The 57,671-nt window shown below is 72.8% G+C and carries 46 protein-coding genes, 2 tRNA genes and 1 pseudogene (1 of these 49 running past the window's edge); 41 read left to right on the top strand and 8 right to left on the bottom strand.

Translation table 11 applies throughout. The annotated features are described in order from the left end of the window. The 14 genes from mrdA to galE all read left to right on the top strand — a co-directional run. Positions 1-1,358, top strand: partial view of a penicillin-binding protein 2 gene (gene mrdA / locus ACZ50K_RS03670; RefSeq protein ID WP_468896958.1) — the 3' portion only. 817 nt of this gene lie to the left of the window's left edge; only the last 1,358 of its 2,175 coding nucleotides appear in the window; the start codon falls outside the window, past its left edge; it ends in the stop codon at positions 1,356-1,358. Beyond that, entirely contained in the window at positions 1,358-2,557 is a 1,200-nt protein-coding gene (gene rodA, locus ACZ50K_RS03665; protein WP_468896957.1) for a rod shape-determining protein RodA, read from the top strand. The genes mrdA and rodA overlap by 1 nt, the downstream gene beginning before the upstream one ends. A gap of 92 nt (positions 2,558-2,649) precedes the next feature. Further along, positions 2,650-4,209, top strand: coding sequence for a CYTH and CHAD domain-containing protein (locus ACZ50K_RS03660; protein WP_468896956.1), 1,560 nt, complete (start codon positions 2,650-2,652; stop codon positions 4,207-4,209). Between the two features lie 33 nt (positions 4,210-4,242). Beyond that, positions 4,243-6,168, top strand: a complete 1,926-nt coding sequence (locus tag ACZ50K_RS03655) for a TIGR03960 family B12-binding radical SAM protein (protein ID WP_468896955.1) — start codon at positions 4,243-4,245, stop codon at positions 6,166-6,168. Between the two features lie 127 nt (positions 6,169-6,295). Beyond that, entirely contained in the window at positions 6,296-6,541 is a 246-nt protein-coding gene (locus ACZ50K_RS03650; protein WP_468896954.1) for a type II toxin-antitoxin system VapB family antitoxin, read from the top strand. Next, positions 6,514-6,942, top strand: a complete 429-nt coding sequence (locus tag ACZ50K_RS03645) for a PIN domain-containing protein (RefSeq protein WP_468896952.1) — start codon at positions 6,514-6,516, stop codon at positions 6,940-6,942. The genes ACZ50K_RS03650 and ACZ50K_RS03645 overlap by 28 nt, the downstream gene beginning before the upstream one ends. A gap of 37 nt (positions 6,943-6,979) precedes the next feature. Further along, positions 6,980-8,020, top strand: coding sequence for a hypothetical protein (locus ACZ50K_RS03640; protein ID WP_468896950.1), 1,041 nt, complete (start codon positions 6,980-6,982; stop codon positions 8,018-8,020). Positions 8,021-8,093: 73 nt separating this feature from the next. Further along, entirely contained in the window at positions 8,094-8,882 is a 789-nt protein-coding gene (locus tag ACZ50K_RS03635; RefSeq protein ID WP_468896948.1) for a TIGR03936 family radical SAM-associated protein, read from the top strand. Between the two features lie 231 nt (positions 8,883-9,113). After that, positions 9,114-13,190 carry an Rne/Rng family ribonuclease gene (locus ACZ50K_RS03630; protein ID WP_468896946.1) on the top strand — a complete coding sequence of 1,359 codons (4,077 nt, stop codon included), beginning with the start codon at positions 9,114-9,116 and terminating at the stop codon, positions 13,188-13,190. A 286-nt stretch (positions 13,191-13,476) separates the two neighbouring features. Beyond that, a complete protein-coding gene (rplU, locus tag ACZ50K_RS03625; protein WP_114036861.1) occupies positions 13,477-13,797 on the top strand; it encodes a 50S ribosomal protein L21 in 321 nt (106 codons plus the stop codon). Positions 13,798-13,810: 13 nt separating this feature from the next. Next, complete coding sequence (gene rpmA / locus ACZ50K_RS03620; protein ID WP_007264038.1) at positions 13,811-14,065, top strand: 50S ribosomal protein L27; 255 nt, start codon at positions 13,811-13,813, stop codon at positions 14,063-14,065. Positions 14,066-14,206: 141 nt separating this feature from the next. After that, positions 14,207-15,652, top strand: coding sequence for a GTPase ObgE (gene obgE / locus ACZ50K_RS03615; RefSeq protein ID WP_468896943.1), 1,446 nt, complete (start codon positions 14,207-14,209; stop codon positions 15,650-15,652). 79 nt (positions 15,653-15,731) lie between these two features. Beyond that, positions 15,732-17,351 carry a glycosyltransferase gene (locus ACZ50K_RS03610; RefSeq protein WP_468896941.1) on the top strand — a complete coding sequence of 540 codons (1,620 nt, stop codon included), beginning with the start codon at positions 15,732-15,734 and terminating at the stop codon, positions 17,349-17,351. 26 nt (positions 17,352-17,377) lie between these two features. After that, entirely contained in the window at positions 17,378-18,373 is a 996-nt protein-coding gene (gene galE, locus ACZ50K_RS03605) for a UDP-glucose 4-epimerase GalE (RefSeq protein WP_468896939.1), read from the top strand. Positions 18,374-18,466: 93 nt separating this feature from the next. Here the strand turns inward: galE and ACZ50K_RS03600 are convergent, their stop codons facing one another. From ACZ50K_RS03600 to ACZ50K_RS03590, 3 genes are all read right to left on the bottom strand, one after another. Further along, entirely contained in the window at positions 18,467-20,413 is a 1,947-nt protein-coding gene (locus ACZ50K_RS03600; protein WP_468896937.1) for a glycosyltransferase family 2 protein, read from the bottom strand. A gap of 179 nt (positions 20,414-20,592) precedes the next feature. Continuing rightward, positions 20,593-21,747 carry a glycosyltransferase gene (locus tag ACZ50K_RS03595; RefSeq protein ID WP_468896935.1) on the bottom strand — a complete coding sequence of 385 codons (1,155 nt, stop codon included), beginning with the start codon at positions 21,745-21,747 and terminating at the stop codon, positions 20,593-20,595. After that, the gene (locus ACZ50K_RS03590) at positions 21,744-24,614 is read right to left on the bottom strand and encodes a bifunctional glycosyltransferase/CDP-glycerol:glycerophosphate glycerophosphotransferase (protein WP_468897210.1); all 2,871 of its coding nucleotides are present in this window, start codon (positions 24,612-24,614) and stop codon (positions 21,744-21,746) included. Before ACZ50K_RS03590 ends, ACZ50K_RS03595 begins: the two co-directional genes overlap by 4 nt. A 142-nt stretch (positions 24,615-24,756) precedes the next feature. Here ACZ50K_RS03590 and ACZ50K_RS03585 point away from each other — a divergent pair, with 142 nt between their 5' ends. The 7 genes from ACZ50K_RS03585 to ACZ50K_RS03555 all read left to right on the top strand — a co-directional run bounded on the left by ACZ50K_RS03585 (position 24,757) and on the right by ACZ50K_RS03555 (position 31,223). Then, positions 24,757-25,746, top strand: a complete 990-nt coding sequence (locus tag ACZ50K_RS03585) for a glycosyltransferase family 2 protein (protein WP_468896933.1) — start codon at positions 24,757-24,759, stop codon at positions 25,744-25,746. Beyond that, positions 25,743-26,165, top strand: a complete 423-nt coding sequence (locus tag ACZ50K_RS03580) for a GtrA family protein (protein WP_468896931.1) — start codon at positions 25,743-25,745, stop codon at positions 26,163-26,165. The genes ACZ50K_RS03585 and ACZ50K_RS03580 overlap by 4 nt, the downstream gene beginning before the upstream one ends. A gap of 74 nt (positions 26,166-26,239) precedes the next feature. Further along, the gene (proB, locus tag ACZ50K_RS03575; protein WP_468896930.1) at positions 26,240-27,367 is read left to right on the top strand and encodes a glutamate 5-kinase; all 1,128 of its coding nucleotides are present in this window, start codon (positions 26,240-26,242) and stop codon (positions 27,365-27,367) included. An 84-nt stretch (positions 27,368-27,451) separates the two neighbouring features. Next, positions 27,452-27,850, top strand: coding sequence for a hypothetical protein (locus ACZ50K_RS03570; protein ID WP_468896928.1), 399 nt, complete (start codon positions 27,452-27,454; stop codon positions 27,848-27,850). 149 nt (positions 27,851-27,999) lie between these two features. Further along, entirely contained in the window at positions 28,000-29,289 is a 1,290-nt protein-coding gene (locus ACZ50K_RS03565) for a glutamate-5-semialdehyde dehydrogenase (RefSeq protein ID WP_468896926.1), read from the top strand. A gap of 76 nt (positions 29,290-29,365) precedes the next feature. Then, positions 29,366-29,923, top strand: a complete 558-nt coding sequence (locus tag ACZ50K_RS03560; RefSeq protein WP_468896924.1) for an SCO2584 family spore wall biosynthesis protein — start codon at positions 29,366-29,368, stop codon at positions 29,921-29,923. 34 nt (positions 29,924-29,957) lie between these two features. After that, positions 29,958-31,223: an SCO2583 family membrane protein gene (locus ACZ50K_RS03555; protein ID WP_468896922.1), complete on the top strand. Its 1,266-nt coding sequence runs from the start codon at positions 29,958-29,960 to the stop codon at positions 31,221-31,223. On the opposite strand, the gene ACZ50K_RS03550 is transcribed toward ACZ50K_RS03555, so the two are convergent. Continuing rightward, a complete protein-coding gene (locus ACZ50K_RS03550) occupies positions 31,220-32,335 on the bottom strand; it encodes a M48 family metallopeptidase (protein ID WP_468896921.1) in 1,116 nt (371 codons plus the stop codon). The genes ACZ50K_RS03555 and ACZ50K_RS03550 overlap by 4 nt on opposite strands. Before the next feature lie 140 nt (positions 32,336-32,475). Between ACZ50K_RS03550 and ACZ50K_RS03545 the strand changes: the two genes are divergently transcribed. The 14 genes and pseudogenes from ACZ50K_RS03545 (at position 32,476) to ACZ50K_RS03480 (ending at position 46,393) form a co-directional block, all read left to right on the top strand. After that, a complete protein-coding gene (locus ACZ50K_RS03545; RefSeq protein ID WP_468896919.1) occupies positions 32,476-32,643 on the top strand; it encodes a hypothetical protein in 168 nt (55 codons plus the stop codon). A 60-nt stretch (positions 32,644-32,703) separates the two neighbouring features. After that, positions 32,704-33,321 carry a nicotinate-nucleotide adenylyltransferase gene (nadD, locus tag ACZ50K_RS03540; RefSeq protein ID WP_468896917.1) on the top strand — a complete coding sequence of 206 codons (618 nt, stop codon included), beginning with the start codon at positions 32,704-32,706 and terminating at the stop codon, positions 33,319-33,321. Between the two features lie 25 nt (positions 33,322-33,346). After that, on the top strand, positions 33,347-35,047 hold the full coding sequence (locus tag ACZ50K_RS03535; RefSeq protein ID WP_468896915.1) for a LytR C-terminal domain-containing protein: 1,701 nt from the start codon (positions 33,347-33,349) through the stop codon (positions 35,045-35,047). A gap of 85 nt (positions 35,048-35,132) precedes the next feature. Then, on the top strand, positions 35,133-35,579 hold the full coding sequence (gene rsfS, locus ACZ50K_RS03530; protein ID WP_468896913.1) for a ribosome silencing factor: 447 nt from the start codon (positions 35,133-35,135) through the stop codon (positions 35,577-35,579). Between the two features lie 71 nt (positions 35,580-35,650). Then, the gene (locus ACZ50K_RS03525) at positions 35,651-36,271 is read left to right on the top strand and encodes a histidine phosphatase family protein (protein WP_468897209.1); all 621 of its coding nucleotides are present in this window, start codon (positions 35,651-35,653) and stop codon (positions 36,269-36,271) included. A gap of 113 nt (positions 36,272-36,384) precedes the next feature. Beyond that, positions 36,385-36,457, top strand: a tRNA-Ala gene (locus tag ACZ50K_RS03520). Between the two features lie 143 nt (positions 36,458-36,600). Then, positions 36,601-36,834 carry a hypothetical protein gene (locus ACZ50K_RS03515; RefSeq protein ID WP_468896911.1) on the top strand — a complete coding sequence of 78 codons (234 nt, stop codon included), beginning with the start codon at positions 36,601-36,603 and terminating at the stop codon, positions 36,832-36,834. 149 nt (positions 36,835-36,983) lie between these two features. Then, positions 36,984-37,056: transfer RNA gene (locus ACZ50K_RS03510), tRNA-Ala, on the top strand. Between the two features lie 254 nt (positions 37,057-37,310). Then, positions 37,311-40,181: a leucine--tRNA ligase gene (gene leuS / locus ACZ50K_RS03505; protein WP_468896909.1), complete on the top strand. Its 2,871-nt coding sequence runs from the start codon at positions 37,311-37,313 to the stop codon at positions 40,179-40,181. A 150-nt stretch (positions 40,182-40,331) separates the two neighbouring features. After that, entirely contained in the window at positions 40,332-41,069 is a 738-nt protein-coding gene (locus ACZ50K_RS03500) for a hypothetical protein (RefSeq protein WP_468896907.1), read from the top strand. A 54-nt stretch (positions 41,070-41,123) separates the two neighbouring features. Further along, entirely contained in the window at positions 41,124-41,969 is an 846-nt protein-coding gene (locus tag ACZ50K_RS03495; protein WP_468896905.1) for a DegV family protein, read from the top strand. Between the two features lie 122 nt (positions 41,970-42,091). Further along, entirely contained in the window at positions 42,092-43,003 is a 912-nt protein-coding gene (locus ACZ50K_RS03490; RefSeq protein WP_468896903.1) for a ComEA family DNA-binding protein, read from the top strand. Then, a pseudogene (locus ACZ50K_RS03485) lies at positions 43,000-45,390 on the top strand (ComEC/Rec2 family competence protein); the annotation flags it as partial. The gene ACZ50K_RS03490 and the pseudogene ACZ50K_RS03485, both read left to right, overlap by 4 nt. A gap of 121 nt (positions 45,391-45,511) precedes the next feature. After that, positions 45,512-46,393, top strand: coding sequence for a YceI family protein (locus tag ACZ50K_RS03480; RefSeq protein WP_468896901.1), 882 nt, complete (start codon positions 45,512-45,514; stop codon positions 46,391-46,393). A gap of 21 nt (positions 46,394-46,414) precedes the next feature. On the opposite strand, the gene ACZ50K_RS03475 is transcribed toward ACZ50K_RS03480, so the two are convergent. Beyond that, on the bottom strand, positions 46,415-46,657 hold the full coding sequence (locus ACZ50K_RS03475; protein ID WP_468896899.1) for a hypothetical protein: 243 nt from the start codon (positions 46,655-46,657) through the stop codon (positions 46,415-46,417). Between the two features lie 56 nt (positions 46,658-46,713). On the opposite strand from ACZ50K_RS03475, the gene holA reads away from it, so the two are divergent. Then, positions 46,714-47,709: a DNA polymerase III subunit delta gene (gene holA, locus ACZ50K_RS03470; RefSeq protein ID WP_468897207.1), complete on the top strand. Its 996-nt coding sequence runs from the start codon at positions 46,714-46,716 to the stop codon at positions 47,707-47,709. A gap of 216 nt (positions 47,710-47,925) precedes the next feature. Here holA and rpsT read toward each other — a convergent pair whose 3' ends face one another. Then, positions 47,926-48,192: a 30S ribosomal protein S20 gene (rpsT, locus tag ACZ50K_RS03465; RefSeq protein WP_030297183.1), complete on the bottom strand. Its 267-nt coding sequence runs from the start codon at positions 48,190-48,192 to the stop codon at positions 47,926-47,928. A 201-nt stretch (positions 48,193-48,393) separates the two neighbouring features. Here rpsT and lepA point away from each other — a divergent pair, with 201 nt between their 5' ends. The 3 genes from lepA to hemW all read left to right on the top strand — a co-directional run bounded on the left by lepA (position 48,394) and on the right by hemW (position 53,635). After that, positions 48,394-50,259: a translation elongation factor 4 gene (gene lepA / locus ACZ50K_RS03460; protein ID WP_468896897.1), complete on the top strand. Its 1,866-nt coding sequence runs from the start codon at positions 48,394-48,396 to the stop codon at positions 50,257-50,259. Between the two features lie 190 nt (positions 50,260-50,449). Beyond that, entirely contained in the window at positions 50,450-52,336 is a 1,887-nt protein-coding gene (locus tag ACZ50K_RS03455) for an AMP-dependent synthetase/ligase (RefSeq protein ID WP_468896895.1), read from the top strand. A gap of 66 nt (positions 52,337-52,402) precedes the next feature. Then, a complete protein-coding gene (gene hemW, locus ACZ50K_RS03450; protein WP_468896893.1) occupies positions 52,403-53,635 on the top strand; it encodes a radical SAM family heme chaperone HemW in 1,233 nt (410 codons plus the stop codon). A gap of 48 nt (positions 53,636-53,683) precedes the next feature. Here the strand turns inward: hemW and ACZ50K_RS03445 are convergent, their stop codons facing one another. Together ACZ50K_RS03445 and ACZ50K_RS03440 are read right to left on the bottom strand one after the other, a co-directional pair. Beyond that, positions 53,684-54,487 (bottom strand): DUF3097 domain-containing protein, encoded by an 804-nt coding sequence (locus tag ACZ50K_RS03445; RefSeq protein WP_468896891.1) that lies wholly within the window; start codon positions 54,485-54,487, stop codon positions 53,684-53,686. Positions 54,488-54,518: 31 nt separating this feature from the next. Then, positions 54,519-55,250: an MBL fold metallo-hydrolase gene (locus ACZ50K_RS03440; RefSeq protein WP_468896889.1), complete on the bottom strand. Its 732-nt coding sequence runs from the start codon at positions 55,248-55,250 to the stop codon at positions 54,519-54,521. Between the two features lie 138 nt (positions 55,251-55,388). On the opposite strand from ACZ50K_RS03440, the gene hrcA reads away from it, so the two are divergent. After that, on the top strand, positions 55,389-56,405 hold the full coding sequence (gene hrcA / locus ACZ50K_RS03435; protein ID WP_468896887.1) for a heat-inducible transcriptional repressor HrcA: 1,017 nt from the start codon (positions 55,389-55,391) through the stop codon (positions 56,403-56,405). Further along, positions 56,406-57,542 carry a molecular chaperone DnaJ gene (gene dnaJ / locus ACZ50K_RS03430; protein ID WP_468896885.1) on the top strand — a complete coding sequence of 379 codons (1,137 nt, stop codon included), beginning with the start codon at positions 56,406-56,408 and terminating at the stop codon, positions 57,540-57,542. It begins immediately after the preceding gene. Positions 57,543-57,671 lie beyond the last annotated feature (129 nt).

The raw sequence follows: 57,671 nt of genomic DNA, 5'->3' as shown, positions 1-57,671 counted from the left end.
AACTGCTCGCCGCCATGAAGGAGGCGCGCAAGGTCAACGACCGCAACACCGGCGTCAACTACAAGGCGGACGCCGGCGCCATCGTGGTCATGGAGTCCAAGACCGGCCGGGTGGTGGCCATGGCCTCCAACCCCACCTACGACCCCAACGTCTGGGTCGGCGGGATCTCCGGCAAGGACTACGCCCGGCTCACCGACAAGAAGTCCAACGTCCCGCTGATGAACCGGGCCATCCAGGGGCAGGCCGCCCCCGGCTCCATCTTCAAGGTCATCCCGACCGCCGCGGCCGTCAACGCCGGCTACGAGTTCGACGGCAACTACCCCTGCCCCAGCTCGTACGCGATCGGCGGCCAGGTCTTCAAGAACTTCGAGTCCCAGGGCCACGGCTCCATCAGCCTCGGGCGCGCCCTGGAGGTCTCCTGCGACACCGTCTTCTACGCCCTCGCCCACCAGCAGTGGCAGAAGGACGGCGCGCTCAAGCCGGTCAAGCACCCCAAGGACATCTTCTACAAGACCGCCAAGCAGTTCGGACTCGGCTCCGAGACCCAGATCGACCTCCCCGGCGAGGTGACCGGCCGGATCCCCGACCGCCAGTGGAAGCAGAGCTTCTGGGAGGCCAACAAGGACTACTGGTGCAAGATCGGGAAGAAGGGCGGCACCTACGTGGAGCTGCTCTCCTACGAGAACTGCCTCGAAGGCAACATCATGCGCGCCGGTGACCCGGTCAGCTACTCGATCGGCCAGGGCGACACCCTGGTCACCCCGATCCAGATGGCCGTCATCTACGCCGGCATCGCCAACGGCGGCACCATGTGGAACCCCACCATCGGCAAGGCGATCATCAGCGCCGACGGCAAGGACGTCCAGGAGATCAAGCCGCAGGCACACGGGAAGCTCCCGATGTCCGAGGCCACCCGCAAGAAGATCGACGAGGCGCTGGAGGGCGTCGCCACCCGCGGCACCGCCGCCTGGCGGTTCGGCGGCTGGCCGCAGAAGCAGATCCCGATGCACGCCAAGACCGGCACCGCCGAGGTCTACGGCAAGCAGACCACCTCCTGGTTCGCCACGTACACGGAGGACTACACGATCGTGATGACGATCTCCCAGGGAGGCACCGGCTCCGGTGCCTCCGGGCCCGCCGTGCGCAACGTCTACAACGCCATCTACGGCCTGGACATGGAAGGCAAGCAGGACCTGAAGAAGGCCCTGCTGCCGCGGCCGCAGAAGGGGCTGCCGAAGGTCCAGCCGGACGGCACCATCGAGGCCCCCGCGATCCGGCCCTACGTGCCCCCGTCCAAGGAGGAGGCGGTCCCGCCGCTCGCCGGCCCGCCCGCCCCGCCCCCGGGGAGGATGGACTGATGCCCACCGCGAACACCTTCTCGGTCTCCCGGTACGCCCCCAAGCAGGGCCCGCTCGCCCGGCTCACGGCCCGCGACTCGATAGTGCGCCGGCTCGACTGGCCGATACTGCTGTCGGCCCTGGCGCTGTCCCTGATCGGGTCGCTGCTGGTCTGGTCGGCGACCCGCAACCGGACCACCCTCAACCAGGGCGACCCGTACTACTTCCTGTTCCGGCACCTGCTGAACACCGGCATCGGGCTGGTCCTGATGGTGGGCACCGTCTGGCTGGGCCACCGCACCCTGCGCGGTGCCGTGCCGATCCTCTACGGGCTCTCGCTGATCCTGGTCCTCGCCGTGCTCACCCCGCTCGGCGCGACCATCAACGGCGCCCACGCCTGGATCGTCATCGGCGGCGGGTTCTCGCTCCAGCCCTCCGAGTTCGTCAAGATCACCATCATTCTGGTGATGGCGATGCTGCTGTCCGCCCGGGTGGACGCCGGGGACCTCGCACATCCCGACCACCGCACCGTGGTCAAGGCCCTGTGCCTGGCCGCCGCGCCCATGGGCATCGTCATGCTGATGCCCGACCTGGGCTCGGTGATGGTCATGGTGATGATCGTGCTCGGCGTGCTGCTGGCCTCCGGGGCCTCCAACCGCTGGGTGCTGGGCCTGCTCGGCTCCGGCGCCGGCGGCGCGATCCTGATCTGGCAGCTCGGCGTCCTCGACGAGTACCAGATCAACCGGTTCGCGGCCTTCGCCAACCCGGAGCTCGACCCGGCCGGCGTCGGCTACAACACCAACCAGGCACGGATCGCCATCGGCTCCGGCGGGCTGACCGGCTCCGGACTGTTCAAGGGCTCGCAGACCACCGGCCAGTTCGTCCCGGAGCAGCAGACCGACTTCGTGTTCACCGTGGCGGGGGAGGAGCTGGGCTTCCTCGGGGCCGGGCTGATCCTGGTCCTGCTCGGCGTGGTGCTCTGGCGGGCCTGCATGATCGCCCGCGAGACCACTGAGCTGTACGGGACCATCGTGGCGGCCGGCATCATCGCCTGGTTCGCCTTCCAGGCCTTCGAGAACATCGGGATGACCCTCGGCATCATGCCGGTGGCCGGGCTGCCGCTGCCCTTCGTCTCCTACGGCGGATCCTCCATGTTCGCGGTGTGGGTGGCGGTGGGGCTGCTCCAGTCCATCCGGGTCCAACGGCCGATGTCGGCCTGACCGGGGCCGGATTCGGACGGGAGCGTACGGATCCGGCCGGAAGTCCGCCGTTCATCTCCACGCCGCCGTCCGTTCGGGACTAAATTCGGTTCATGGCGGACACGAAGCGCGAGATCGAGCGGAAATTCGAGTTCACTAAGCCGAAGGCGGCCCGGCGCGGGGTCCCCGACCTCACCGGCACCGACCGGATCGCGGAGGTCCGGGACCGGGGCGGCATCGACCTGGACGCCGTCTACTACGACACCCCCGACCGCCGGCTCGCCGCCGACGGGCTCACCCTGCGCCGCCGGACCGGCGGCGAGGACGCCGGCTGGCACCTGAAACTGCCGGTCGCCCCCGGGGTCCGCGACGAGGTGCGGGCCCCGCTCGGCGAGACCCTGCCCCGGGCGCTGGCCCAGCTGGTCCGCTCCCGGGTCCGGGACGCGGCCCTGGAACCGCAGGTCCGGCTGCTGTCCTCCCGGCAGGTCAGCGACCTGCTCGCGGCGGACGGCACCCTGCTCGCCGAACTCAGCACCGACGAGGTCACCGCCGAGGGCGCCGACACCAGCGTCCGCTGGACCGAGGTCGAGGTGGAACTCGCCGACGGCACCGACCCCGCCCTGCTGGACGCCGTGGAGAAGACCTTCCGCAAGGCCGGACTGAAGGTCTCCGACGCCCCCTCCAAACTCGCCCGCGCCCTCGCCGAGACCGACCGGGCCGCCGGACCGGCCGCGGACCGGGAAGCCGCCGACACGGCCGACGGCCCCCGACCCGGCCCCGCCCCGGACACCGCCGGCGCGCACCTGCTCGGCTACCTCCGCGCACAGGTGGACACCCTGATCGCCCAGGACCCCGCGGTCCGCCGCGACCAGCCCGACTCGGTCCACCAGATGCGGGTCGCCTGCCGCCGGCTGCGCAGCGCCTTCAAGACCTACCGCAAACTGCTGGACCCCGCCGTCACCGCCCCCGTCGCCGAGGAGCTCCGCCGGCTGGCCGCCGAACTCGGGGTGGACCGCGACCAGGAAGTCCTCCTCGACCGGATCCAGCGGGCCCTGGACGGCCTGCCCCGCGAGGTCCTGCTCGGCCCGGTCCGCGGCCGGCTGCGGACCTGGAACAACTCCCGCCGCTCCGGATCCCGCCGCCGGGCCCTCGCCGCCCTCGACAGCGCCCGCCACCTCACCCTGCTCGGCACCCTCGAATCCCTCCTCGCCGACCCCCCGCTGCTCCCCGCCGCCGGGAAACCCGCCGAACGCGTTTTCCCCAAGGCCGTCCTGCGTGAGCAGGATCGGCTGGCCGACCGGATCGGGACCGCCCTCGCCCTGCCCGCCGGAGCCGACCGGGACCTCGCCCTGCACGAGGCCCGCAAGGCCGCCAAACGCGCCCGCTACGCCGCCGAGGCCGCTGTCCCCGCCCTCGGCAAGCCCGCCACCCGGCAGGCCAGGGCGATGAAGGCGGTGCAGACGCTGCTCGGCGACCACCAGGACAGCGTGGTCGCCCGCACCGCCCTGCGGGACCTGGCCGGCCACGCCCACGGCGCCGGGGAGTCCGGCTTCACCTGGGGAGTGCTCTACGCCCACGAGGAGGCCCTGGCCGAGCGGCGCGAACGCGAACTGCCCGAGCTGTGGGCCCGTACGGAGGCCGACCATGAGCGGCCGGGCCTCGGGGTACGCTAGAGAGTCGCCCCCTGCCCGCTTCACGAAAGTCGCGTGATGTCCGAGTCGGTCTTCCCACAGCTCGAAGCTCTGCTCCCGCATGTGCAGAAGCCCATCCAGTACGTCGGCGGTGAACTCAACTCCACCGTCAAGCCCTGGGACAGCTGTGACGTCCGGTGGGCGCTCATGTACCCGGACGCGTACGAGGTCGGTCTGCCCAACCAGGGCGTCATGATCCTGTACGAGGTGCTCAACGAGCGCGCGGGCGTGCTCGCCGAGCGCACCTACAGCGTGTGGCCGGACCTGGAGGCCCTGATGCGCGAGCACGGGGTCCCCCAGTTCACGGTGGACTCACACCGCCCGGTCTCCGCCTTCGACGTGTTCGGGCTGTCCTTCTCCACGGAGCTGGGCTACACCAACATGCTGACCGCCCTGGATCTGGCGGGCATCCCGCTGCTGGCCGCGGACCGCACGGTGGACCACCCGATCGTGCTGGCCGGCGGGCACGCCGCGTTCAACCCGGAGCCGATCGCCGAGTTCATCGACGCGGCGGTCATCGGGGACGGCGAGCAGGCCGTCCTGGACATGACCGAGATCATCCGCGGCTGGAAGGCCGAGGGCCGTCCCGGCGGCCGCGAGGAGGTCCTCCTCCGCCTCGCCAAGACCGGCAACATCTACGTCCCGGGCTTCTACGACGTCGAGTACCTCCCGGACGGCCGCATCGGCCGCGTGGTGCCGAACCGCTCCGGGGTGCCGTGGCGCGTCTCCAAGCACACGGTCATGGACCTCGACGAGTGGCCCTACCCCAAGCAGCCCCTGGTCCCGCTCGCCGAGACCGTCCACGAGCGGATGTCCGTGGAGATCTTCCGCGGCTGCACCCGCGGCTGCCGCTTCTGCCAGGCCGGCATGATCACGCGCCCCGTGCGGGAGCGAAGCATCACCGGCATCGGCGAGATGGTGGAGAAGGGCCTCAAGGCCACCGGCTTCGAGGAGGTCGGCCTGCTGTCGCTGTCCTCCGCGGACCACACCGAGATCGCGGACATCGCCAAGGGCCTCGCCGACCGCTACACCGAGGACAAGGTGGGCCTGTCCCTCCCGTCCACCCGGGTGGACGCCTTCAACGTGGACCTGGCCAACGAGCTCACCCGCAACGGCCGCCGCTCCGGCCTGACCTTCGCCCCCGAGGGCGGCTCCGAGCGGATGCGCAAGGTCATCAACAAGATGGTCTCCGAAGAGGACCTGATCCGGACCGTCTCCACCGCCTACGGCAACGGCTGGCGCCAGGTGAAGCTGTACTTCATGTGCGGCCTGCCCACCGAGACCGACGAGGACGTCCTCCAGATCGGCGACATGGCGGTCAACGTGATCGCCAAGGGCCGCGAGGTCTCCGGCCAGAACGACATCCGCTGCACGGTCTCCATCGGCGGGTTCGTGCCCAAGCCGCACACCCCCTTCCAGTGGGCCCCGCAGCTGTCGGCCGAGGAGACGGACGCCCGGCTGGGCAAGCTCCGCGACAAGATCCGCGGCGACAAGAAGTACGGCCGCTCCATCGGCTTCCGCTACCACGACGGCAAGCCCGGCATCGTCGAGGGCCTGCTCTCCCGCGGTGACCGCCGGGTCGGCCATGTGATCCGCGCGGTCTACGAGGACGGCGGCCGCTTCGACGGCTGGCGCGAGCACTTCTCCTACGACCGCTGGATGCGGGCGGCCGAGAAGACCCTGCCCGAGCACGGCGTGGACGTGGACTGGTACACCACCCGCGAGCGCACCTACGAGGAGGTCCTGCCCTGGGACCACCTGGACTCGGGCCTGGACAAGGACTGGCTCTGGGAGGACTGGCAGGACGCCCTCGACGAGACCGAGGTCGAGGACTGCCGCTGGACCCCCTGCTTCGACTGCGGCGTCTGCCCGCAGATGCAGACCGAGATCCAGATCGGCCCCACCGGCAAGAAGCTGCTGCCGCTGTCGGTCGTGAAGTAGCCCCCGCTCCCTGTACGTATGCCCCCGCCGGGTCCGCCCGGCGGGGGCATACGTGTATGCGACGGGGCGATGAAATGTTTCTGCACCTCAAGCCCCTGGATACACTTGATTCGCGGAGGTGATATCCATGGCGAAGACCGTCATCGATCTCGACGAAGACGCCCTGCGGCTGGCAGCGGAGGCGCTGGGCACCAAGACCAAGAAGGACACGGTCAACGCGGCGCTCGCGGAAATAGGAGCACGGGTCAGAAGGGAACGGGCCCTGGCCCGGCTGGTGGCGCTCGACGCCGAGGGCGCCTTCGACAAGGGCCGCGAGCCCGGGTTCAAGGAGGAGGTGCGCGGGAGGTGGTTCGCGCCGGAGACCGCTTCCTGATCGACACCTCGGCCGCACACCGCATCATGCGCCCCGGGCCCCTGGCCGTCTGGGAGTCGGCGCTGACCGCGGGGCGCGTCGGAATGTGTGTCGCCACCGAGGCCGAGGCCCTCTACTCCGCCAAGTCCGCCGTGCACTACCGGCAGATAAGGGAGACCTTCGCCGATCTCTTCGTCTGGCACGCCGTCCCGGACGGCGCCTGGACCACCGTCCTGGAGATGCAGGCCGCTCTCGTGGAAGGCGGGGTGCACCGCTCCGCCGGAGTCGTGGACCTCGTGGTCGCCGCCACCGCCCGCCACCACCGGCTGACCGTGCTGCACTACGACCGGGACTTCGAGACCCTGGCCGAGCACATCGGCCTCCGCACCCAATGGCTCGCCGAGCCGGGGAGTGTCGACTGAGCGCAACTGACCCGGCCGTTCCGGTGTCCTGACGGGTATGGACATGGAGAAGAGGGGGACCGGCGGGGCCGGTGGGGGCGGGTGTCTGGCGGTGCCCGTCAAGGCGCTCGCCGTGGCCGTGGTGCTGCCCGTACGACTGGTCTGGGACCTGCTGGTCGCGGCCGCCCGCGCCGCGCACCGGCACCTGCTGCGCCCGCTGTACGACCACGTCCTCGCCCCCGCCGGCCGCGCCCTGGGCTGGACCGCGACCGTGCTGCTCAAGCTGGTGTTCGTCTGGCCCTGGGTGGGGCTGTGGCGGTATCTGCTGGTGCCGGTCGGCCGGGCCGCCGGATGGGCGGCCGCCGGCACGTACACGTATCTCCTCGCACCGCTCGGCCGGTTCCTGCTCCGGTTCCTGCTGCGGCCGGTGGGCTCGGCCGGTGCCGCCGTCTGGGGGCGGGTGCTGCGGCCGGGCCTCGACGTGCTGGCGCTGGTGTTCCTCGTCTGGCCCTGGCGCCATCTGCTGGTCCCGGCCGGACACGCCCTGGAATGGCTGGCCCGCCGTGTCCTGGCGCCCGCCGTCTCGGTGCTGCTGAGGCTGGTGTTCGTCTGGCCGTGGGTGGGGCTGTGGCGCTGTCTGCTGGTGCCCGCCGGCCGTGCCGCCGGATGGCTCGGCCGCCGCACCCACCGCCATCTGCTGCACCCCCTGTACCTGCACGTCCTCACCCCGATCGGCCATCTGCTGCGCTGGGCCTGGCATGTCGCCGGCCGGCTGCTGGCGGCCCTGTGGCGGGCCCTGAAGTGGATCGGCTGGGTCACCGTCGGACGGCCCGCCGCCTTCGTCCACCGGCATGTGCTGACCCCGCTCGGTCACGCGGCCCGCACCGGCTGGCGGGCCGTGGGCTCCGCCGCCCGCGGCACCGGGCGCACCGTCCGGTCCGCCGTCCGGGAGGCCCGCGACGAGGTCCGCCGGGCCCTGTTCGGGACAAGGACCGGGGAACCGATGAGGTCACGGGCGCGTACTCTGGGTAGTACGACAGCCGTAGGCGCGGCCGAGGAGCCGCCCCAGCTGCGAAAGACGTCACAGGGCGCAGCCTGAGTGCTGGTGCCCCGCACAAGGAGAAGAACCACTGGGCAAGCGACAGCCCGAAGGCCCGCCGCCCGCACCGGCGGTGCAGCGCATCCGACTGCGCTACACCAAGCGCGGCCGCCTCCGGTTCACCAGCCACCGAGACTTCCAGCGCGCGTTCGAGCGGGCCCTGCGCCGCGCCGAGGTGCCGATGGCGTACTCGGCGGGCTTCACCCCGCACCCCAAGGTCAGCTACGCCAACGCGGCGCCCACCGGGACCGGCAGCGAGGCCGAGTACCTGGAGATCGCCCTCACCGCGCGCCGCGACCCCGAGAAGCTCCGTCAGCTGCTCGACGAGTCGCTGCCCGCCGGGCTGGACATCACCGACGCCGTCGAGGCCCGCACCTCCGGGCTCGCCGACCGGCTCACCGCCTCCGTCTGGGAGCTGCGGCTGGAGGGCGTCGGACACGCCGAGGCCGAGCGGGCGGTGGCCGGTTTCCTGGCCGCCGGGTCCGTCGAGGTGCAGCGCCAGACCAAGAACGGCCTGCGCACCTTCGACACCCGGGGCGCCGTGGTGGACCTCCAGGCGGTTCCCGCCGCGGCCGACCCGTCTGATAGGCCGCAGGACAATGCCTGTGCGATACTGCGGCTGGTTGTTCGGCACGTGACACCTGCCGTCCGACCCGACGACGTCCTGTCCGGTCTCCGAGCTGTGGCCGACCTGGCGCCGCCGGTCCCCGCAGCGGTGACCAGGCTGGCGCAGGGGCTCTTCGACGAGGAGTCCGGCACGGTGACCGACCCGCTCGCGCCCGACCGCGAGGCAGACACGGCCGCTCCACCCACGGCCGCCGTGCCCGCCGCCGCGAAGGCGCCGGAAGGTCCCGCCGCGTAAGGACGCGTCGTCGCGCAGCCCTGGCACTCGGGAGCCACCTGGGTCGGGCCGCGCACTGACCTGAAGACTTCCGCCAGGCCGTACGCATCACGCGTACGGAACCGGCGGCCATGGACCTACAGCTCCCGTGTGGCGAACGCGCCCCGGAGGCCGGTCCCGCGCTCATTACGCGGGACCGTGCCGGACCGGATGTCAGCCGCGGCGCCCGGGAGCGCGACGGGAGAACCCCGCATGCTCGACCACGCCAACGAGAACACCGAGAAGAACCCCGCCGCCGGAGGCGACAGCCCCAGCGACAACCTTCCCCCGCGCCGGCGCCGCCGCGCGGCCTCCCGGCCGGCCGGCCCGCCCGGCGCCAACGCCGAGGCCGCCCCCGCCGCCGAAGCCGTGCCCGCCGCGGAGGCCCCGGTGGAGGAGGCGCCCGCCGCGGCCCGCCCGCGCCGTCGTGCCACCCGTGCCGCCACCGCGCCGGTAGCCGAGACCCCGGCCGTCGAGGCCGCTCCGGCGCCCGCTGCCGCGCCGGTCGTCGAGACCCCGGCCGAGGAGGCGCCCGCCGCCGCCCCCGCCCGGACCCGCCGCCGTGCCACCCGCGCCGCCACCGCGCCCGTCGCCGAGACCGCCCCGGCCGCCGAGGCCGCGCCCGCCGCTCCGGTCGCGGAGGCTCCGGTGGAGGAGGCGCCCGCCGCCGCTCCGGCCCGGACCCGCCGCCGTGCCACCCGTGCCGCCACCGCGCCGGTAGCCGAGACCCCGGCCGTCGAGGCCGCTCCGGTCGCCGAGGCCCCCGTGGCGGAGGCGCCCGCCGCCTCCGACGAGGCCGCGGAGGCGCCGAAGGGCCGTACCCGCCGTCGCGCCACCCGCTCGGCCGCCGCGCCCGCCGCCGTCGCCGCCCCCGCCGAGGAGGCGCCCGCCGCCGCTCCCGCCACCCCGGTGGCCGAGGAGCCGCAGGAGGAGGCCCCCGCACCGGCCCGTGCCGCCAAGGCCATCGTCACCGTCGCCGACGCCGTCGACGCGCCGAAGGGCCGGGGCCGCCGTCGCGCCACCCGCTCCTCGGTCGCGCCCGCCGCCGCCCCGGCCGCCGTGCAGGAGGAGGCCCCGGCCGCGCCGGCCGAGGCCCCCGCCGCCGCGCCGCGCGGACGCCGCGCCGCGCGTCCCGCCGTCGCCGTGTTCCAGGCCCCGGTGTTCACCGAGCCGATGTTCCAGACCCCGGAGACCGCCGCCATGGCGGCCGCCGCCGCCCGGAACGCCGCCGCGGAGGCCGATGAGGAGCTGGAGGAGGAGGAGCTCGTCGAGGCCGAGGTCGTCGCCCCGGCCCCGGTGGAGCAGCCCGCCGGCCGTCGCCGCCGTCGCCGCGGTGCCGCCGCCGAGCCCGTCGTCGAGGCGCCCGCCGCCGTCGCCCCCGCCGCCGAACCGCTGGTGGAGGACGAGGCCGCCGACGAGGCCGCCGCCGAACTGGAGGACGAGGAGTCCGACGAGTCGGGCGACCGCCCGTCCCGTCGCCGCCGCCGGGGCGGCCGTCGCCGCCGTCGCGGCGAGTCCGCCGACTTCGAGGACAACGAGTCCGCCGAGGACACCGCCGCCGAGACCGAGGCCGAGACCGAGGCCGAGGTCGAGGCCGGGGAAGCGGACGAGGACGAGGACGACTCCGAGGACGGCGCCGGGGCCCTCGGCTCCAGCTCCAGCCGTCGCCGTCGCCGTCGCCGCCGCCGCTCCGGCGACGGTTCCGCCGACACCGAGTCCGGCGAGGACGACGGGGTCCGGACGGTCGTCAAGGTCCGCGAGCCCCGCCCGGCCCGCGAGAAGGCCGAGCCCGGCACCGGCTCCGACGAGGTCCAGTCCATCAAGGGCTCGACCCGTCTGGAGGCGAAGAAGCAGCGCCGCCGCGAAGGCCGCGAGCAGGGCCGCCGCCGCGTCCCGATCATCACCGAGGCCGAGTTCCTGGCCCGCCGCGAGGCCGTCGAGCGCGTGATGGTCGTCCGCCAGTCCGGCGAGCGCACCCAGATCGGCGTCCTGGAAGACAACGTGCTCGTCGAGCACTACGTCAACAAGGAGGAGGCCACCTCCTACGTCGGCAACGTCTACCTGGGCAAGGTCCAGAACGTGCTGCCGTCCATGGAGGCCGCCTTCATCGACATCGGCAAGGGCCGCAACGCCGTCCTGTACGCCGGTGAGGTCAACTTCGAGGCGCTCGGCATGGCCAACGGGCCGCGCCGCATCGAGTCCGCCCTCAAGTCCGGCCAGTCGGTCCTGGTGCAGGTCACCAAGGACCCGATCGGCCACAAGGGCGCCCGTCTCACCAGCCAGGTCTCGCTGCCCGGCCGCTACCTGGTCTATGTGCCCGAGGGCTCGATGACCGGCATCAGCCGCAAGCTGCCCGACACCGAGCGCGCGCGTCTGAAGACCATCCTCAAGAAGATCGTCCCCGAGGACGCCGGCGTCATCGTGCGCACCGCCGCCGAGGGCGCCAGCGAGGACGAGCTGCGCCGCGACGTGGAGCGCCTGCAGGCCCAGTGGGAGGACATCCAGAAGAAGTCGAAGCAGATCACGACCTCCTCGCCGAGCCTGCTGTACGGCGAGCCGGACATGACCGTCCGGGTGGTCCGCGACATCTTCAACGAGGACTTCTCGAAGGTCATCGTCAGCGGTGACTCCGCCTGGGAGACCATCCACGGCTACGTCAACCACGTGGCCCCGGACCTGGCCGACCGGCTGTCCCGCTGGACCTCCGAGGTCGACGTCTTCGCCACGTACCGGATCGACGAGCAGCTCGCCAAGGCGCTCGACCGCAAGGTGTGGCTGCCCTCGGGCGGCTCCCTGGTGATCGACAAGACCGAGGCGATGATCGTCATCGACGTCAACACCGGCAAGTTCACCGGTCAGGGCGGCAACCTCGAAGAGACCGTGACCAGGAACAACCTGGAGGCGGCCGAGGAGATCGTGCGCCAGCTGCGGCTGCGCGACCTCGGCGGCATCGTGGTCATCGACTTCATCGACATGGTGCTGGAGTCCAACCGGGACCTGGTGCTGCGGCGGATGCTGGAGTGCCTGGGCCGGGACCGCACCAAGCACCAGGTCGCCGAGGTCACCTCGCTGGGCCTGGTCCAGATGACCCGCAAGCGGGTGGGCCAGGGTCTGCTGGAGTCCTTCTCCGAGACCTGCGTGCACTGCAACGGCCGCGGGGTGATCGTGCACATGGAGACCCCGACCGCGGTCGGCGGCGGTGGCAACGGCAAGCGCTCCAAGCGCCGTGGCGGCCGCGAGGGCGGTCAGGAGCACGAGCACGAGCACGTCGTCGAGTCGGAGGCCGTGGAGTCGCAGGCCGAGGTCGAGGCGGAGATCGCCGCGCCGGTCGCGCTGCCGGAGCCCGCGTTCGTCGCGGACGAGGAGCTCTACAGCAGCCCGGCCGAGGCGGAGGCCGCCGCCGGTCTCTCCGGACGCCGCAACCGGCGCCGGGCGACCCGCAAGGCCACCGCTCCGGCGGGTGCCCCGCGCGGTGCCGCCGCTCCGGCCGCGGCCCCGGTGGCCGAGCCGGTCGTGGAGGCCGAGCCGGTGACCGAGCCCGCGGACACCGTCCTTGAGCCGGCCCGTGAGGCCGTCGCCGAGGCGGCCCGTGCGGCCGTGGTCGAGGAGGTCGCCGAGACGGTGGCCGCGGCGGAGGCCGTGGTCGAGGCGGTGGCCGAGGTCGTCGCCGAGGCCGCCCCGGCCCGTCCGCGCCGTCGGGCCACCCGCAAGGCCACCGCTCCGGCGGGTGCCCCGCGCGGTGCCGAGGCCGCGCCGGCCCCGGTGGCCGAGCCGGTCGTGGTGCCCGAGCCGGCCGCTCCGGTGGCCGAGCCCGAGCCCGTCGCGGAGGCCCCGGCCCCGGCCGAGCCCGAGGCGGCCGAGGCCGCTCCGGCCCGTCCGCGCCGTCGGGCCACCCGCAAGGCCACCGCTCCGGCCGGTTCCCCGGCCGGCGCCGAGGCCGCCGTACTGGTGGTGGCGGCTCCGGAGGCCCCGGCCGCCGAGCCCGCGGCACCCGTCGCGGAGGAGGCGCCCGCCGAGCCCGAGGCGGCCCCGGTCAAGAAGACCGCGGCCCGCAAGACGGCGGCCAAGAAGGCGCCGGCGAAGAAGGCGGCGGCCACGAAGAAGACGGCCGCCACCAAGACCGCCGCCACGAAGACCGCTGCCACCAAGACGGCCGCGGCCAAGAAGACGGCGGTCAAGAAGACCGCCACGGCGGCCAAGAAGACCGTGAAGAAGGCGGCGGCCAAGAAGACCGCGGCGGCGGAGCAGCAGGCGCTCCCGTCCGTCTCGGCCCCGGCCGGCGAAGCCTGATCCACCCCCGCCAGAACGCCGCTGCCCGGCCCCGGAACCCCGGTGCCGGGCAGCGGCGCGTCCGGGCCGGGGGAGGCCCGCAGGGGGCCCGTACCGGCCCCGGAGCACCCGGTTTGACCTCTTAAACCTCTGGCACGTAACCTTGCACGTCGGCGTGTCTGTATGTGCGCGCCAGCTCTTGAGCACCTCACCTCCCGGGCCTCACGGCACGGGGGAGGCCGTCCCGCCGTTCGGCGGGGGTCGGCTGGCTTCAGGAGATCCCGAATCGAGCGAGAGAGAGATCCGCGTGTACGCCATCGTGCGCAGCGGTGGTCGCCAGCACAAGGTTGCTGTTGGTGACATCGTTGAGGTTGACAAGATTTCCACTGCCAAGGTCGGCGACACGGTCGAGCTCTCGACCCTGCTCGTTGTCGACGGCGACGCCGTGACCAGCGACCCGTGGGTCCTGGCCGGGATCAAGGTCACGGCCGAGGTCGTGGACCACCACAAGGGTGCCAAGATCGACATCCTGCGGTACAAGAACAAGACGGGCTACCGCCGTCGCCAGGGTCACCGTCAGCAGTACACGGCGATCAAGGTCACCGGCATTCCGACGGCTGCGAAGTAAGAGGGACTGAGCAATGGCACACAAGAAGGGCGCATCGTCCACCCGGAACGGTCGCGACTCCAATGCCCAGCGGCTCGGCGTGAAGCGCTTCGGCGGTCAGGTCGTTTCCGCTGGTGAGATCCTCGTCCGCCAGCGCGGCACCCACTTCCACCCGGGCGCCGGTGTCGGCCGCGGTGGCGACGACACCCTGTTCGCCCTGCTTCCCGGCGCGGTGCAGTTCGGCACCCACCGTGGCCGCAAGGTCGTGAACATCGTTCCGGCCGCCTGATCTCCTCAGATCCAGGCGTTCCGAAACTTACCGAGGGCGGATCTCAGCCTTCCCGGCCATGCCGGGAAGCGGGTCCGCCCTCGGCGCGTTACACACGTTGTAGCGCACAGGACTTTTCCGTAAAAAACTGGAGGAACAACCATGACCACCTTCGTGGACCGCGTCGAGCTGCACGTCGCCGCGGGTAACGGAGGCCACGGCTGCGCCTCCGTTCACCGGGAGAAGTTCAAGCCGCTGGGCGGCCCCGACGGCGGCAACGGCGGCCGTGGCGGCGATGTGATCCTGGTCGTCGAGCAGGCGATCACCACCCTCCTCGACTACCACCACAGCCCGCACCGCAAGGCCACCAACGGCAAGCCCGGCGAGGGCGGCAACCGCTCCGGCAAGGAGGGCCAGGACCTGGTCCTGCCCGTGCCGGACGGCACCGTGGTCCTCGACAAGGAGGGCAACGTCCTCGCCGACCTCGTCGGCCAGGGCACCACCTACGTGGCGGCCGAGGGCGGCCGCGGCGGCCTCGGCAACGCCGCCCTGTCCTCCGCCCGCCGCAAGGCCCCCGGCTTCGCCCTCCTCGGCGAGCCCGGCACCACCGGCGACGTCGTCCTGGAGCTCAAGACCGTCGCCGACGTGGCGCTGGTCGGCTTCCCCAGCGCCGGCAAGTCCTCGCTGATCTCGGTGCTCTCCGCCGCCAAGCCGAAGATCGCCGACTACCCGTTCACCACCCTGGTCCCCAACCTCGGCGTGGTCACGGCCGGCTCCACCGTCTACACCATCGCCGACGTCCCCGGACTGATCCCCGGCGCCAGCCAGGGCAAGGGCCTCGGCCTGGAGTTCCTGCGGCACGTCGAGCGCTGCTCGGTGCTCGTGCACGTCCTGGACACCGCCACCCTGGAGTCCGACCGCGACCCGGTCTCCGACCTCGACGTCATCGAGGAGGAGCTCAAGATCTACGGCGGCGGCCTGGAGAAGCGCCCGCGGCTGGTGGTCCTCAACAAGGTCGACATCCCCGACGGCCAGGACCTCGCCGACATGATCCGCCCCGAGCTGGAGGAGCGCGGCTACAAGGTCTTCGAGGTCTCCGCGGTGGCCCGCACCGGCCTCAAGGAGCTCTCCTACTTCCTGGCCGAGGTCGTCGCCAAGGCCCGCGCCCGCAAGCCCAAGGAAGAGGCCACCCGGATCGTCATCCGGCCCAAGGCCGTGGACGACGCCGGCTTCACCGTCACCTACGACGAGGTGGAAGAGGTCTACCGGGTGCGCGGCGAGAAGCCCGAACGCTGGGTCCGCCAGACCGACTTCAACAACGACGAGGCCGTCGGCTACCTCGCCGACCGGCTCAACCGCCTCGGTGTCGAGGAGCGCCTGATGAAGGCCGGCGCCCGGGCCGGCGACGGCGTGGCCATCGGCCCCGAGGAGAACGCGGTCGTCTTCGACTGGGAGCCGACCGTGATGGCCGGCGCCGAGATGCTCGGCCGCCGCGGCGAGGACCACCGCCTCGACGCCCCGCGCCCGGCCACCCAGCGCCGCAAGGACAAGGAAGCGGAGCGCGGCGACAGCGCCCAGCGCGAGTACGACGAGTTCCGCCCCTTCTGAGGAAGCCGCCGGCCGCCCTCCGCGCCGGCCCCCCCGGGAGCCGTCCACCGGCCCGGTCCCAGCACGTAGGATCGGGCCGGTGAGCAGCAACACTCCCACCGTCGCCGTCGTGGTCATCGCCTACAACGACGCCGGGCTGGTGGGCGAGGCCGTCGAGTCGGCCCTCGCCCAGGGCCCGGTCGTCAGCGAGGTCATCGCGGTGGACGACCGGTCCGCCGACGGCACCGCCGAGGCCCTGGACGCCCTGGCCGCCGTCCACCCGCGGCTGAGGGTGATCCGCCGGACCGAGAACAGCGGAGGCTGCGGCACCCCCCGCAACGACGGCATCGCCGCCGCCACCGCCCCGTACGTGCTGTTCCTGGACAGCGACGACCTGCTGCCGCCCGGCGCCGCCGAGGCGCTGCTGCGGACCGCCGTGCGGCACCGGGCGCCGGTGACCGCCGGCCGCTGCGTCCGCCGGGAGCTCCCGAGCGGCGAGGACCTGCCCTGGATGCCCGGCCTGCACACCCCCGGCGAGGTCATCGAACGGCCCGCCGACCGGCCCGACCTGGTCCGCGACACCCTCTGCGTCAACAAGCTCTACGAACGCGCCTTCCTCGACGAGCACCGCATCCGCTTCCCCGACGGCCGCTTCGTCTACGAGGACTTCGTGTTCACCGCCCGGGTGCTGGCCGCCGCCCCCCGGATCGCCGTCACCGGCGAACTCGTCTACATCTGGCACGTCCGCCGGTCCGCCGCCAAGGTGTCCATCTCGCTGGACCGCGCGGACGTCGGGAACTGGCGCTCCCGGATCGCCGCCCACCGCGAGGCCGCCCGCGTCCTGGCCGCCTCCTCGGAGGAGCTGGGCCGGGCCTGCGCCGTGAAGTTCCTGGAGTACGACCTCCGCATGTACCTCCGGGAGCTCGGCGGGGACCTCCACTACCGGGCCGCCTGGTGGCAGCTGACCCGGGACTACCTCGACACCTTCGAGGAGCGGGACGTGCTGGCCGCCGCGGCCAAGGCCCGCTGGATCGTCCGGGTGCTGCGCGCCTCCCCGACACCGCCCGAGGACGTGGTGCGGCTGATGCGGTTCGCCGCCGAGCCGCCCCGGCTGCTGCCCCCCTACGCCACCGCCGCCGACGGCACCCCGGTGTGGAGCGGGGAACTGCCGCAGGCACCGCTCGACGGGCTCGCCGAACTGCCGCTCGCCGAACTGCCGGTCAGCGTGGACGCCGGCCCGGCCGGCCCGGGCACCCTCACCGTCCGCGTCCACGAGCTCTACGGCCGGCTCGCCGCGGCCGGACCGCGCACCGCCCGGCTGCGGTTCCTGCCGCGCGGCGGCGGCGAGCCGGTGGACGGCCCCGCCGTGGAGCTCCGGCCCGACCCGGCCGACGGCACCTGGACCGCGACCCTGCCCTTCGAACCGGTCGCGCTGGCCGCCGCCGGCCGCCGCCGGGGCCTGCGCGGCATGCAGGCCTGGGACCTCCGGGTGGGCGTGGACTGCGCCGACGGGAGCTCCCTGCTCACCTCGCTGCGCCCCCTGGGCCCGCTGCTCCGGCGCCGGGCCCTGCCGAGCAGCAGGTACGGTGTTCTGCTGGCGCAGCCGTACCGTACGGCCGCCGGTTCGCTGGCACTGCGGCTGGCACCCGGTGCCGCGGGCGCGGCCACCCTCGTACGCAACCGCCTCCGCCGGGCCCGCACGGGCCTCGGGGCACGCTAGACAACGGACAGGACTCGGGAGACCCCATGACGTTTCTGATCACCGGTGGCGCCGGATACATCGGCTCGCACGTGGTCCGCGCGATGCTGCTCGCGGGGGAGGAGGTCGTCGTCTTCGACGACCTGTCCACGGGCAACGAGGACCGGGTACCGGAGGGCGTCCCGCTGGTGATCGGCTCGGTCCTCGACCGGCTGGCGCTGGACGAGGCCATCCGGGAGCACCGGATCACCGGTGTGGTGCACCTGGCCGGGAAGAAGCAGGTCGGCGAATCCGTCGAGAAGCCGCTGTACTACTACCACGAGAACGTGGAGGGCCTCCAGGTCCTGCTGGGTGCGGTCGCCGCGGCCGGCATCCGCAACTTCCTGTTCTCCTCCTCGGCCTCCGTGTACGGCATGCCGGACGTGGACTCGGTCACCGAGACCACCCCGTGCGCCCCGCTCAGCCCCTACGGCGAGACCAAGCTCACCGGTGAGTGGCTGGTCCGGGCGGCCGGCAAGGCCCACGGCATCGCCACCGCCTGCCTGCGCTACTTCAACGTGGCCGGCGCCGCCTCCCCGGAGCTCGCCGACACCGGGGTGTTCAACCTGGTCCCGATGGTCTTCGAGCGCTACGACCAGGGCGAGGGCGCCCGGATCTTCGGCGACGACTACCCGACCCCGGACGGCACCTGCATCCGCGACTACATCCACGTCGAGGACCTCGCGGACGCCCACCTGGTGGCCGCCCGCAAGCTCGCCGAGTGGGCGAAGGCCGGCGAGTACCAGGACCTGACCGTGAACATCGGCCGCGGCGAGGGCGTCTCCGTCCGCGAGATGGTCGAGCTGCTCAACGCCAACACCGGCAACGACTTCCCGGCCGTGGTCACCCCGCGCCGCGCGGGGGACCCGGCGAAGGTGGTGGCCTCGGCCGACAAGATCGCCGCCGAGCTGGGCTGGAAGGCCCGCCACGACGTCCGCGCGATGATCACCTCCGCGTGGGCGGGCTGGCAGGCCAACAAGGTGGCCGTGCACCGCGAGCGCTGACCCGGCACCGGAACCCGGCTCCCGGAACGCGCACCGGCCCGCCACCCCCTCCGAGGGGCGGCGGGCCGGTGCGCGTTCCGGTGCGGGCCGCGGTCAGCGGACCCGGTTCCGCCCGGCGGAGGCCGCCCGGCGGCCGCGCACGATACGGGAGACGGTCCGGCGGGCCTGCCGGGTGATCCGCCGGTGCAGCGGCAGCGGCACCCGGACGGTCAGCGAGTCCCCGTCCTCGGCGTGCAGCGGCAGCTCCCGGCTGAACCCGCGGTCCCGGATCCGCAGCTTCACCTGCCACTCGCCCTCCGGGGCACCCCGGGCCTCGGTACGCACCCGGACCAGCCCGTCCGCGTCGGCACCGCCGACCGCCGGAGCGGTGAACGGGGCCCGGCCCGGGGCGCACAGCACGAACTCCACCGGCGCGTCCGGGGCCCACCCCGGTATCGTCGCCGTCGCCGACAGCACCGGCGCCCCCACCACCCGGGCAGCGGCCGTCCCGCGCGCGTCCCGGGCCAGCGGTATCCGGGTGGCCCCCAGGTCCAGGTTCACGTGCTGGTGCACCTCGGAGTGGAACACCGTCGCCGCCCGCGGCGGCTCGTGCGGCGGCCCGTGCACGATCCGGGGCTCGGGCTCGGCGTCGTACTCGGCCGCCTTCGGCCGGGGCAGCCAGGCCTCCCGGGCCAGCGAGCCCACCGACACCGCCACCCGGACCGTCCAGATCCCGTCGGCCAGCCGTCCACCGTCCTCGGCGGCCCGGCTGACGTCCAGTGAGGCCCGGTAGCCGCCGGACCCGTCGGTCGGCTCCGCCGGGACCCGTACGGTGCGGTCGCCCTGCCGCAGCAGCAGCGCCACCTCCTGCTCGCCGGCCCCGTCCAGGCCCTCCAGCCGGGCCCGGCCGCCGAGCCGCAGCACCGGGCCCTCCCAGGCGTAGGAGGCGAGCTCCTGCCGCAGCACCACCCGCGAGGTCAGGTCGAACAGCTCGTCGGGCAGGCCGGCGGCGGGGTCCCGGAAGAGCGGGTACCCGGCATAGGCCCGGCCGTCCTCGACCCGGACCGGCACCGGCCCGTCCACCGTGTCCGCGGTGACCACCCCGGTCAGCTCCCGGGTGCGGCCGGCCCCGATCAGGCGGGCGCGCAGCCGCAGCCGCGGCGGCAGGGCGGCGCTCACCCGCTCCGTCAGATAGGCCTCGACCAGCGGGGCGGCGGCCCGGACCATCTCCTCCCGGCCGGCCTCGTCACGGGCCAGGTAGGGCCCGGCGAACATCCCCAGGACCTCGCCGTGGAAATGCCGCTCCATGAGCTTGTCGCGCTCCGGGCCGGCCGGCACGTGCGCGGCGACCATCGCCAGGGTCTCGCCGACGTACGCGAGCTGTGCCACCCAGTCGGCGTCCTGCTCGGTGGCGTTGGTGCCGTCCCCGCGCCCCTCCAGGTGGTAGCAGTCGTGATCGGCCACCACGGATATCCGGCGGGCGTGCAGCAGGGCGTGCGCGCTGAAGGGCACGTCCTCGCCGAGCAGCCGGCCCTCGGTGAACCGGATCGCGTACTCCTCGACCAGGCTGCGCCGCCACAGCTTGTAGGCGGCCAGCGTCCAGTACACGGGGGAGTCGTAGAGGGACACCTCGGCGCTGGTGGTGCGCAGGTCCACCGGCGCGGCCCGGCCGCCGACCCCGACGATCCGCCCGTACACCACGTCCGAGCCGTGCTCGTCGGCCATCGCGACCAGCCGCTCCAGGGCCTCCGGGCCCAGGTAGTCGTCCGAGTCCAGGAAGAACAGGTAGTCCCCGGTCGCGGCCTCGATGCCCACGTTGCGCGGCTTGCCGGCGCCTCCGGAGGCCTCCTGGTGGACCACCCGGGCTCCGGGCCGGTCCCGCGCCCAGGCGTCCAGCCAGTCCCCGCTGCCGTCGGTGGAGCCGTCGTCCACCGCGATCACCTCGATCCGGTCGGCCGCCAGGGTCTGGGCGGCCACCGAGTCGAAGCAGCGCCGCAGGTAGCGCTCGGTGTTGTGCACCGGTATGACCACGCTCACACGGGAGTGCGGGGGTGAGTGCATGGGTGTACCTCTTCGCTGGTCCCCGAACTGTTTCCGGCCCGAGCCTACGCGCCCCGCCCGCCCCGCCCCAGTGGGGAAGGACAGGAATCTCGGGCCCGGGGAACGCCGGAGCCGGCCGGGCCCCGAGGGCCCCGGCCGGCTCCGTGCGATCCGTCCCGGTACGGGCGGACCGCCCCTGATCAGCGCTGGAGGAAGGCGAACAGCTCTTCCCAGCGGTCGGTGATGCCCTCGCTGGAGAACCGCCGGACATTGCGGAAGGCGGCGTCGCCGAGCCGGTCCCGCAGGGCCGGGTCGCTCATCATCCGGTCCAGCTGGGCGGCCATCTCCATGGTGTTGCCCACCCGGGTCAGCAGACCGTCCTCCTCGTGCGTGACGATCTCCCGGACCCCCGGCGCGCAGTCCGCGGCCACCGGCGCCACGCCCGCGGCCATCGACTCCAGCAGGGTGATCGGGAAGCCCTCGGCGCGGGAGGCCTGGGCGAACACCGAGACCTCCTGGAGGGCGCCCAGCACATCGGAGGTGCTGCCCATCCACTCCACCGACTCGTCCACGCCCAGCGAGGTGCAGTGGGCGCGCAGCGCGGCCTCCTCGGGCCCGGCGCCGTAGATCCGCAGCTTCCAGTCGGGGTGCTCCGGGACCGCGTCGGCCCAGGCGTCGAGCAGCAGGTCCACGCCCTTCTCGAAGGAGAGCCGGCCGACGCTCGCCACCACCTTCGCCCGGCGCGGGGCGGGGGACTCCGGCATGAACGGCAGCGGGTTCGGCATCGAGCCCACGTTGTCCAGGCCGGCCCGGATCCACAGGTCGGCGTCCTCGGGGGTGAGGACCAGCAGCCGGTCCACGTCCTTGTAGTGGCGGCGCACCCGGCCGGCCCGGGAGGACTTGGAGGAGGCCTCGAAGGACTCGTGGCTCATCCCGATCAGGGTGAGGCCCTTGGTGTCGGCGAGCGCCACCCACTCCATCGCCCACACCTGGGTGCAGATCACCACCGCGCCCGGCCGGGCCGCCCGGAACAGCACGGAGAGCTTCTCCGCGGCCGCCAGCATGGCGCTCTGCCGGGCCGCCTGGCGGCGCCGCTCGGGCGCGTTCAGCCGGCCCTTGATCCCGCGCAGGGTGCGCGCCCCGGCGGGCCGCTCCTCGTACAGGCAGGTCGTCGCGTACGGCAGGTCGGCCGGGAAGGGGTGGCGCAGCTGCTCCTCCACCGGGGAGATGCCCACCACGTGCACCCGGTGGCCGCGCTCCGAGAACAGCCGGGCCATCTGGTGCGACCAGGTGGTCACACCGCCGACCTCGTCGACGCTGTTGGAGACGAAGAAGATGTCACGGCCCTGGCTCACTTGCCGCTCCTGTGGAAGAACTTCCCGACGATCTGGCTGGCGGCGTCCCCGCGGTCGTACTCGCCGAACTCGGCCAGGAAGGCCTGCCGGGCCTGCGCGTACTTGGCGTCGGCCTCGTCGAACACCGACACGGCCTGCATCAGCTCGTCCGCGGTGGCGACGACCGGGCCGGGTGCCTTGGCCTTCAGGTCGAAGTACGTGCCGCGGATGTCCGTGGAGTACTTCTCGTAGTCGTAGGCGAAGAACAGCATCGGCCGGTCCAGCACCGCGTAGTCGAACATCACCGAGGAGTAGTCGGTGATCAGACCGTCGGCCAGGGCCAGCAGCGGGGTGATGTCGTGGTGCCGGGACACGTCGATCACCCGGCCCGCCACCGACGGCGGCAGCGACACGCTGTTCAGGTAGTGGGTGCGCACCAGCAGGGTGAAGCGGTCGCCCAGCCGGTCCGCGAACTCCTCGACGTCGAACGGGAAGGAGAAGCCCTCCACCGCGCCGTCGGCGGACGCCCGGAACGTCGGCGCGTACAGCAGCACCTTCTTCTCCGGGGCGATGCCCAGCTCGGCCGCCAGCGGCCCGCGGACCCGCTCGCCGCTCTCCGTCTCCTCGCGGTGCGCCGCCACCAGGGCGTCGTTGCGCGGGTAGCCGACGCGCAGCAGCACCTCCTCGCGCAGCCGGAAGCCCTTGGCGAGGGTGCGGGTGTCGTGCTCCGAGCGGATCAGGAAGTGGTCGAACCGGTCCAGCGCCTGCTGGAACCTCGCCTGCCCGTCCTGGCCCAGCGCCTTGGTCCGCGGCTCGTGGAAGCCCATCCGCTTGAGCGCCGAACCGTGCCAGGTCTGGATGTACGTGGTGCCGGCCCGCTTGGTCAGCGCCAGCGGGAAGCCCTGGTTGTCCACCCAGAACTCGGCCTGGGCCAGCGCCCGCAGGTACGGCCAGCTCCACCGCTTGACCAGGGTGGCCTCCTTGGGGAAGCCGGTGGGCTTGGCGCCCGCGTAGGACCACACCGCGTCGAACGGGACGCCCTGGCGCACCAGTTCCTCGTAGACGGCCTTCGGGCTGTCGCTGTACTGCTTGCCCATGTGGCTCTCGAAGACGACCAGGCCCTTCTTGATCGGCAGCTTCGAGAAGACCTCGTGGTAGACCTTGACCTTCTGCTCGCCCGAGCCCATGTTCCGCTTGGTCTTCAGGGCCTTCTTCAGGCTCCGCTTGACCAGTCCGGCGGCCTTGCCGTGCATGGCGTTGCCGATCAGCGCCTGGGTCCGCACGGCGGCCGCGCCCTCGGCGACCAGCACGTAGCTCAGGTTGCCCTTCTTGGTGATCTCCGGCTCGAACCGGTCGGAGACCAGCCGGGTCAGCCGGGGGCGGACCCGCAGCGCGGTCGCCTTCTCCAAATCGACCCCGCCCACCGAGACCCGGGTGGTGATCTTCTCGTCGCCGGCGGTCAGTTTCAGCCGGACGTCCCAGACCGCGTCGATGATGCCCAGCGGGCGGACCGTCCTGGCGATGTCGGCGCGGACGGTCCACTCGACCGCGTCCCCGGTGTTGCGGACGGCCTGCGCCGGGAACGAGAACGGCTTCACGCCGATCTGCCGGCGGGCCCGGAACTCCAGCTCCGCCTTCAGCGGGGCGTCCGCGGCGATCCGGCCCAGCGGGTTGACGACCCGGCCGGACAGGGTCACGGTGCCGCGCCCGTCGTCCGCGTACGAGGTCAGCCGGTTGCCGAGGGTGAGCGAGCCGAGCGGGGTGGTGTGGAAGCCCTGCGCGGTGACGTCCAGTATCCGGCGCCCCTCGGCCTCGTCCAGGTGCTCGGCGCACCAGTAGACGCGGCCGTCGCGTTCGGTCAGCGAGGAGGTGAGCCGGCCCCGGTTGGTCATCGACTCGGCGGCCGGGAGCAGGTTGTCCCAGTCCTCCTTGCCGAGGAGGTAGGCGCAGATCGCCTGCAGGTGGTTGACCTGCTCGTAGGCGGCCGGGTCGATGCCCTCCAGATAGCCGTTGGCCAGCCGGGCGAACTCGTGCCGGTACTCGTCGTCGAGCAGGTGCAGGTCCTGGAGGTGCAGCACCAGGTCGTGCTTGAGGAACTTGGCGTCCTTGACCGACTTGATCTCGTCGTGCCCGTGCTCGGCGAGGAGTTCGTCGACCCGCCGGTGGATCTCCATCCGGTGCACGAAGTTGGCGATCTCGTGCCGCCGGTTGCTGATCGACTTCGCCGCCGCGTTCTCCTGCACGTTCCAGAAGTAGACGTGGTTGGGGATCAGCGTGATCCGGCTGGCCGCCACATAGGCCTGCGCCGAGAACAGCAGGTCCTCGTAGTGGATCCCGACCGGGAACTCCAGGCCCTGGTCCAGCAGGAAGGACCGCCGGTAGCACTTGTTGGTGGAGAGCGTGTCGTAGACCAGCAGGTCGGGGTACTCGGTGATGGACTCCAGCGTCCGGGTCCGCGAGTAGATCCACGGGTACCACTCGGTGGTCTTCCCGAACCGGTTGTCCAGGTGCACCCGCACGGACATGCCCGACACCAGGTCGGCGCCGGTGCGTTCGGCGGCCTCCAGCATGTTCCGGCAGGCGTTCCGCTCCAGCACGTCGTCACTGTCCAGGAACATGACGTACTCGCCGGTGACCTGCTGGATGCCGTGATTGCGGGGGGCCCCGCAGCCACCGCTGTTCTGCGGCAGCCGGAACGCCCGCACTCTCCCCGGATGCGCCGCTTCCAGGCCCTGCGCCACCTCGAACGACCGGTCCTTGCTGCAGTCGTCCACGATCACGACCTCGACCCCGTGCAGGGTCTGGTCCAGAACCGACTGGACGGCTGTCGGCAGACGCTCTGCGTCGTTGTAGACGATGACGACCACGGAGACGTCAGGCACGTGCACCTCGATCCCTATTTGTTCCGTTCCGCTCAACCCGTCAAAGCTACCGTGTGTTCCGGCGGACTCCGGCAGTCGACCTGCGGGAGTGCATACTTCTATGGCATGCGGATAGGGGCATGCGGATCCGCCTCAGCAGGAAGTGTTCATGACGAAGCTGTCCGTAGTCGTTCCTTGCTACAACGAAGAAGCGGTCATCGACAGCTTCGACCTGGAGATCCGCAGGGTTCTCGACGCCCTGCCCGTGGAGTACGAGGTCTGCTACGTCGACGACGGCAGTCGCGACGGAACCCTCGACAGGCTCCGCAAGCTGGCCGAGGCCAACCCGGAACAGACTCGTTACGTCTCCTTCAGCCGCAACTTCGGCAAGGAGGCCGGGATGCTGGCCGGGCTGCGCGAGGCCACCGGCGACGCCGTGGTCATCATGGACGCCGACCTCCAGCACCCGCCGGAGCTCATCGGCAAGATGCTCGACCTCTACGCCCTGGGCCACGACCAGATCATCGCCCGCCGCAACCGCGAGGGCGACAAGAAGGTCCGCAGCGCCCTGAGCAGCCTCTACTACCGCATGGTCAACAGCTGGGTGGACGTGGAGCTCACCGACGGCGTCGGCGACTTCCGGCTGCTGTCCCGCTCCGCCGTGGACGCGCTCCTCTCCCTCCCGGAGTGCAACCGCTTCTCCAAGGGCCTGTTCTCCTGGATCGGCTTCGACACGATCACGTTCGACTACCAGAACGCGCAGCGCGAGGCCGGCGAGACCAAGTGGAAGTTCGGCGCCCTGCTGAACTACGCCATGGACGGCCTGATCTCCTTCAACAACAGGCCGCTGCGGCTGGCGATCTGGGTGGGCGCCGCGCTCACCGTCGTCGGCGCGCTCTACAGCCTGTTCATCATCATCCAGGCGCTCACCACCGGGATCACCACCCCCGGCTACGTCACCCTGGTCGCGATCATCGTCGGCCTGGGCGGCGTGCAGATGAGCATGCTGGGCCTGATCGGCGAGTACATCGGCCGCATCTACTACGAGACCAAGCGCCGCCCGCACTTCCTCGTCAAGGAGTCCCACGGGGTCGACTTCCACCGGGACCGCGACCTGGGGCACGACCTCGACCGGGCCGTCGGACGGGACGCCGCGTGAAGGACCAGCTGGCGCAGATCATCAGGTTCGGGCTGGTCGGCGGCGTCAACACCGCCACCTTCTTCGGCATCTACCTGCTGCTGCACCCGTGGATGCCGTACTTCGCGGCCTACACGCTGGCCTTCGTGCTGTCGATGATCGGGTCGTTCTTCATGAACACCTACTTCACCTACCGCACCAAGCCCACCTGGAAGAAGTTCCTGCTCTTCCCGCTGACCAACGTCACCAACTACGTGATCCAGTCGGTGGGCCTCTACGCCCTGGTGTCCTGGGCCGGCATGAACACCAAGATCGCCCCGCTGGCCGCGGCCGTGGTCGCGATCCCGTTCACCTACCTGCTGTCCCGCAGGATCCTGGTCCCCGGGGCGGCCGGCGCCGCCCCGGAGCCGGAACAGCCCCGCAGCACGTCCACGGTCTGAAACCGCCGCGCACGCCCCCCGCCACACCCCGTAAATTGAGTGACGTACCGCTGGAACCGTTGTTTGGGGAGAACGTGGCAGGGGCTAGGCAGGGTGTCGTGGACGCCCGCAGGATCGTGGTCAAGGTCGGCTCCTCCTCCCTGACCACGGCGGCCGGCGGGCTGGACGCGGACCGGGTGGACGCACTCGTCGACGTCCTCGCCAAGGTGCGCGGCGGCGGCGAGAAGGAGATCGTCCTGGTCTCCTCCGGGGCCATCGCCGCCGGACTCGCCCCGCTCGGACTGCGCCGCCGCCCCAAGGACCTGGCCCGCCAGCAGGCCGCCGCCAGCGTCGGCCAGGGCCTCCTGGTCGCCCGCTACACCGCCTCCTTCGCCCGCTACGGCCTCCGCGTCGGCCAGGTCCTGCTGACCACCGACGACACCAGCCGCCGCGCCCACTACCGCAACGCCTACAACACCCTGGACCAGCTGCTGGCCATGGGCGCCCTCCCGGTCGTCAACGAGAACGACACCGTCGCCACCGACGAGATCCGGTTCGGCGACAACGACCGGCTCGCGGCCCTCGTCGCCCACCTGGTCCGCGCCGACCTCCTGGTCCTCCTCTCCGACGTGGACGGCCTCTACGACGGAGACCCCGCCCTCCCCGGCAGCACCCGGGTCGACGAGGTCCGCGGCCCCGCGGACATCGCCCACGTCACCATCGGCAGTGCCGGCAAGGCCGGGGTCGGCACCGGCGGCATGGTCACCAAGGTGGAGGCCGCCCGGATCGCCGCCGCCGCCGGCATCCCCGTCGTCCTCACCTCAGCCAGCCGGGCCGCCGACGCCCTCGCCGGCCGCCCCACCGGCACCCACTTCCACGCCACCGGCCGCCGCTCCGCCGACCGGCTGCTCTGGCTCCAGCACGCCTCCACCCCCCAGGGCCACCTGGTCCTCGACGACGGAGCGGTCCGCGCCATCACCGAACGCGGCAGCTCCCTGCTCCCCGCCGGCATCGCCGCCATAGGCGGTGACTTCGTCGCCGGCGACCCCGTGGAGCTCCGCTCCACCGACGGCCGGCCCGTCGCCAGGGGCCTGGTCAACTTCGACGCCAAGGAGCTCCCGCAGCTGCTGGGCCGCTCCACTCGCGAGCTCGCGCGGGAACTCGGACCGGCGTACGAACGCGAGGTCGTCCACCGGGACGATCTGGTTCTGCTACAGGGCTGAGGTTCTGCAAAACCACCGCGAAGCGGGCCGCGGACTGGTCAACTGTGGGAGGCGGGCACCTACGCAGGGCAGAGGAGGCGACGGGTGAGACGAGCGCTGACCAGCGTCGCGGGCGGCGGCGACGAGGAAGCGGAACAGGACGCGTCCCGCCTGTGGCACGTCACCCTCAGCGTCTCCGGCAAACCGGTCCCCCTGGACGAGGTCCGGCGCGGCCTGGAACAGCTGGCCCACGACCATCCCTTCCTGCTCACCAGCCGGTACGCCGACGACCACGCCGAGATCCGGTACTGGGAGGAGGCCCGCGACCTGCACGACGCGGCCGCCGTCGCCCTCCGCCTATGGGGCGAACACCGCTCCTCGGCCCGGCTCCCGGCCTGGGAGATCGTCGGCCTGGAAGTCATCGACCGGGCCACCTACCACCAGCGGGTGGCCGAGGGCTACGGCCCGCCGCCCGCCCACCCGGTCGGCGTCCACCCGTACTGACGGCCCGCCGGGGCGGCCCGGGCGGGCCCCGGGGTCCGGGGCGGGGGAGAGGCACCGCGCGGCGGCCCCGCCGAACCCGGCCGCCGCCCCCGTCTCGCAGGGCGGAACCCCGCCGCCCGCCCAGCACCCCCGCGACTACCCTTGGCGCCATGACCTCGCACGCCGGCGCCCCCGCCACCGCAGCCTCACCCGTGATCGCCACCGCGCGAGCCGCCCGCACGGCCGCCGCCGCCATCGCCCCGCTCCCGCGGGCCGCGAAGGACGCCGCCCTGCTGGCCATCGCGGACGCGCTGGAGGCCCGTACCGCCGAGATCATCGAGGCCAACGCCGTCGACACCGACAAGGCCCGCGCCGCCGGCACCAGCGAGACCATCATCGACCGGCTCACCCTCACCCCCGAGCGGGTCGCCGCCATCGCCTCCGACGTCCGCGACGTCGTCGCCCTCCCGGACCCCGTCGGCGAGGTCGTCCGCGGATCCACCCTCCCCAACGGCATCGACCTCCGACAGGTCCGGGTCCCCCTCGGAGTCGTCGGCATCATCTACGAGGCCCGCCCCAACGTCACCGTCGACGCCGCCGCCCTCTGCCTGAAGTCCGGCAACGCCGTCCTGCTCCGCGGCAGCTCCTCCGCCTACGCCTCCAACACCGCCCTCGTCGCCATCCTCCGCGACGCCGTCGCGAGCACCGGCCTGCCCGCCGACGCCGTCCAGCTGGTCCCCGGCGAGTCCCGGGACTCCGTCCGCGAGCTGATGCGGGCCCGCGGCCTCGTCGACGTCCTCATCCCGCGCGGCGGCGCCTCCCTCATCAGGACCGTGGTCGAGGAGTCCACCGTCCCGGTCATCGAGACCGGCACCGGCAACTGCCACGTCTATGTGGACGCCCAGGCCGACCTCGACATGGCCGTGGACATCCTCGTCAACTCCAAGGCCCAGCGGCCCTCCGTCTGCAACTCCGCCGAGACCCTCCTCGTGCACCGGGACATCGCCGAGGCCTTCCTGCCCCGCGCCCTCGACGCCCTCGCCGAGGCCGGGGTCACCGTCCACGGGGACCCGGCCGTGCTCGCCGCCGCCGAGGGCGGCAAGGTCACCGCCCTGCCCGCCACCGACGAGGACTGGGCCGCCGAGTACCTCTCCTACGACATCGCCGCCGCCGTCGTCGGCTCCCTGGACGAGGCCGTCGAGCACATCCGCCGCTGGACCTCCGGCCACACCGAGGCCATCGTCACCACCTCGCAGGCCGCCGCCCGCCGATTCACCCAGTTGGTGGACTCCACCACCGTCGCCGTGAACGCCTCCACCCGGTTCACCGACGGTGGCCAGTTCGGCTTCGGCGCGGAGATCGGGATCTCCACCCAGAAGCTGCACGCCCGCGGCCCCATGGGCCTCCCGGAGCTCACCTCCACCAAGTACATCGTCACCGGCGACGGTCACGTTCGGTAATCGAACCCCCCGCTCCGGGTGGCCGAATCGGGCCTACGCCCTGCCCAAAGCGGCCCCCCGGGGCTACGCTGGACCCGTGCCGGACGACGTGGGGGGCAAGCCGATCCCGGACGACGGGAACCCCGAAAGCGAGCACGAAGACCGTGGCGGCGCGGACCAGGACTTCGCCTCCGTGGTCTTCGACGAGGCCTTCGTCCGGGGTGCCGAAGTCCATGAACCGAGCGCGGCCGAGCGGCTGCGCGAAGCCGAAGCGGCCCGCGCCGTAGCGCGCGGCCGCCCCGGCGACGACGAGGGCTGGGACGGCTATCCGTTCGGCCGTCCCGAGGACGGCCATCCGGACGACTGGCCGGACCACCTCTACGACGGGCACGACGGGACCCACGGCTACGGCTACGGCCCGTACGGAGTCCACGGCGGGGCCCTGCGCCCCTACCGCGGCCGCTCCCGCTGGCTGCGCCCGGTCGCGGTGCTGCTCGCCGTCGTCATGGGGATCGGGATGGTCGCGCTCGCCTTCATCGCCGTCTACCGCGGCGCATCGGGTGATTCCGGCCAGGCCCCGCCGCCCGCCCGGACCCCGCTGACCGAAGTCAGTGGCGATGGCGCGTTTACGTACCCCGCGGGCCGCCAACCCTGAAGGTACGACCCCCTCCCGGAGCAGGGAGATGCGCATGGCCGTACCGAGAGATCCAGCTGACGGCACCCCCGAAGGCACCGGCGGTGGCGAGGAGGAGTACCGGCCGGACGAGTACCGGGCGGTGGTGTTCGACGAGGACTTCGTCCGGGCCGCCCGGCTCCAGGAGTTCTCCGCCGACGAGCGCATGGGCGAGCACGCGCGCGCCGTCCGCAGCCGGTCCGTCTGGTCCTCCGGCCGGCCCGGCCGCGGTCCCGACAGCCCCGGCCGGGGCGCCCGCCAGGGCATGCTGCTGGTGCTGCTGATCGCCCTGGCCTTCGCCGCGGCCGTCTACATGGGCATGCGCGATCCCTACGCCGCCCCGCCCGCCGGGCACGCCGAACCCCTGGCCGCCGTCGTGGTCCCGCTGGCCCCCGCCGACACGGTGCCCGGCGGCAGGCCCGCCGACCTGTACGCCAGGAGCCCGGCCGCCCAGTACCGCACCGGGGCCTCCGGAATCACCCTGCCGGCCGTCCGTCGCACCCGGCACTTCACCGATGCCCAGGTGGTCACCGCGCTGTCGGTGGCCAAGGACTATCTGGTGGCCTCCTCCCTGGACCCGGACGTGCTGGCCGGCAACTCCTCCCGGCCGGTCCGGCTGCTGCTCGACCCCGACCAGCAGGAGCAGTTCGACCGCAGCATCGGCACCGCCGGCACCACCGGCAGCACGGGCACCCCAGGCACCACCGGCACCACCGGCAACGACAGCCGATACGCCGCCACCGGCTGGCTGGTCCGCATCGACCCGGCCGTCGCCGTCCTGGCCGACCCCAGGATCCGGGTGTTCGGCACCCTCGAATTCGAGGAGATCGCCCCGGACGTGCTCCAGGTGACCTCCGACCACACCTTCGTCTACGCGGTCCGCCCGGCCGCCGCCGGGCCGGAGGCCGCCCTCGCCGGGGCCTCCCTGTTCACCGTCCGCCGCGAACTGCGGATGCGGTTCGACCGCGACGACCTGGTGGCCCGGCGCACCGAGCTGCTGTCCGCCCGTGTGCTGGCCGGGCCCCAGGACTGCGCCGCCGACCCGTCCCGCGCCTTCACCCCGCTGCCCGCCGGGGCCCGGTCCACCACGGTGGGGCCGGCCGCCACCGACCCCTTCGCCAGCGGACCGGCCCGCCGGGGCGGCGGACTCTGCGGGGTGCTGGCCACTCAGGAGCAGCCCACCCCGGCACCCGGCCCACCGGCCTCGCCCGCCCCACCGGCGGCGCCGACACGGGTGCCGGCCGGAGTGGCGGGCCCCGCCCCGGTCAGTCCCGGTCCCTAGGCCCCCGGGCCCCCGCCGGGCCTGTCCTCGCCCCGGTCGTCCTGGCCCCGCTCCTTGCCGCCGGAGCCGGAGCCGGAGGCGCCCGCTCCGGTGAACCGGTCGCGCAGCGAGCCCGCCAGATCGCCCGCCCCGCCCGCGATGTCCCCGACCAGCTTCATCAGCGGGTCCTTGCTGCCCCGCACCGAGTCCGCGTAGTGCGAGGCGGACTGCCGGAAGGAGTCGGTCACCGAGGTGTCCTTGTCCTCCTCGCGCCGCGGGTAGTGGCCGTCCATGATCCGCTGGTGGTCCCGGCTCTCCGCCCACTTCTTCAGCTCGGCCGCCCGCACCGTGGTGAACGGATGGGTCCGCGGCAGCATGTTGAGGATCTTCAGCACCGAGTCGCGCAGGTCCCCGCCCGCCTCGTACTCCTCGGCCTGCGCCAGGAAGGCGTCCACGTTCATCTCGTGCAGGTGGTTGCCGCCCGCGAGCTTCATCAGGCCCCGCATCGAGGCCTGGAGGTCCTGCCCCACCAGCAGCCCCGCCCGGTCCGCCGACAGCTCCGACTTCCGGAACCACTCGCGCAGCGCGGTCACGATCGCGGTGATCGCCACCGTCCCCAGCGGGATCCAGGCGACCTTGAGCGCCAGATTGGTCAGGAACAGCAGGATCGTCCGGTACACCGAGTGGCCCGACAGGGCGTGGCCCACCTCGTGGCCCACCACCGCCCGCATCTCCTCCTCGTCGAGGAGCTCCACCAGCGCGGTGGTGACCACGATGATCGGCTCGTCCAGCCCGATGCACATGGCGTTCGGCCGCGGGTCCTGCTGCACGTACATCTGGGGGACCTTCTCCAGGTCCAGGATGTAACAGGCGTCCCGCAGCATCTCGTGCAGGTGCGGGAACTGGGTCTCGCCCACCCGCACCGAGTCCGACAGGAACAGCAGCCGCAGGCTCCGCTCGGGCAGCAGCCCGCTCAGCGCCTTGAACACCGTGTCGAACCCGCTCAGCTTCCGCAGCGCCACCAGCGCCGACCGGTCCGCGGGATGCTCGTACGCCCGCGAGGAGATCCCCGGGAACCTCCTCCGGTCCCTCGCCGGCAGCTTCTCGAAACCCCTGGCTCCCGTGTCGGACATCGCGCCTCCCCCTTGATCGGACCACTAGGCCTTGCGTCTATCCTCTCCAACGCCTGAGTCGGCGTGAGCGTGCCCAGGCCCCCGCATACGATGTGAGCGAAGTCTCCGCCCGCTCCCCCGACCCGATTGGTACCTGCCTGATGAGCCTCCCCACCACCGCCCAGAGCCTGGTTCTCCTCGCCTCTGAGGAGGTCGAGAAGCACGGCGGCAACCACGACAGCCTCAACCCGTACCTCACCGGCGGCGGCGCCTTCGTCGTGCTCATGCTGATGCTCTGGGTGACCACGCGCCTCAACCGCGACCGCTAGGGCCATCCGGTCACACCGCGACGGCGGCAAGGCGGCGCCGGGCCGGTAGGGTCTGCGCTCATGGGAGAGCAGGAGACGCCTACCGGTCCGGTCAAACGCCGGCTCGGGGTCATGGGCGGGACATTCGACCCGATCCACCACGGACACCTGGTGGCCGCCAGCGAGGTGGCCGCGCTGTTCCACCTCGACGAGGTGATGTTCGTGCCCACGGGCGAGCCGTGGCAGAAGTCGCAGCGCGCCGTGTCCGCGGCCGAGGACCGGTATCTGATGACGGTCATCGCCACCGCATCGAACCCCCAGTTCTCGGTCAGCCGCATCGACATCGACCGCGGCGGGCCGACGTACACCATCGACACCCTGCGCGACCTCCGGCGTCTCAACGACGACGCCGACCTGTTCTTCATCACCGGGGCCGACGCCCTGGCGCAGATCCTCACCTGGCGCAACGCCGAGGAACTCTTCGCCCTCGCGCACTTCATCGGCGTCACCCGGCCCGGCCATCTGCTCACGGACGACGGCCTGCCCGAAGGCGGGGTCTCCCTGGTGGAGGTCCCGGCACTGGCCATCTCCTCCACCGACTGCCGCGTGCGGGTCGCCCAGGGCGATCCGGTCTGGTATCTGGTGCCGGACGGTGTGGTGCGGTACATCGACAAGCGAGAGCTGTACCGCGGAGCCTGAGGTTCCGCATGAGAGGGGCACCGCGGTGAACGACCGACAGGAACCGCAGTTCATCGGCTACGACCAGTACGGGCAGCCGGTGTACGCCCAGGTGCCCGCCGAGCAGCCCGCGGCGCCCCCGCAGCAGTACGGCCAGTACCAGCAGCAGCCGCAGCAGCAGTACGACGCCCAGGGGCAGCCGTACGGCTACGACGCCTACGGGCGCCCGCTGCCCCCGCAGCAGGCGCCCCAGCAGTACTACGGCTACGAGACGTACGACACCGGGCAGATGCAGCAGCTCCAGCAGCCGATGCAGCCGGTCCAGCCCGTCCAGTCCGTGCAGTCCGTCCAGCAGCAGTGGATCCCGCAGCAGGCGCCCGCCCCCGACCCCGCCGCGGAGCAGGCCGCCGCCCCGGAGCAGCCGCAGCTCCCCGAGCAGCGCCGGGCCGCCGACTCCGCCCCCGACTACCGCACCGAGCAGTTCGCCTTCCTCGACCAGCAGGACGAGGACTCCGAGGACGTCATCGACTGGCTCAAGTTCACCGAGAGCCGCACCGAACGCCGCGAGGAGGCCCGCCGGCGCGGCCGCAACCGGGTGGTCGCGCTGATCGTCGTGCTCGCCCTGTTCGTGGCCGGCGGCGTCGGCTACCTCTGGTACCAGGACAAGCTGCCGTTCCTGGACGGCCCCGCGAGCGGCACCGCCGGCACCGCGAAGGGCGGCCCGCAGAAACGCGACGTGATCGTCGTCCATCTCCACGACACCAGGAGGGGCGGCACCATGACCGCCCTGCTGGTCGACAACGTCACCACCGGCAAGGGCGCCACCGTCCTGCTGCCCAACGCCCTGAAGGTGCCCACCCAGGCCGGCGACTCCGTCCCCCTCGGCACCTCGGTGTCCGAGGACGGCCTCGGCGGCACCCGCGAGTCCCTGGACTCCCTGCTCGGCACCCGCATCGGCGGCACCTGGCGGCTGGACACCCCCTACCTGGAGAACCTGGTCCAGGGGGTCGGCGGCATCGAGGTCGACACCGACACCGCGATCCCCGCCGACACGAAGGCCAAGACCCCCGCCGTGCCGCGCGGCGAGAAGCAGAGCCTGACCGGGGCGATGGCCGTGGCCTACGCCACCCACCGCGCCCCGGGCGAACCGGAGACCAAGCCGCTGGAGCGGTTCGGCAAGGTGCTGCTCGCCACCCTGCGGAAGGTCCCCGGAGACGCCCAGGCGGCCGTGATCACCGTCGAGGCGCTCGGTCAGATCCTGGACCCCTCGCTCGACGAACGGGCCCTCGGCGGCTCCCTGGCCAAGCTCGGCGAACACGCCAAGACCGGCGCCTACCGCACCGACCTGCTCGCCCTGAAGCCCGACGGCGGCCTCACCGACGAGGCGGGCCGGACGGTGGTCAAGGAGGTCCTCGGCGGCAGCCCCGGCTCCTCCCAGGGCGATTCCGCGGCCCTGAAGGTGGGCCTGCGCGACGCCACCGGCTCCGAGAAGTCCCAGATCGCGGCCAAGGCGGCACTGGTCAACGGCGGCTACACCTTCGTCGACGGCGGCAAGGCGGCCCGGACCCAGAGCACCACCCAGGTCACCTACCAGGACGCGGCGCAGCGGGAGAAGGCGCTGGAGGTCGCCAAGACCCTCGGGGTGCCGGAGAGCGCGGTCAAGGCGGCCGGGTCCGGCGGAAACGCCCCCGACGGGGTCAACGCGGACGTGGTGGTGACCCTCGGAAAGGACTATCAGCCTTCCTGACCTGGGGCGGAACCGATCGCGTGGGCGGTGTCGGCTGTGCATGAGACCCTTGTAAGGATCTGCCCTCGACCCGAAAGCATGGCCAGTGACCGCCACGGACCGCTCCATCGAGCTCATCACCACCGCCGCCCAGGCGGCGGCCGACCGGCTCGCGCACGACATCATCGCGTACGACGTCAGCGACGTGCTGTCGATCACCGACGCCTTCCTGCTCGCTTCGGCGCCCAACGACCGCCAGGTCAAGTCGATCGTCGACGAGATCGAGGAGCGCCTCCTCAAGGAGCTCGGCGCCAAGCCGGTGCGCCGTGAGGGCGACCGCGACGCCCGCTGGATCCTGCTCGACTACGTGGACATCGTGGTCCACGTCCAGCACAGCGAGGAGCGCGTCTTCTACGCGCTGGAGCGCCTGTGGAAGGACTGCCCCGAGATCGAGCTGCCCGAGGACGCCAAGCTCACCAAGGGCAAGGCCGAGGAGCACGCCGCGCTCCGCGCCGCCCAGGGTGACGAGGAACTGGACGGTGATCTGTTCTGAGCACGACGGACGCGAGCGGTGCCGGGGGCGCCGCGGGATCCGCTGACACGGCCGGCCGGTCCGGCCGCCGCATCGTCCTGTGGCGGCACGGCCAGACCTCCTGGAACCTGGAGCGCCGGTTCCAGGGCTCCACGGACATCGAGCTGACCGAGGCCGGTGTGGCGCAGGCCCGCCGGGCCGCCCGGCTGCTCGCCTCGCTGAACCCGGACGCCATCGTGGCCTCCGACCTCGGCCGGGCGGCGTCCACGGCCGCCGAGCTGGCGGCCGTCACCGGGCTGAAGGTCGAGCACGACCCGGCGCTGCGCGAGACGTACGCGGGCGAGTGGCAGGGCCTCACCCACGACGAGATCCTCGCCAAGTACGGCGAGCAGTACGCGGCGTGGAAGCGCGGCGAGCCGGTCCGGCGCGGCGGTGGGGAGCTGGAGACCGAGGTGGCCGACCGGGCCGCCCCGGTGGTGCTCCGGCACGCCGACCGGCTGGGTCCGAACGGCACGCTGGTCGTGGTCAGCCACGGCGGCACCATCCGCACCACCATCGGGCGGCTGCTGGGCCTGGACGCGTACCACTGGGAGGGCCTCGGCGGGCTCTCCAACTGCTGCTGGTCCGTGCTCGGCGAGGGCGCGCGGGGCTGGCGGCTGCTGGAGCACAACGCCGGCACGCTGCCCGAGCCGGTGCTCGGCGACGACACCTGACGGATGCCGGGTGCCGGTGGGCAGCGGATTTCACTTTCCGGCTGGTCACAGGCTATGGTTCTTCTTGTTCGGAGCGAACGCCGCGGGAAACAGCGGGGGAAGCGCCGGAGAGCGGGGCTATAGCTCAGTTGGTAGAGCGCCTGCATGGCATGCAGGAGGTCTGGAGTTCAATTCTCCATAGCTCCACAATCAGGATCCCGTCCCCAACAGGGGGCGGGATCCTTGCGTTTGTCCCTGCTGCCCCATCCGGCACCGGCATGGCAGAATCGGACGGCCGGAGGGGGAGCCGGCGGCCCGGACGGCTCTGAACGGGAGGGAGTCGCTGACGGATGGGTGCACACCGGCGGCGGTGCGACTGGTGCGACAACGGCACGCCGATCGTGCGGGACATGGACCCGGTCAACACCGACTACCAGTACTGGTGCGAGGAATGCGCGCGGGCGCTGATCATAAAAGGCGACCCCATCGAGACGTACCGCGAGCTGGAGGGGGAGCCGATCTACGGCCGGCTGCTCGACGAACACTGCACGCTCAAACGCTTCTACCAGTTCGCCAGGGCCTGACCGAGCCCGAACGAGCCTGACGTACCTGCCCAAACCGGGCGGTGCCGAAACCGATTTTTGGACCTGGGCCATGACCGTGTAATGTTCTCGATGTCGCCAAGGGGAACCGGCAAGGGAAACCGAGCGGGAACCCGGTGGCAGCGAAGCAAGGGGCTATAGCTCAGTTGGTAGAGCGCCTGCATGGCATGCAGGAGGTCTGGAGTTCAATTCTCCATAGCTCCACAAAAGGGAAGCGGGTCATCCGAATCGGATGGCCCGCTTCTCGTTTCATCCACTGGTCGTCCGAGCGGGCCTCGGGGGCGCTGCGGTACCCTGACGCCATGCGTGCCGTACGCCTTCTGCTTACCGAGCCGCGCTGAACAGGACCGACCCCTTCGCGATGGTCGGCTTCGGCGCGGCGTCCCCTCCTGTGCGAGGGGTTTTTTCGTTTGAGCGGGCAGAGACGGCAGAGACGATCGATGGAGCTTGAAGAAATCATGAGCGAGACGAACACCCCGGCCCCCGAGGCGGCCGAGGCGCACCGCTACACGGCTGCCATGGCCGCCGACATCGAGGCACGCTGGCAGGACGTCTGGGACGCGGAGGGCACCTACGAGGCCCCGAACCCGACCGGTGAGCTGGCCGGTGATCCGGCGCTGGCCGCCCGCCCCAAGAAGTTCATCATGGACATGTTCCCGTACCCGTCCGGGGCGGGACTCCACGTGGGCCACCCGCTGGGCTACATCGCCACCGACGTGTTCGCCCGCCACCAGCGGATGACCGGACACAACGTCCTGCACACCCTGGGCTTCGACGCCTTCGGCCTGCCCGCCGAGCAGTACGCCGTGCAGACCGGAACCCACCCGCGGGTGTCCACCGAGGCCAACATCGAGAACATGAAGGTCCAGCTGCGCCGGCTGGGCCTGGGCCACGACAAGCGCCGCTCGTTCGCCACGATCGACCCGGACTACTACAAGTGGACCCAGTGGATCTTCCTGCAGATCTACAACTCCTGGTACGACGCGGACACCGCCAAGGCCCGTCCCATCGCCGAGCTGACCGCCTCCTTCGCGGACGGCTCCCGCGCGGTCCCCGGCGGCCGTGACTGGGCCGCGCTGACCGCGGGCGAGCGGGCCGCCGTACTCAACGAGTACCGGCTGGCCTACGCCTCCGACGCGCCCGTCAACTGGTGCCCCGGGCTGGGCACCGTGCTGGCCAACGAGGAGGTCACCGCCGACGGCCGGTCCGAGCGCGGCAACTTCCCGGTCTTCAAGTCCCGGCTGAGCCAGTGGAACATGCGGATCACCGCCTACGCCGACCGGCTGCTGGACGACCTGGACGAGCTGGACTGGCCCGAGGCCATCAAGCTGCAGCAGCGGAACTGGATCGGCCGCTCCGAGGGCGCCCGCGTGGACTTCGCGCTGGGCGACGAGGCCGTCACCGTCTTCACCACCCGCCCCGACACCCTGTTCGGCGCCACCTACATGGTGCTGGCGCCCGAGCACCCGCTGGTCGACCGGTTCGTCCCGGCCGCCTGGCCGGAGGGCACCCACCAGGTGTGGACCGGCGGCCACGCCACCCCCGCCGACGCGGTGGCCGCGTACCGCAAGCAGGCCGCCGCCAAGTCCGACGTGGAGCGGCAGGCCGAGGCCAAGGACAAGACCGGTGTGTTCACCGGCGAGTACGCGGTCAACCCGGTCAGCGGCGACAAGGTCCCCGTCTTCATCGCCGACTACGTGCTGATGGGCTACGGCACCGGCGCGATCATGGCCGTCCCGGCCCACGACAGCCGCGACTTCGAGTTCGCCCGCGCCTTCGAGCTGCCCATGCGCTGCGTGGTCCAGCCCTCCGACGACCGCGGCACCGACCCGGCCGCCTGGGACGAGGCCTTCGTCTCCCACGACGCGGCCCTGGTCAACTCCGCCAACGCCGAGATCAGCCTGGACGGCCTGGGCGTGGTCGAGGCCAAGGCCGCCGTCACCCAGTGGCTGAGCGACCGCGGCATCGGCGAGGGCACCGTCAACTTCCGTCTGCGCGACTGGCTGTTCAGCCGCCAGCGCTACTGGGGCGAGCCCTTCCCGATCGTCTACGACGAGGACGGCGTCGCGCACCCGCTGCCCGAGTCGATGCTGCCGCTGGAACTGCCCGAGGTCGAGGACTACTCCCCGCGCACCTTCGAGCCGGACGACGCCGCCTCCAAGCCGGAGACCCCGCTGTCCCGCAACGAGGACTGGGTGAACGTCGAACTGGACCTGGGCGACGGATCCGGGGTCCGCAGCTACCGCCGCGAGACCAACACCATGCCCAACTGGGCCGGCTCCTGCTGGTACGAGCTGCGCTACCTGGACCCGCACAACGACTCGGCCCTGGTCGACCCGGAGATCGAGCGCTACTGGATGGGCCCCCGCGAGGGTGCCCCGCACGGCGGCGTCGACCTGTACGTGGGCGGCGCCGAGCACGCGGTGCTGCACCTGCTGTACGCCCGGTTCTGGTCCAAGGTGCTGTTCGACCTGGGCCACGTCTCCTCCGCGGAGCCGTTCCACAAGCTGTTCAACCAGGGCATGATCCAGGCGTACGCCTACACCGACGCCCGCGGCGTGTACGTGCCGGCGGCCGAGGTCGAGGAGCGCGACGGCGGCTGGTACCACCAGGGCGAGCAGGTCAGGCGCGAGCACGGCAAGATGGGCAAGTCCCTGAAGAACGCCGTCACCCCGGACGAGATCTGCGAGGAGTACGGCGCCGACACCCTGCGCCTGTACGAGATGGCGATGGGCCCGCTGGACGTCTCCCGGCCCTGGGACACCCGCGCCGTCGTCGGCCAGTACCGGCTGCTGCAGCGCCTGTGGCGCAACGTGGTGGACGAGGAGACCGGCGCGGTCACCGTGGTGGACGGCGAGCCCGACGAGGCCACCCTGCGCGCCCTGCACAAGGCGATCGACGGGGCCGGCGCGGACCTGGCCGGACTGCGGTTCAACACCGCCATCGCCAAGATCACCGAGCTGAACAACTTCCTGACCAAGGCCGGCCGGCCGCTGGAGCGCTCGGTCGCCGAGCGGCTGGTGCTGCTGGTCGCCCCGCTGGCCCCGCACATCGCGGAGGAGCTGTGGCACCGGCTGGGCCACAGCGACTCGGTGGTCCACCAGGACTTCCCGGTCGCCGACCCGGCCTATGTGGTCGACGAGACCGTCACCTGCGTGGTCCAGGTCAAGGGCAAGGTCAAGGCCCGGCTGGAAGTCCCGCCGACGATCTCGGACGCCGACCTGGAGCAGCTGGCGGTCACCGACCCGGGCGTGGTCGCGGCCCTGGGCGGCGCGGAGATCCGCAAGGTGATCGTGCGCGCCCCGAAGCTGGTCAACATCGTCATCTGACGCCGTCGACCGCACGGAGTAGGGGTTTCCCTTACGGGCAGGTTGGGGGTTCCGCTGGAACCCCCGGCCTGCCCGCGGCGTTTACGGTGGGAGGGGAAGCGGTAAGTCCGGCGGAAGGCCGTTCGGACCATCCAGGGGAAAGGGTTCGCCATGGACGCCGGCGCGTTGATCGTCTTTGCGCTGCTGATGCTGTTCGCCGTCCTGGGGCTCGGCGCGTGGGCCACGGTCAAAGTGGTCGGCGCCGCCAAGCGGGGAGTGGACCGGACGGTGACCCAGGCCCGGCGCGCCGTCGAGGACACCACCCTGAAGGCGAAGAGCTTCGGGCAGATCGGCGTGGCGGGCAGCCTGGCCCAGCTCCGGCTGGACCTGCGGACCTCCATGCGGGCCACCGAGCAGGCCCTGACCGAGGGCGCGCGGACCGACGCCTCCCTCCGGGAGTCCCTCACCCTCTTCCAGCGGCTGGGCGAGCACGGCCGCGAGCTGGACGAGGAACTGAAGCGGCTGGAGACCGAACCGGACAAGGCCCGGCTCACCGAGCGGCTGCCCGAGCTGCGGGAGCGCACGGAGCGGATCACCCATGCCGCGGAATCGCTGCGCTGGGCGGCCCGGGACCGGGCGCGCCGGTTCGCGGAGGACGACCTGACCGCCCTGTCCGCCGAGATCGAGGTGGAGTCGGGGGCGCTGCGCGACTGGTCCCGGCCCAGCAGCCTGGACGACCTGCTGGCGGAGCCGGGAGCGGGGTCCGGGGCGGGAGCTCCCTACGGGGAGGCGCCCGGGACGCAGGCCGCGCCGGGATCCCGGCCCTCGCTGACCCCGCCGTCCCCGCCCAAGGCCTACCCCTGGCAGAAGTCGGCGGCCCAGCGGCCCCACCCGGAGGCCACCACCTGACCCGGAGGCGCCCCGAGCTGCCACCGGCGGCCCCCGAGCGGTAACCTCCGGCTCATGTCCCGCCATGTCGCGATCATCACCGATTCCACGGCCTACCTGCCGCAACAGGCAATGGCGCGGCACGGGATCACCTCCGTACCGCTCACCGTGGTCCTCGGCGACGAGGCCCTCGAAGAGGGCACCGAGATCTCCGCCCGGAGCCTCGCCGCGGCGCTCCAGAAGCGCCGGCCCGTCACCACCTCCCGGCCCAGCCCGCAGGACTTCGCCCGCGCCTACGCCGCGGCCGCCGAGGCCGGTGCCACCGGGATCGTCAGCCTCCACCTGTCCGCCGAGTTCTCCGGCACCTACGACGCCGCGACGGTCGCCGCCCGGACCGCGCCCGTCCCGGTCCGGGTGGTGGACACCGGCATGGTCGCGATGGCCCTGGGCTTCTGCGCCCTGGCCGCCGCCGAGACCGCCGAGGCCGGCGGCTCCGCCGACGAGGCGGTGGCGGCCGCGGAGAAGCGGGCCGCGGGCATGTCCGCCTTCTTCTACGTGGACACCCTCGACTACCTGCGCCGGGGCGGCCGGATCGGCACCGCCCAGGCCCTGTTCGGCTCGGCCCTGGCGGTGAAGCCGCTGCTCCAGCTGGACGGCGGCCGCATCGAGATGCTGGAGAAGGTCCGGACGGCCTCCAAGGGCATCGCCCGCCTGGAGGAGCTCGCCGTCGACCGGGCGGGCACCGCCGGGGTGGACATCGCGGTGCACCACCTCGCGGCCCCGGAGCGTGCGGAGAAGCTCGCCGACCGGCTGCGCGAACGGGTGCCAGGGCTGGCCGAACTGCATGTCAGCGAGGTCGGCGCGGTGATCGGCGCGCATACCGGGCCGGGGCTGCTGGCCGTGGTGGTGTCGCCTCGCTGATCACCCCGCCGCCCTAGGCTGATCACCCCCCGGGGTGACGGAGATGTCCACAAGGGCCGGGCCGTACACAGGAATCGGTCGTTCCGGACGGGGCGGCGGATTTCTCCCTACCGTCCTGTGGCATGACATCTCCGACGCGTTCCTGGCTCGTCCCGACGGCCTCCGACACTCCTGCTTCCCCCTCCACGAGCATTCTCTCCACGAGCACTCCGTCCACGGTGCGGGTCCTCCGGGAGCGGCGGCGGCGCCGGCGTCCGGTGGATCCGCTGCTGGTGCGGCGGAGGGCCACGGCCGTGCTGGGCGGGGCACCGCCGCCCGTGGTTCCGCCACCGCCCCCGGTGCTGCCGCCCGCTCCGGAGCCCGGGGCGGTGGCGCTCGGGGCGGGGGAGGCCCGGCGGATCGCGGTGCGGGAGCGGCTGCCGCTGTGGGCGCAGGCCCGCTGCGGGCTGGAACGCCGGTCGCTGGTCGCCGTGGCGGTGGTCCTGGCCGTGGCGCTGCTCTTCGCCGGCCGGCAGTACTGGTCCGCCCGGCCGGAGCCGGTGGCGGCCCCGGTCGCCCTGGTCTCGTCCGCCCCCGGGCCCGCGGTGGCGGCTCCTTCCGCCGCCGCGCGCATCGTGGTCGACATCGGAGGCAAGGTCCGGGACCCGGGGGTGCGCCGGCTGCCCGCCGGGTCCCGGGTGGCGGACGCGCTGGCGGCCGCCGGGGGAGTGCGGCCGGGCGCGGACACCACCGGGCTGAACCGTGCCCGGATCCTGACCGACGGGGAGCAGGTGCTGGTGGACGTGCCCGTGCCGCCGGGAGCACCGCCGGTGCCCGCCGTGCCCGGTGCCGTCCCGGCCGGGCCGCCGCTGAGCCTGGGCAGCGCCACCGTGGAGCAGTTGGACGGGCTTCCCGGAGTCGGCCCGGTGCTGGCCCGGCACATCGTGGACTTCCGGACCACCCGCGGCGGGTTCCGCTCGGTGGACGACCTCCGCCAGGTGACCGGTATCGGCGAGCGCCGGTTCGCCGAGCTCAGCCCGCTGGTGCGGCCGTGACCCGCCCGGAGGGGCGGGGCCCGGTCGATCTGCGGCTGGCGGTCCCGGCCGGGGCGGCCTGGCTGGCCGCCGCGCTGGCGCTGGAGCTGCCCGGGGGCTGGACGGCCACCGGAGCGGGGCTGGCCACCGCCGGGGCGGGGGCGCTGGTGCTGGTCGGGCGGCGGGCTCCCGGGCCGCGCCGGGGCACCGGCACGGCCGTGGCCGCGGCCCTGCTCTGCGCGGCCACCGGAGCCGCGGTGGCGGGTCTGGCCCGGGCCGAGGCGCGGGCCGGCCCGGTGCCGGAGCTGGCCTCGGAGCATGCCCGGGTGGCGGTGGAGCTGACCGTGACCACGGACCCCCGGCGGCCCCGAGGGGGCCCGCCCGGGGTGCTGCTGGAGGCCGAGCTGAACCGGGTCACCGCCCCGGACGGCCGGCGCACCCGGGTGGAGACCCCCGTGCTGGTGCTGGCGCGGAACCCGGAATGGGCCCGGCTGCTGCCCTCCACCCGGGTCGCGGTGACGGCCCGGCTGGCCCCTGCCGAGGGCGGTGGGCGGCCGGTGGCGGTGCTCCGGGTGCCCGGCACGGTCCCGCCTGAGCCGGTGGCCGGGCCGGACACCGTCCAGCGGCTGGCGGGCGGGCTGCGGGCCGGGCTGCGGGAGGCCACCGACGGGCTGCCGCCGGACCCGCGGGCCCTGCTGCCCGGTCTGGTCGTCGGGGACACCTCCCGGATCCCGCCGGATCTCGAAGAGTCCTTCCGGGCCACCGATCTGCTGCATCTGCTGGCGGTGTCCGGCTCCAACCTGACCATCGTGCTGTTCCTGCTGATCGGGCCGCCCGCCTCCGCCCAGCACACCGAACGCAGGGGCCTGGCCCCGCTGCTCGGACTGCCGCTGCGGACCACCGCCCTGTGCGGGGCCGTCCTGACCCTCGGGTTCGTGGTGGTCTGCCGGCCTGAGCCCAGCGTGCTGCGGGCCGCCGCCTGCGGAGCCGTCACCCTCCTGGCGATCGCCACCGGCCGCAGGCGCTCGCTGATCCCGGCGCTCGCCGCCGCCGTCCTGCTGCTGGTGCTCTACGAGCCCTGGCTGGCCCGCAGCTACGGCTTCCTGCTGTCGGTGCTCGCCACCGCCGCCCTGCTGACCCTGGCACCGCGCTGGAGCGAGGCCCTGCGCGGGCGGGGGACGCCCGCCCGGCTCGCCGAGGCCCTGGCCGCGGCGGCAGCGGCCCAGGCGGTGTGCGGGCCGGTGGTGGCCGTGCTGGCCGGCCGGGTCAGCCTGGTCGGTGTGCCGTGCAATCTGCTGGCCGAGTTCGCGGCGGGCCCGGCCACGATCCTCGGGTTCGCGGCGCTGGCCGTCGCCCCGGTATGGCCCCAGGGGGCCGAGCTGCTCGCCCGCTGCGCGGCACTGCCCGCGGGCTGGATCGCCCGGGTGGCCCGGAGCGGGGCCGCCCTGCCCGGGGCGGAGCTGTCCTGGCCCGGCGGCTGGGCCGGCGGGCTGCTGCTGGCCGCCGTCACGCTGCTGCTCGCCCTGGCCGCGGCCCGGCTCGGCCGGCGGCGCCGGTCCTGCGCGGTGGCGGCCGTACCGGTGGCCCTGCTGCTCCTGCTGGCGGTGCTGCGGCCGCCCCAGCTCACCCGGCTCGCCACCGGCTGGCCGCCGCCCGGCTGGGTCTACGTCCAGTGCGCGGTGGGCCAGGGCGACGCCGGGGTGCTCCCGGTGGGTCCCGGCACGGCCGTGGTGGTGGACTCCGGGCCCGACCCGGCCGCGGTGGACCGCTGTCTGCGGCTGCTGGGCGTGGAACGGATCCCGCTGCTGCTGCTCACCCACTTCCACGCCGACCACGTGGGAGGCCTGCCCGGGGTGCTGCGGGGCCGGTCCGTGGGCCTGATCCAGACCAGCCCGCTGTCCGAGCCGCCGGACCGGGCCCGCTGGGTCGCCCGGATCGCCAGGGCGGCCCGGGTCCCCGTCCTCCCGGTCCGCGCGGGCGAGGAACGGCGGGCCGGACCGGTGGACTGGCGGGTGCTCTGGCCCCGGCCGGACGGTCCGCTGCCCGAGGGCCCCAACGACGCCAGCGTGGTGCTTCTGGTCCGCACCGGTGGCCTGCGCCTGCTGCTCCTGGGCGACCTCGAACCGCCGGCCCAGCAGGCCCTGCTGCGGACGCATCCGGACCTGCCCGCGTTGGATGTCCTCAAGGTCGCCCACCACGGTTCCGCCCACCAGGACCCGGCCCTGCACGACCGGCTCCGGCCGCGCCTGGCGATCGTCCCGGTCGGCGGGGACAACCGGTACGGACATCCCGCCCCGGCCACCCTGGAGCGGCTGCGGGCGGGCGGTGCGGCCGTGCTGCGCACCGACACCGACGGCCCGGTCGCGGTCACCGGGTCCGGGGCCGCACTGCGGGCGGTGCCGGCCGGGCGCCGCCGACGGGACACCCGTGACGGGCGGGCGTGTTCTGTTTGCCCCGAACCCGGCATCATGATCGAATGCCTTCTCGCCAAACAGGCGTACGTTCCATCAGCACGGGGGTGCATGCATCATGTTCGGTCGCCGGCGGGGGCTGGAGACGGCCGGAAGCGCCAGTCGGTCCACAACCGCGACACTGACCCTGCCGCCGACGGCCGGGTTGCTCTCCTGCCGGGTGCTCGACGCCCTGCACCAGCCGGTGCGGCAGGCCCGGTTCGAGGTGACCGACCCGATCGGCCGGCGCGTGGTGAGCGGGGAGACCGACCCGTACGGCGGGTTCGCCGCGGCGGTGCCGGAGGGCGAGTACCGGATGTCGGTGTCGGCCGAGGGCTTCGCCCCGTTCCACGGGAGCACCCTGGTCGGGGAGGGCGCGCAGCCGGGCGACCGGGAGGTCGTCCTGGAGCCGGTGGAGCCGCCGCTGCTGCCGCAGCCGGGCCACTGGGAGATCGACCCGGGCCACTCCTCGATCGGTTTCACGGCCCGGCACATCGGACTGGCCCGGATCCGGGGCCGGTTCAACACCTTCGCCGGAGCGGTCCGGATAGCCGACCGCATGGAGGACTCCTCCATGCACGTGATCATCGACGCGGCGAGCATCGACACCGGGATGCGGCTGAGGGACGACCACCTCCGGTCGGCGGACTTCCTGGACTCCGCCCGGCACCCGACCGTCGAGTTCTACAGCGAGCGGTTCATCCACCGCAGCGGCAGCCGCTGGGCGGTCGCCGGAGCCCTCACCCTGCACGGGGTGAGCCGATCGGTGACCCTGGACACCCGGTACCTGGGCGTCGGCACCGGGCTGGAGGGCGAGCCCCGGGCGGCCTGCCGGGCCACCGCCGAACTGCACCGCGAGGACTTCACCCTGAACTGGCAGTCGATGCTGGCCCACGGGATCGCGGCGATCGGTTCCAGCATCGAGGTGGATCTGGACGTCCAGATCGTCCACAAGGCCTGACCGTCCCGCCGCCCGGGCCGGTCAGGGGGCTTCGAGCCAGCCCTCGTACTCGTCGGCGAGGGCGTCCAGGGCCGCCGGGTCGTAGCGGCTGTCCGGGTCCTCGACCACCACCAGCCACTGGGCGTCCTCGGCGTCGTCCTCCCCGGCGAGGGCGTCGCGGACCAGTTGGGGCTCCTCGGGCAGACCGAAGCGGTCGGACAGCTCCCCGGCGACCTCCTCGGCGGCGTCGCGGTCGGGCAGGACCAGTACATGTCGCAGGTTCACCGGACCATTCTCCGGCACGCGGGGGAGTGTCGGCGGGGCGTGGGATGCTGGAGCCGATGGCCACCAGGAAGAATTCCACCGATGATCCGCTCGCCCCGCTCACCCTCGCGGTGGGGCAGGAGGACCTGCTGCTCGACCGCGCGGTGCGGGAGGTGGTGGCGGCGGCCCGGGCGTCGGACGCCGACACCGATGTCCGCGACCTCGCCCCCGAGCAGCTGCAACCGGGCACGCTCGCCCAGCTCACCAGTCCCTCGCTGTTCGCCGAACGCAAGGTCGTGATCGTCCGCAACGCGCAGGACCTGTCCGCGGACGCGATCAAGGACGTCAAGGGGTATCTGGCCGCGCCGGTCGAGGAGATCACCCTCGTCCTGCTGCATGCCGGCGGCGCCAAGGGCAAGGCGCTGCTGGACGTGGCGCGCAAGGCGGGCGCCCGGGAGGTCGCCTGCCCCAAGATGACCAAGGCCGGGGACCGGCTGGCCTTCGTCCGGACCGAGTTCCGCACCCTGGGCCGCTCGGCCACCCCCGAGGCCTCGCAGACCCTGGTGGACGCCATCGGCAGCGACCTCCGGGAGCTCGCCAGCGCCGTGACCCAGCTGTGCGCGGACGTCGAGGGCACCATCGACGAGGCGGTGGTCGGCCGCTACTACACCGGCCGTGCCGAGGCCTCCAGCTTCGAGGTCGCCGACCGGGCGGTCGAGGGCCGGGCGGCCGAGGCCCTGGAGGCCCTCCGCTGGTCGCTGTCCACCGGAGTGGCCCCCGTACTGATCACCAGCGCCCTCGCCCAGGGCGTCCGGGCCATCGGCAAGCTGGCCTCCGCCCCGCGCGGGGCCCGGCCGGGCGATCTGGCCCGGGACCTGGGGATGCCGCCGTGGAAGATCGACCGGGTCCGCCAGCAGATGCGGGGCTGGTCCGCGGACGGCGTGGCCGACGCCCTCCGAGCGATCGCGGAGGCCGACGCCGGCGTCAAGGGCGGCGGCGACGACCCCGAGTACGCCCTGGAGAAGGCCGTCGTGGCGGTGGCCCGGGCCGCCCGCCCCCAACGCCCCCGCTAGGGCGTCTCCTCCGGCTCTCGCCGGCCCCGGGGCCGGCGGGCCCGTCGGGGTACGGCGAAGGCCCCGGGCCGCCCTGGGGAGGGCGGGCCGGGGCCTTCGGTTTCCGATCAGTGCGCCGCACCCGCGTGGCGAACGCAGGCCGCGTGCGGCGCGTAGTGCCGGTCAGGAGCGGATGAGAGGGCCCGCTGGTTCCCTTCCGGCGTTCACATCGAGAGCTCAGCCCTGCAGGGAGGCAACCTTGGAGGCCAGCGCCGACTTCTTGTTGGCGGCGGCGTTCTTGTGGATGACACCCTTCGAGACAGCCTTGTCGAGCGCACGCGAGGCGGCGCGGGAAGCCACGGTGGCCTTCTCGACGTCGCCGGCGGCCACGGCCTCACGGGCCTTGCGGATCGCGGTCTTGAGCGAGGACTTGACGGCCTTGTTGCGCAGGCGCGCCTTCTCGTTCGTCTTGTTCCGCTTGATCTGGGACTTGATGTTCGCCACGAAAGAGCCTTTTCAGGTTCAGAGTTTGATCAGAAGTTGATCCTCGAATTGTGTCCCGACAGCTGAGAGGGCATACGAGACACAGCTGCCCAGGTTACCAGGCCCGGTTTGGGCGGCCCAAACCGAGCACACTCGCCCGGTCATGGGACCATGGGTGTCTGCGTACCGTTTCCGTCTGCGACCCGAGAATCAGGACACTGCGTGCCCGCGATCCCCAGCCACGTGCCCGAGCCGAGCCGTACCGACCCGGCGCTGATCCGCAACTTCTGCATCATCGCTCACATCGACCACGGCAAGTCGACCCTCGCCGACCGGATGCTCCAGCTCACCGGCGTCGTCGACCAGCGGCAGATGCGTGCCCAGTACCTCGACCGCATGGACATCGAGCGTGAGCGCGGCATCACCATCAAGTCGCAGGCGGTCCGTCTGCCCTGGGCGCCCACCTCGGGCGAGGGCCAGGGCTCGACGCACATCCTGAACATGATCGACACGCCGGGTCACGTCGACTTCACCTACGAGGTCTCCCGTTCCCTCGCGGCCTGCGAGGGCACCGTCCTCCTGGTGGACGCGGCCCAGGGCATCGAGGCCCAGACCCTCGCCAACCTGTACCTGGCGATGGAGAACGACCTGGCGATCGTCCCGGTCCTGAACAAGATCGACCTGCCGGCCGCCCAGCCGGAGAAGTTCGCCGAGGAGCTGGCGAACCTGGTGGGCTGCCAGCCCGAGGACGTGCTGCGGGTCTCCGCGAAGACCGGGCTCGGCGTGGACGCGCTGCTCGACAAGGTGGTGGCCACCGTCCCGGCCCCGGTCGGCGTCAAGGACGCCCCGGCCCGCGCGATGATCTTCGACTCGGTCTACGACTCGTACCGCGGCGTCGTCACCTACGTCCGTGTGGTCGACGGCCAGCTCAACAAGCGCGAGCGGATCCGGATGATGTCCACCGGAGCCACCCACGAGCTGCTGGAGATCGGTGTCTCCTCGCCCGAGATGACCCCCTCCGACGGCATCGGCGTCGGCGAGGTGGGCTACATCATCACCGGCGTGAAGGACGTCCGTCAGTCCAAGGTCGGTGACACCATCACCAGCCTGCACAACGGCGCCACCGAAGCCCTCGGCGGCTACAAGGACCCGCGCCCGATGGTCTTCTCGGGCCTCTACCCGCTCGACGGCTCCGACTACCCGGACCTGCGCGAGGCCCTGGACAAGCTCCAGCTCAACGACGCCGCCCTGGTCTACGAGCCGGAGACCTCGGCCGCCCTCGGCTTCGGCTTCCGGGTGGGCTTCCTCGGCCTGCTGCACCTCGACGTGGTCCGCGAGCGCCTGGAGCGGGAGTTCGGCCTCGACCTGATCGCCACCGCCCCCAACGTGGTCTACCGCGTGGTCCAGGAGGACGGCAAGGAGGTCACGGTCACCAACCCGAGCGAGTTCCCCGAGGGCAAGATCTCGGACGTGTTCGAGCCGGTCGTCCGCGCCACCGTCCTCGCCCCGACCGAGTTCATCGGCGCGATCATGGAGCTGTGCCAGCAGCGCCGCGGCACCCTCCTCGGCATGGACTACCTCTCCGAGGACCGGGTCGAGATCCGCTACACCCTGCCGCTCGCCGAGATCGTCTTCGACTTCTTCGACCAGCTGAAGTCCAAGACCCGCGGCTACGCCTCCCTCGACTACGAGCCCACCGGCGAGCAGGCCTCCAGCCTGGTCAAGGTGGACATCCTGCTGCACGGCGACAAGGTCGACGCCTTCTCCGCCGTCACGCACAAGGACGCCGCCTACGCCTACGGCGTCCGGCTGGTCGCCAAGCTGCGCGAGCTCATCCCGCGGCAGGCCTTCGAGGTGCCCATCCAGGCCGCCGTCGGCTCCCGGGTGATCGCCCGCGAGACCATCCGGGCCATCCGCAAGGACGTCCTCGCCAAGTGCTACGGCGGCGACATCTCCCGCAAGCGGAAGCTGCTGGAGAAGCAGAAGGAAGGCAAGAAGCGGATGAAGATGGTCGGCTCCGTGGAGGTCCCCCAGGAGGCCTTCATCGCGGTGCTGTCCAGCGACGACTCCGGCGGCAAGAAGAAGTAGCGCGCCACGCGCCCCGGGCGGCCGCCCGGGATGCGGAAGCGGCCCCCGTGCTCCGGCTCGGGGGCCGCTTTCGTTATGAATCGGCAGCTCCAGGCCTCTTACGTGCCGGGCGGGCGGCCCCCTACGCTGATGCCTGCTCGTTGGTTACTCGCCAGTTACACAAGCCCTGCCGCCTGGTCCGGAGGATGTCGTGAGCGACACACAGACGATGATCGAGAACCGCCCGCCCTCAGTGGCGGCCCTCTTCCTTGAGCGTGTCGCAGCCACCCCGGACGCCGAGGCGTACCGCTATCCGGTGCCCTCCGCCGCCGGCGGCCCCGACGACTGGAAGTCGCTGAGCTGGGGCCAGGCCGCGGAGCGGGTCTTCGCCATCGCCGCCGGCCTCGTCGAGCTCGGGGTGGGCTCCGAGCAGCGGGTCGCCCTGGCCTCCAACACCCGGGTGGAGTGGATCCTCGCCGACCTGGGCGTGATGTGCGCCGGCGCGGCGACCACCACCGTCTACCCCAGCACCAACGCCGAGGAGTCCGCCTACATCCTGGCCGACTCGGCGAGCCGGGTGCTGATCGCCGAGGACGCCTCCCAGCTGGCCAAGGCCCGCGAGCACCGCGCCGACCTCCCCGAGCTCGTCCACGTCGTGGTGATGGACCCCGCCGACGCGGTGCCCGCCGAGGGCGACCCGGAGGGCTGGGTGATCTCCCTGGCCGATCTGGAGGCCCGCGGCAGGGAGCACCTGGCCAAGCACCCGGCGGCGGTCAAGGACCGGGTCGCGGCCATCACCGCCGACCAGCTCGCCACCCTGATCTACACCTCCGGCACCACCGGCCGCCCCAAGGGGGTCCGGCTGCCGCACGACAACTGGTCGTACCTGGCCAAGGCCATGACCGCCACCGGCCTGATCCACCAGGACGACGTCCAGTACCTGTGGCTGCCGCTGGCCCACGTCTTCGGCAAGGTGCTGACCTCCGGGCAGATCGAGGTCGGCCACGTCACCGCCGTCGACGGCCGCATCGACAAGATCATCGAGAACCTCCCGGTGGTCCAGCCGACCTACATGGCGGCCGTCCCGCGGATCTTCGAGAAGGTCTACAACGGGGTCGCGGCCAAGGCCCGGGCCGGCGGCGGCGCCAAGTACAAGATCTTCCAGTGGGCCGCCGGAACGGCCCGCGAGTACGCCAAGGTCAGCCAGGACAACTTCCGGCGCACCGGCCGCGCGGGCGCCCCCCTCGGCCTCACCGCCAGGCACAAGGTCGCCGACGTCCTCGTCTACTCCAAGCTCCGCGAGGCCTTCGGCGGCCGGCTGCGCGCCGCCATCTCCGGCGCCTCCGGCCTCGCCCCGGACATCGGCTTCTTCTTCTCCGGCGCCGGCATCCACATCCTGGAGGGCTACGGGCTCACCGAGTCCAGCGCCGCCTCCTTCGTCAACCCCGGCGAGGCCTACCGCACCGGCACCGTCGGCAAGCCGCTCCCCGGCACCGAGGTCCGCATCGCCGACGACGGCGAGATCCTGCTCCGCGGCCCCGGGATCATGGAGGGCTACCACGGCCTCCCCGAGAAGACCGCCGAGGTCCTGGAGTCCGACGGCTGGCTGCACACCGGGGACATCGGCGAGCTCTCCGCCGACGGCTACCTCCGCATCACCGACCGCAAGAAGGACCTGATCAAGACCTCCGGCGGCAAGTACGTCGCCCCGGCCGAGATCGAGGGCCGCTTCAAGGCGGTCTGCCCCTACGTCTCCAACCTCGTGGTGCACGGCGCCGACCGGAACTTCTGCACCGCCCTGATCGCCCTCGACGGCCCCGCCATCCTCGGCTGGGCCGCCGAGAACGGCCTGGCCGGCAAGAGCTACGCCGAGGTGGTCGCCGCCCCGGAGACCAACCGGCTGATCGAGACCTACGTCCAGACCCTCAACCAGGACCTCCAGCGCTGGCAGACGGTCAAGAAGTTCCGCCTCCTGCCGCGCGACCTCGACGTGGAGCACGGCGACCTCACCCCCAGCCTCAAGCTGAAGCGCCCGGTGGTGGAGCGCGAGTTCAAGCACCTCATCGAGGAGATGTACGAGGGCGCCCGCGAGGCGTAGCGGGGCGCCCGGCCGGGTCGCGGCCGGGCGGTCCGGGCGACCCGGGCAGTGCGGGACAATGGGCCCATGCCTTCCGCACTGCCCGACGGTGAGCCGCAGCCCGACGACGGGGCCCTGCCCTCGCACGCCCTGGAGGGCGCGGCGGCCCGGCCGCTCGGCTTCTACCTGCACGTCCCGTACTGCGCCACCCGCTGCGGCTACTGCGACTTCAACACCTACACCGCCACCGAGCTGCGCGGCTCCGGCGGGGTCCTGGCCTCCCGGGACAACTACGCCGACACCCTCACCGACGAGGTCCGCCTCGCCCGCAAGGTGCTCGGCGACGACCCGCGGCCGGTGCGGACCGTGTTCGTCGGCGGCGGCACGCCCACCCTGCTGGCCGCGGCCGACCTGGTCCGGATGCTCGGGGCGATCCGCGAGGAGTTCGGGCTCGCCCCCGACGCCGAGGTGACCACCGAGGCCAATCCGGAGTCCGTCACCCCCGAGTACCTGGCGGAGCTGCGGGCCGGCGGCTTCAACCGGATCTCCTTCGGCATGCAGAGCGCCAAGCAGCACGTCCTGAGGATCCTCGACCGGACCCACACCCCCGGCCGCCCCGAGGCCTGTGTCGCGGAGGCGCGGGCGGCCGGCTTCGAGCACGTCAACCTGGACCTGATCTACGGCACCCCCGGCGAGTCCGACCAGGACTGGCGCGACTCCCTCGCGGCCGCCCTCGGCGCGGGCCCCGACCACATCAGCGCCTACGCGCTGATCGTCGAGGAGGGCACCCAGCTGGCCCGCCGGATCCGCCGCGGCGAGGTCCCGATGACCGACGACGACGTGCACGCCGACCGCTATCTGATCGCCGACGAGGCCATGCGGGACGCCGGCTACCACTGGTACGAGGTGTCCAACTGGGCCTCCTCCGCAGCCGGCCGCTGCCTGCACAACGAGCTCTACTGGCGCGGCGCCGACTGGTGGGGCGCCGGACCGGGCGCGCACTCGCACGTGGGCGGGGTGCGCTGGTGGAACGTGAAGCACCCCGGCGCCTACGCCGCCGCGCTCGCCGAGGGCCGCTCGCCCGGGGCGGGCCGCGAGGTGCTGTCCGCCGAGGACCGGCGGGTGGAGCGGATCCTGCTGGAGCTCCGGCTGCTGTCCGGCTGCCCGCTGTCGCTGCTGGCCCCCGCCGGACTGGCCGCCTCCCGGCGGGCCGTGGCCGAGGGCCTGCTGGAGCCCGGCCCCTACGAGGAGGGCCGCGCGGTCCTCACCCTGCGCGGCCGGCTGCTGGCCGACGCCGTGGTCCGGGACCTCACCGACTGAGCCCGGCCGTTACGGCCTGACCCGGCCGCTACGGCCTGAGCCCGACCGCTAGGGCCCCGTGGTGACGTGGTCGATGAGGTGCTCCACCGGGCCCAGCAGCGCCGGTTCCAGGTCCCGGTAGGAGCGCACCCGGGACAGGATGTGCTGCCAGGCGGCGCCGGTGTTCTCCGGCCAGCCCAGGGCCCGGCAGACGCCGGTCTTCCAGTCCTGCCCGGGCGGCACCACCGGCCAGGCCGGGATGCCCAGCGCGGAGGGCTTCACGGCCTGCCAGACGTCCACGTAGGGGTGACCCACCACCAGCACGTGCGGGCCCGTCACGGAGGCCGCCAGACGGGATTCCTTCGACCCCGGCACCAGATGGTCCACCAGCACCCCCAGCCGGGCGTCCGCGGCCGGACCGAACTCCGCGACGACCGCCGGGAGGTCGTCCACCCCGGACAGGTACTCCACGACCACCCCCTCGATCCGCAGGTCGTCGCCCCACACCCGCTCCACCAGCTCGGCGTCGTGCCGGCCCTCCACGTAGATCCGGCCGGCCCGCGCCACCCGGGCCCGGGCCCCCGGCACGGCCAGCGAGCCCGAGGCGGTCCGGGCCGGGGCGGCCGGCGCCCGGGACGGGCGGACCAGGGTGACCACGGCGCCCTCCAGCAGGAACCCGCGCGGCTCCAGCGGGAACACCCGGCGCTTGCCGAAGCGGTCCTCCAGGGTCACCGTGGCGCCCTCGCAGGCCACCACCGCCCCGCAGAACTCCGTACCGGCCACCTCCACCACCAGGTCCCGGTCCGCCGGCACCTCCGGCACCGGCTTGGGGCGCTTCCAGGCGGGCGTCAGATCGGGGGAGTATTCGCGCATCCGGCCGAGGATAGGGACCGCGGGCCGCGGTTCAAGACGACACGCCGAACCGGTCCGCCAGTGTGGCGCGCTGCGCACGGACGAAGGCCGCGTCGACCACCGCCCCGTGCCCCGGCACGTACGCGGCATCCTCGCCGCCCAGGTCCAGCAGCCGGTCCAGGGCGGCCGGCCAGCGGGCCGGCACCGCGTCCGGGCCGGCCGACGGATCGCCGGACTCCTCGACCAGGTCCCCGCAGAACACCACCTCGCGCTCCCCGCCGGGCACGAACACCGCCAGGTCGTGCGGGGTGTGGCCGGGGCCCACGTTGGCCAGCAGCACCTGCACCCCGCCCAGCTCCAGGGTCCACTCGCCGGACACCAGGTGCCGGGGCGGGGTCAGCAGCTCGGCGGAGTCCGCGGCATCCGCCTCCGGCAGCCCATGCCGGACCGCGTCCGAGCGCAGCTCCTCGCGCCCGGCGGGGGTGCCGAGGACGGTGTCCAGGCCGACCGGGCCGAAGACCTCGGCCCCGGCGAACGCCGCCACCCCCAGCACATGGTCGAAATGTCCGTGGGTGAATGCGATATGGGTCACCCGGCGACCGGTCAGCCGCTCCGTCTCGGCCCGCACCGCGGCGCCCTCGCGGAGGCTGGAGCCGGGGTCGACCAGGAGCACCGACCCGTCTCCCACCACCAGTCCCACCGTGCAGTCCCACACCGGGAGCCGCCGCCGGCCGGTCCGCGGACCCAGCCGTTCCCAGCCCGCCTCTTCCCATCGCACGTCCATGCCGCGACGCTACCGTGACGGGCTCCCTTGCCCGCGGTGCACCTGCCCGCCGTACACTGACCGGGGATCTCTGGCACTCAAACCCGGTGAGTGCCAATCGGGGGACGACCGGAACCGACCGTTTGGAGGTGGCGCGCGATGCTCAGCGAACGCAGGCTCGAAGTGCTGCGCGCCATCGTCCAGGACTATGTCGGCACCGAGGAGCCGGTCGGCTCCAAGGCGCTCACCGAGCGGCACGCCCTCGGCGTCTCGCCCGCCACCGTCCGCAACGACATGGCGGTGCTGGAGGAGGAGGGGTACATCGCCCAGCCCCACACCAGCGCCGGACGCATCCCCACCGACAAGGGCTACCGCCTCTTCGTCGACAAGCTGGCCGGGGTCAAGCCCCTCTCGACGCCCGAGCGGCGCGCCATCCAGAACTTCCTCGACGGCGCCGTGGACCTCGACGACGTGGTCGGCCGCACGGTCCGGCTGCTCGCCCAGCTGACCCGGCAGGTCGCGGTGGTCCAGTACCCCTCGCTGACCCGCTCCACGGTCCGCCACGTGGAACTGCTGCTGCTCGCGCCCGCCCGGCTGATGCTCGTCCTGATCACCGACACCGGCCGGGTCGAGCAGCGGCTGGTGGACTGTCCGGCGCCGTTCGGCGAGACCCCGCTCGCCGACCTGCGGGCCCGGCTCAACGGAGCGGTCGTCGGCCGCCGGTTCGCGGACGTCCCGCAGCTGGTCCAGGACCTGCCGGAATCCTTCGAGGCCGAGGACCGGGCGACCGTCTCCACGGTCCTCGCCACCCTCCTCGAAACCCTGGTCGAGGAGACCGAGGAGCGGCTGATGATCGGCGGCACCGCCAATCTCACCCGCTTCGGACACGACTTCCCCCTGACCATCAGGCCGGTGCTGGAAGCGCTGGAGGAGCAGGTCGTGCTCCTCAAGCTGCTCGGCGAGGCCAGTGAGTCGGGGATGACCGTACGCATCGGCCACGAGAACGCCTACGAGGGACTCAACTCCACGTCGGTGGTCTCGGTCGGCTACGGTTCGGGCGGCGAAGCAGTCGCCAAACTCGGCGTGGTCGGACCGACCCGCATGGACTACCCCGGAACGATGGGAGCGGTACGCGCAGTGGCACGTTACGTCGGACAGATCCTGGCGGAGTCGTAAGTGGCCACGGACTACTACGCCGTTCTCGGCGTGCGCCGCGACGCATCGCAGGACGAGATCAAGAAGGCCTTCCGGCGGCTCGCCCGCGAGCTGCACCCGGACGTGAACCCCGATCCCAAGACGCAGGAGCGTTTCAAGGAGATCAACGCCGCGTACGAGGTGCTGTCGGACCCGCAGAAGAAGCAGGTCTACGACCTCGGCGGCGACCCGCTGTCCTCCTCGGGCGGCGGCGGCGCGGGCGGGTTCGGAGCCGGCGGCTTCGGCAACTTCTCGGACATCATGGACGCCTTCTTCGGCCAGGCCTCGCAGCGCGGACCGCGCTCGCGGACCCGCCGCGGCCAGGACGCCATGATCCGCCTCGACCTGGAGCTGGACGAGGCCGCCTTCGGCACCACCAAGGACATCCAGGTCGACACGGCCGTGGTCTGCACCACCTGCTCCGGTGAGGGCGCCGCCCCCGGCACCTCCGCGCAGACCTGCGACATGTGCCGCGGCCGCGGCGAGGTCTCCCAGGTCACCCGGTCCTTCCTCGGCCAGGTCATGACCTCCCGCCCCTGCCCGCAGTGCCAGGGCTTCGGCACCGTGGTCCCGACCCCCTGCCCGGAGTGCGCGGGCGACGGCCGGGTCCGGTCCCGCCGCAACCTCACGGTCAAGATCCCGGCCGGTGTGGAGAACGGCACCCGGATCCAGCTGTCCGGGGAGGGCGAGGTCGGCCCCGGCGGCGGCCCCGCCGGCGACCTGTACGTGGAGATCCACGAACTCCCGCACCCGACGTTCCAGCGGCGCGGCGACGACCTGCACTGCACGGTCACCATCCCCATGACGGCGGCCGCGCTGGGTACCAAGTGCCCGCTGGAGACCCTGGACGGCATGGAGGAGATCGACATCCGGCCCGGCACCCAGTCCGGCCAGTCGATCCCGCTGCACGGCCGGGGCGTCACCCACCTCCGGGGCAACGGGCGCGGGGACCTCATCGTGCACGTGGAGGTCACCACCCCGAACAAGCTGGACCCGCAGCAGGAGGACCTGCTGCGCCAGCTGGCCAAGCTGCGCGGCGAGGAGCGCCCCACGGGCCAGTTCCAGCCCGGCCAGCAGGGACTGTTCAGCCGTCTGAAGGACGCCTTCAACGGTCGTTGATCCGTTGCGGCGGGGGGGCCCCCCCCCCGCGCCGGGCCCCCCCGCCGCCCGGCCAATGCCGCCCCCAAAACCGCCAGGGCCCCGTGGCGGGGGGAGGGGCCGGACCCCCGCAGGGCCCCCCCGCCGGCC

It is taken from the genome of Streptomyces sp. NPDC033845, assembly GCF_055576225.1.
The sequence above is the reverse complement of the archived record's forward strand: the minus strand, read 5'-3'. Positions and strand labels throughout refer to the sequence as shown.

What these genes read in the sequence shown, in the direction of transcription:
- ACZ50K_RS03565 (WP_468896926.1), top strand. Translation starts at nt 28,000, where the DNA reads ATGACCTCGCACGCCGGCGCCCCCGCCACCGCAGCCTCACCCGTGATC.
- hemW (WP_468896893.1), top strand. Translation starts at nt 52,403, where the DNA reads ATGCCTTCCGCACTGCCCGACGGTGAGCCGCAGCCCGACGACGGGGCC.
- ACZ50K_RS03440 (WP_468896889.1), bottom strand. Translation starts at nt 55,250, where the DNA reads ATGGACGTGCGATGGGAAGAGGCGGGCTGGGAACGGCTGGGTCCGCGG.
- ACZ50K_RS03515 (WP_468896911.1), top strand. Translation starts at nt 36,601, where the DNA reads ATGGGTGCACACCGGCGGCGGTGCGACTGGTGCGACAACGGCACGCCG.
- ACZ50K_RS03585 (WP_468896933.1), top strand. Translation starts at nt 24,757, where the DNA reads ATGACGAAGCTGTCCGTAGTCGTTCCTTGCTACAACGAAGAAGCGGTC.
- ACZ50K_RS03550 (WP_468896921.1), bottom strand. Translation starts at nt 32,335, where the DNA reads ATGTCCGACACGGGAGCCAGGGGTTTCGAGAAGCTGCCGGCGAGGGAC.
- ACZ50K_RS03495 (WP_468896905.1), top strand. Translation starts at nt 41,124, where the DNA reads ATGTCCCGCCATGTCGCGATCATCACCGATTCCACGGCCTACCTGCCG.
- ACZ50K_RS03660 (WP_468896956.1), top strand. Translation starts at nt 2,650, where the DNA reads ATGGCGGACACGAAGCGCGAGATCGAGCGGAAATTCGAGTTCACTAAG.
- ACZ50K_RS03650 (WP_468896954.1), top strand. Translation starts at nt 6,296, where the DNA reads ATGGCGAAGACCGTCATCGATCTCGACGAAGACGCCCTGCGGCTGGCA.
- rpmA (WP_007264038.1), top strand. Translation starts at nt 13,811, where the DNA reads ATGGCACACAAGAAGGGCGCATCGTCCACCCGGAACGGTCGCGACTCC.
- hrcA (WP_468896887.1), top strand. Translation starts at nt 55,389, where the DNA reads ATGCTCAGCGAACGCAGGCTCGAAGTGCTGCGCGCCATCGTCCAGGAC.
- ACZ50K_RS03555 (WP_468896922.1), top strand. Translation starts at nt 29,958, where the DNA reads ATGGCCGTACCGAGAGATCCAGCTGACGGCACCCCCGAAGGCACCGGC.
- ACZ50K_RS03480 (WP_468896901.1), top strand. Translation starts at nt 45,512, where the DNA reads ATGTTCGGTCGCCGGCGGGGGCTGGAGACGGCCGGAAGCGCCAGTCGG.
- rodA (WP_468896957.1), top strand. Translation starts at nt 1,358, where the DNA reads ATGCCCACCGCGAACACCTTCTCGGTCTCCCGGTACGCCCCCAAGCAG.
- leuS (WP_468896909.1), top strand. Translation starts at nt 37,311, where the DNA reads ATGAGCGAGACGAACACCCCGGCCCCCGAGGCGGCCGAGGCGCACCGC.
- ACZ50K_RS03490 (WP_468896903.1), top strand. Translation starts at nt 42,092, where the DNA reads ATGACATCTCCGACGCGTTCCTGGCTCGTCCCGACGGCCTCCGACACT.
- ACZ50K_RS03630 (WP_468896946.1), top strand. Translation starts at nt 9,114, where the DNA reads ATGCTCGACCACGCCAACGAGAACACCGAGAAGAACCCCGCCGCCGGA.
- ACZ50K_RS03600 (WP_468896937.1), bottom strand. Translation starts at nt 20,413, where the DNA reads ATGCACTCACCCCCGCACTCCCGTGTGAGCGTGGTCATACCGGTGCAC.
- ACZ50K_RS03545 (WP_468896919.1), top strand. Translation starts at nt 32,476, where the DNA reads ATGAGCCTCCCCACCACCGCCCAGAGCCTGGTTCTCCTCGCCTCTGAG.
- galE (WP_468896939.1), top strand. Translation starts at nt 17,378, where the DNA reads ATGACGTTTCTGATCACCGGTGGCGCCGGATACATCGGCTCGCACGTG.
- nadD (WP_468896917.1), top strand. Translation starts at nt 32,704, where the DNA reads ATGGGAGAGCAGGAGACGCCTACCGGTCCGGTCAAACGCCGGCTCGGG.
- obgE (WP_468896943.1), top strand. Translation starts at nt 14,207, where the DNA reads ATGACCACCTTCGTGGACCGCGTCGAGCTGCACGTCGCCGCGGGTAAC.
- ACZ50K_RS03640 (WP_468896950.1), top strand. Translation starts at nt 6,980, where the DNA reads ATGGACATGGAGAAGAGGGGGACCGGCGGGGCCGGTGGGGGCGGGTGT.
- ACZ50K_RS03445 (WP_468896891.1), bottom strand. Translation starts at nt 54,487, where the DNA reads ATGCGCGAATACTCCCCCGATCTGACGCCCGCCTGGAAGCGCCCCAAG.
- holA (WP_468897207.1), top strand. Translation starts at nt 46,714, where the DNA reads ATGGCCACCAGGAAGAATTCCACCGATGATCCGCTCGCCCCGCTCACC.
- ACZ50K_RS03500 (WP_468896907.1), top strand. Translation starts at nt 40,332, where the DNA reads ATGGACGCCGGCGCGTTGATCGTCTTTGCGCTGCTGATGCTGTTCGCC.